The following is a 54,979-nucleotide window of genomic DNA, read 5'->3' as shown; positions in this document are numbered from 1 at the left end:
GGGTGGCCCTCGCGGATGAACAGGCGCCCGCCGGGGGCGAGCAGGGAGGCGACGGTGGCAGCCCAGCGTTCGATGCTCGGCAGCCAGCCGAGCGCGCCGATCCCGGTGTAGACCAGGTCGAACTCGCCGTCGAGCACGTCCCGGGCGGCGTAGACGTCACTCTCCAGGAACGGGATGTCCACGTTCGCCGAGGCGGCCAGCGCGCGCGCCTGCTTCAGGGACTCGCCGGAGAAGTCGAGGCCGGTCACCGTGGCGCCGAGGCGGGACAGCGAGAGCGTGTCGGTGCCGATGTGGCACTGCAGGTGCACGGCCCGCTGCCCGGTGAGGTCACCGAGCAGCGGCCGGTCGAACGCGACCACGTCGCTGAGGTGCGCCGGGTCGGCGGCGAACTTCGCGAAACCGTAGCCGGCGGAGGCTGCGTGCGCCGGGGCCCGTTCGTCCCAGTTGGCGCGGTTGACGGTCAGATAATCGGTCACAGCCCGGAGCGTATGCGGTCCCGGAACCACAGCGCACTCTGTTTCGGCGTCCGCCGCTGGGTCTCGTAGTCGACCGCGACCAGGCCGAACCGCCGCCCGTAACCCTCGGCCCACTCGAAGTTGTCCATCAGGGACCAGGCGAAGTATCCGCGTACGTCGGCGCCCTGTTCCCGCGCCGCGCGCGTCGCCGCGATGTGGTCGCGAAGGTACGCGGTCCGCTCCTCGTCGGCGACGAAGCCGTCCGCGGCGGGCACGTCGTCGTAGACCGCGCCGTTCTCGGTCACCGCGAGCGGCACGCCGTAGTCGCGGTGCAACCGCAGCAGCAGTGTGGTGAACCGGTCCGGGGTGATCGGCCAGTCCATCGCGGTCCGCGGCACGTCGGGCTGGATCTCCCGGACGACGGGGAAGCCGTCCGCGTCCTGCGTGTTGCCGTGCTCGTCGCGCCCGGCGAAGTCCTGTCCGAAGTAGAAGTTGACGCCCAGCACGTCCGGCCGCTGGTTGATGATCGCCAGGTCGCCGTCCCGGACCGGCAGGCTGTGGCCCCGGGCGGCGAGGTCCGCCAGCACGTCCGCGGGGTAGTGGCCGTGCACCAGGGGGTCCAGGAAGATGCGGGTCACGTTGCCGTCCGCGCGCCAGGCCGCGGCGACGTCCAGAGGGTCGTCGGTGTGGGGCGTCGCCGTGCCGATGTTCAGGGCGATGCCGACCGAGTTGTCCGGCTTCTTCATGACAGAGGCGGCGAGTCCGTGCGCCAGGAGCAGGTGGTGAGTGGCCTTCAGCGCGTCGTCCAGCGAACGGCGCCCGGGCGCGTGCACCCCGTGCTGATACCCGAGATAGGCCACGCACCACGGCTCGTTCAGCGTCTGCCAGTTCGTGACCCGGTCGCCCAGCCGGGCGGCGACGATCCCGGCGAACTCGGCCATCCGGTACGCGGTGTCCCGGTTCGTCCAGCCGCCGTCGTCCTCCAGCTCCTGCGGCAGATCCCAGTGGTAGATCGTGGTCCACGGCGTGATCCCGTTGCCGAGCAACTCGTCGACCAGGCGGTCGTAGAAGTCCAGGCCGGGCAGATTTGCCGGCCCGCGCCCACCCGGCTGGACCCGGGGCCAGGAGACCGAGAAGCGGTACGCGTCCACGCCCAGGCTCTTGATCAGCGCGACGTCGTCAGGCATCCGGTGGTAGTGGTCGCACGCCACGTCGCCGTGCTCGCCGACGACCTCGTGCGCGAAGGTGTCCCAGATGGACGGCGTGCGCCCGTCCTCGGCGGCGGCCCCCTCGATCTGGTAGGCGCTGGTGGCCACGCCCCAGGTGAAAGTCACGGAAGTTCCCCCATGTGAAGAGCGGAAAATGGCGGCCGGCCCCGACGGCAGGGGGCCGGCCGCCTGTCTCATCCGACGGGCTGCTCGGCCGGGTGCAGCCAGCAGGCCACCGACCGGGTCGGCCCGTCCGGCGTCCCCGGCCGGCCCAGCACCGGAATGTGCCCGGAGCACGGCTCGAACGCCTTCGGGCAGCGCGGGTGGAACGAGCACCCGCTCGGCATCCCCTTGAGGTCCGGCGGGGATCCCGGGATTCCGGTCAGCTCCCGCCGCGGCCCGCGAAGAGCCGGGAAGGACCCCAGGAGCCCCTTCGAGTACGGGTGCAGCGAGTCCTTGTAGATCGCCGCGGCCGGCGCCTCCTCGACGATCCGCCCGCCGTACATGATCGCGATCCGGTTCGAGAACTCGACCAGCAGCGACAGGTCGTGCGTGATGAAGATGACCGAGAAGCCCAGCCGTTCCCGCAGCTCGATCAGCTGGCCGAGGATCTGCCGCTGCATGACCACGTCGAGCGCGGTCGTCGGCTCGTCCATGATCACGACCTGCGGCTGCAGGATCAGCGCCATGCCGATCATGACGCGCTGGCGCATGCCGCCGGAGAGCTGGTGCGGGTACGCGTCCATCCGGTCCGCCGCGATCCCGACGAGCTTGAGCATCTCGCGGGCCCGGGCGTTGCGGGCGGCATCGGACATCTCCGGGCGGTGGGCCCTGAGCACGTCGGTGAGCTGGGTGGAGATCTTGTGCACCGGGTTGAGCGAGTTCATCGCGCCCTGGAACACGATCGCCGTCTCGCCCCAGCGGAAGCCGCGCAGCTGCTGGTCGGAGAGCTCGAGGACGTCGTACGCCGCGCCCTGCTCGGGGTGGTAGATCACCTGACCGCCGGTGATCACCCCGGGCGGGGGGAGCAGCCGGGTCAGGCCGTACGCCAGGGTCGACTTGCCGGAGCCGCTCTCCCCGGCGAGCCCGAGCACCTCACCACGGTGCAGGGTCAGGTTCACGTCGCGGACCGCGCGCACCGCCTGGTCACCCAGGCCGTACCCCACGTTCAGATTCTTGATCTCCAGAACCGGCTCGCTCATGATGTGACCTCCTTCTTCACGACAGGCGTGGCAGCGGGCAGGACCGGTGTCGCGTGCGTGTGCGGTTCCGGCGAGTTGCTCAGCACCGGCGTGAAACCGATGCGCATCCGGACCGTACGGCCGTCAATCGTCTTGATCTTGGTCTTGCCGGCGCTGCGCAGGCGCGGGCTGACGAACTCGTCGATCCCGAAGTTGATCAGCGAGAGGGCGGTGCCGAGCAGCGCGATCGCCAGACCGGCCGGGATGAACCACCACCACGCCTCCTGCGCGAGCGCCTGCTGGCCCTGCGCCCAGAAGAGGATCGTGCCCCAGTTCCAGGTGGAACTGGAGGTGACGCCGATGAACGCGAGGGTGATCTCGGAGAGCACCGCGAAGATGACAGTGCCGATGAAGCCGGACGCGATGACCGCGGTCAGGTTCGGCATCAGCTCGAAGACGATCACCCGCCAGGTCTTCTCGCCGGTGGCCCGGGAGGCGTCGACGAAGTCACGCCGGCGCAGCGAGAGCGTCTGCGCCCGCAGCACCCGCGCGTTCCAGGACCACGAGGTCAGACCGATGACCAGGGCGATCAGCCAGTCCTCGGCGTTCTGCAGGGTGGAGGTGATGATGATGATCAGCGGCAGCGCCGGGATGACCAGGAAGACGTTGGAGAGCGCGGAGAGGCCCTCGTCGGTCTTGCCGCCCAGGTAGCCCGCGGTCACGCCGATCAGCACCGAGAGCACCGTGGCGATGGTGCCGGCGAAGAAGCCGACGAGCATCACGCTGCGGGTGCCGATCAACAGCTGGCTGAAGACGTCCTGGCCGAGGTGCGTGGTGCCGAGCCAGTGGTCCCCCGAGGGCGGCTGGATCAGGGCGTTGCTGCGCGCGTCCGGGTCGTAGGGGGCGACCCACGGCCCGATGATCGCGAGGAGCACGTAGACGGCCAGCATGACCAGGCCGGTGGCGGCCTTCTTGTTGCTGACGAAACGGAACCGCTGCCGCTTGGCCTTCGCCGGCTTGCCGGTCTCCGGCTGCGCCATCGAGCCCTGGCCGGGGATGACCTGCTCGATGCTGGAGGTAGGAATCGTCACGGTTCAGCCCTCCTTGCGGGTGCGCGGGTCGAGGAGCAGGTAGGCGACGTCCGCGATCAGGTTCGCGACCAGCACCGAGATCGTGATGATCAGGAAGACGCCCTGCATCAGCGGGTAGTCCTGGGCGCCCAGCGCCTGGAACAGCTGGAAGCCGATGCCCGGGTAGGAGAAGACGATCTCCACGAGCAGCGTGCCGCCGACGATGAAGCCGAGCGACAGCGCGAAGCCGGAGACGTTGGGCAGCAGCGCGTTGCGGGCCGCGTAGCTCATCGCCACCCGCCGGTCGGAGAGGCCCTTGGCGTGCGCGACGGTGATGTAGTCCTCACTGGACACCGTCACCATCATGTTGCGCATGCTCAGGATCCAGCCGCTGACCGAGGAGATCAGGATGGTCAGGGCGGGCAGCACGCTGTGCCGGATCGCGCTCGGGATGAAGTACTGGTCGAACGCCGGCACCAGGCCGTTGTCGAACCCGCCGGACGACGGGAAGAAGCTGTCCGGCCCGGTCAGCAGGTAGATCGCGATGATCCCGAGCCAGAAGTACGGCACCGAGGAGAGGAACGTCGTCACCGGCAGCAGGCCGTCCGTCCACGAGCCGCGCCGCCAGCCGGCCAGCACGCCCAGCCCGGTGCCGAGGAAGAAGCTGATGATCGTGGTGATGCCGACCAGCAGCAGGGTCCACGGGAGGCTGTCGGAGATGATCTCCGACACCGGGGTCGGGAAGAACGTGAAGGACAGGCCGAGGTCGCCGTGGAAGAGCTGACCCCAGTAGTCCAGGTACTCCTGCCAGACGCTCTTGTCCTTGTCTAGTCCGAACAGGACGTACAGTGACTGGGTGGCCTGGGTGCTCAGCTGGCCCTGGAACTTGGCGATCAGCGCCTGCACCGGGTCGCCCGGGACCAGTCGCGGGATGAAGAAGTTCAGCGTGATCGCGGCCCACGCGGTGAACAGGTAGAACGCGATGCGCTGCAGCAGATACTTCACGGGGCCACCTCTTTGTTGCCGTCGTACAGCCAGCACGCCGCCCAGTGGCCGGGCGCGTCGCCGATCTCCAGCGGCACCGGCAGATCGGTCTTGCAGCGGTCCATCACCGCGGGGCAGCGCGGGTGGAACCGGCAGCCGCTCGGCGGGTGGATCAGGCTCGGCGGCTCGCCGTTGCCCGCGTCCTTGCCCTCGGCCTCGGACGCGCCGGCGAGACGGTCCGGGTCCGGCGCGGAATCGATCAGCAATCGGGTGTACGGGTGAGCCGGCGACTGCGTCACGGTCTCGCTGTCGCCGCCCTCGACCATCCGGCCCGCGTACATCACCATCGTCTCGTCCGCGAAGTAGCGGGCCGACGCGATGTCGTGGGTGATGTAGAGGATCGCCAGGTTGAGCCGGTCCCGCAGGTCACGCAGCAGGTTCAGCACGCCGAGGCGGATCGAGACGTCCAGCATGGACACCGGCTCGTCGGCGAGCAGCGCCTCGGGCTGCGCGCCGAGCGCCCGGGCGATCGCCACACGCTGCCGCTGGCCGCCGGAGAGCTCGTGCGGGAACTTGTCGAGGTACCGCTCCGGCGGGGTCAGCTGCACCCGCTCGAGGAGCTCGGTCAGAGCGTTCTCCAGGTCCTCGGCCGTCTTCCCGGCGTTGTCGTGGATCTTCAACGACCGGGTCAGGTGGTACCGGATGGTGTGCGTCGGGTTCAGCGACGCGAACGGGTCCTGGAAGATCATCTGCACTTGGGAGCAGTACCGGCGGAACGCCGAACCTCCCTTGACCCTGGTCGTCTCGCCGTGCAGCCGGATGTCCCCGCCGGTGCGGGGATAGAGCTGGGCGAGCAGCCGGGCGATCGTGGACTTGCCCGAGCCGGACTCGCCGACCAGGGCCACGACCTTGCCGCGGCGAAGCGTGAGGTGCACGTCATCGACGGCGTGCACCGCATCCTTCCGGTTGGAGAAGAGGTCGCGCAGCTTCCGGCGGACGGGGAAGTGCTTGGTCAGGCCGATCGCCTCAAGCACCACCTCGCCGGCCGGCGCTTTCGCGTCGGGGATCGACGTCATGCCGGGTTTCCTTACAAAGCAGCGAGCAGGGAGGTACGGGCGTCCCGGCGAACCGGGACGCCCGCGGTCAGGCGATCAGGAGTTGGCGGGCTTGAGGTGCATGATCACGTCGAGCGCGCCGGACTGGGTGGGCTGCATCGGGCCGTACGGGTCGGCGTCCGACGGCCAGCCGATCCAGTTCTTGGTGCTGTAGGCGCCACCGACGTTGTCCGAGCCGACGGGCAGCATCGGTGCCTGATCCACGAAGATTTTCTGGATCGTGGCCAGGGCGGTGGTGCGGTCCGCGTCGTTCGTCGCGTTCGCGTAGGCCTTGAGCGCGGCGGTCGCCTCGGGGCTCTTGAAGCGGCCGAAGTTGCCCTGCTGGGCGAGCTCGCCGACCGGCTTGAGCAGGTCGCCGTCCATCACGGTCTGGTAGATGTCGAACGGCGTCGAGCCACCGTTGGTCCAGCGCATGACGCCGCCGAAGTCGCCCTTCTGCACGTTCTGGTCCCAGACGTTCTGATTCGGCTTCTCGACCGTGGCCGCGATGCCGATCTCGGCCAGGTTGCTCTTGATGATCTCGAGCGTGGTCTGGTAGTCGGACCACGGCGCCGGGTCGCTGAGCTTGATGGTGACCGGCTTGCCGCTCTTGTCCTTCAGCGTGGTGCCGTCCAGCTTGTAGCCGGCGTCGGTGAGGATCTTCTTGGCACCCTCGACGTCGACCGCGAGCGTCTGTCCCTTGAAGGCCTCGGTGACGAACGCGTCACCAGCGCCCTGCGGCAGACCCGTGACGCTCTTGAGCTCCGGGTGGAAGTAACCGGCCTCGGCCTGGTTGAAGATGTCGGTCCGGTTGATCACCTTGTTCATCGCCTGGCGCAGCTTCGGGTCGTCGAACGGCGCCTGGGTGGTGTTGATGTAGAGGCCGTGGATGCCCAGCACGCCCGGCGCCCAGACCTTGAAGTGCTCCGGGTCCTTGGCGACGAAGGTCTGCTGGTAGTTCGGGATGAACACGAAGCTCCACTCGGACTGGCCGCTGGCCAGCGCGGTGGTCTGCGCGTTGTTGTCGGTGTACGAGGTGTACCGGAGTTCCTTGACGGCCGGTTTGTCCTGCCAGTAACCGCTCTCTCGGCGCTCGAGGACGATGCCCTGCTGGCTGAACGTCTTGAGGGTGTACGGGCCCGAGCCGACCGGCTCCTTGATCGGGTCCTTGGCCGGGTCCGCGATCTTCTCCCAGATGTGCTTGGGGACGATCGGGATCTGGCTGATGATCTTGTGCCAGGCGGTGAACTGCGACGACTTGAAGGTGACCGTCACCTTGCTGCCGGCCACGGTGACCTGGTCGATCGGCAGCGCGAAGATGTTCAGCGCCTCGTTCGACTTGATCAGGTTGAACGTGTAGGCAACGTCCTCGGCGGTCAGCTTCTGCCCGTCGGACCAGGTCGCGTTGTCCCGGATCGTCACGTCGAGCTGCTTGTAGTCGGTGGCCCACTTGATGTCGCTGGCCAGCCACGGCTTCGCCGGGTCGGACGGCTTGACGTTGTTCCACATGCCGAGGGGCTCGTAGATGGTCCAGCGGTAACCGAGCGACGCGCCGGCCGAGGTGCCGAGGAACGGGTTGTTGCTCTCGGTGACCGTGCCGTTCGGCATGCCGATCGACAGGAAGTCGGCGCTCTTGCTGTTGCTCGCGTCCTTGTTGGCGTTCGGCGAGTCACCGCACGCGCTCAGGCCGCCCGTGGCCAGCACGCCGGCCAGGGCGACCGCGAACAGCTTCCTTCTCTGCATCGGAGAATCTCCTCGGATTTCGCGAATTTCGGTGGGAGGGGTGCCCGGAGGGCGTGCGGCATCGCGTGACCGGCGGCAGCCGGCCCCGAGACGTGCGGGGTCGCCCGACCGGCCCGGTGGCCGGTCGAACAGGATCTGCTTGCTGTGGGAGTTGGGTGCTAGGGCTGGGTCGAGGCCCGCGCGGTGAACGTCGCCGGGATCACCGTCGGCCGGTTCGGGAGCGCGGTCCCCTCGAAGTGCGCGAGCAGGGTGCGTGCCGCCGCCTCGCCCATCTCGCGCATCGGCTGATGCACGGTGGAGAGCGCCGGCTGGTGGTGCGCGGCCATCGGGATGTCGTCGAAGCCGACCACCGCGACGTCCTCCGGCACCCGCCGGCCGGCGTCCTGAACGGCCTGGACGGCGCCGAAGGCGGAGAGGTCGTTGTGGCAGAAGACGGCGTCGAAGTCGAGCCCGGCGGCGATCGCCTGCTTGACCCCGTCGGACCCGCACGCGACCGTGAAGTCGCCGGGAAGCACGTAAGTGTCCGGGATCGGGTGGCCGGCCTCGGCGAACGCCGAGGAGAAGCCGTCGGTGCGCTGCACGGTGCATCCGAACCGGGACGGGCCGGTGATCACGAGCGGCTTGTGGCGCCCGATCCCCAGCAGGTGCCGGGCGGCGTCGGCCGCTCCGCTGTGGTTGGTGGTGCCGACGGTCGGGATCTGCCCGCCGGCGATCTGGTCACGGTCGTCGATCAGCACCATCGGCAGGCCACGGTTGTGCAGCGTGACGAGGTAGCTCAGGGTGCCCTCCGGCTCGATCGCCAGCAGGCCGTCGAACGACTTGGCGGCGACCTGCGCGGCGAACTGGCGCATCGAGTCGTCGCCCCGGTTGAAGGTGAACAGCAGCAGGCCGTACTCCTCGGCCTCCAGCACGTCCACCGCGCCCTGCAGCACCTCGCCCATCCAGGGCCAGGTCAGCGAGGGCACCAGCATGCCGATCACCCGGGTGCGGCCGCGGGCCAGGTTCACCGCGCGGGCGCTGGGGACGTAGCCGAGCTCCTCGATCACCGCGCGGACCCGCGCGGCGGTCGACTCGTCCAGCTCACCCTTGCCGTTGAGAACCCGGGACACGGTCGTCTTGCTGACCTTGGCCCGAGCCGCCACGTCGGCGATGGTGATCGGCACAGCTCCTCCGCGAATCTTGTTTCCGGCCGGTTGCGCCGGAGGTTCGGAACCGGTTTCGGGACCGGTTCCGGCAGTCAACCTCAGTGAGCGCAGTCACGTCAATGGGGCCGAGATCTATTTAGGTTTCATTCCGGTAACCAGCGGAAGCCGGGTTCGTTTACTGAGGCAACAAACGGTGCGTATCGGTATCCCGGGCAAGATTCGGAAGAACGACACCCAGAGGGGCATCGATCAAGAGGTCCGCGTACGGCTCCCCGCGCGTCACTCCGCGGTTCACGATCGCCACCCGGATGCCCTGCTTGACCGCCCGCAGCACGAACCGGCGACCCGACATGACGGTCAGCGAGGAGCCCAGGACCAGCAGCGTGCGCGCCCCGGCGACCAGCTCGAACGCGCGCGACACGCGGTCGGCCGGCACGGTCTCGCCGAAGTAGACGACGTCCGGCTTCAGCGTCCCGGCGCAGGACAGGCAGTCGACCACGCGGAATCCGTCCAGCGCCGTCTCGTCCAGATCCACGTCGCCGTCCGCGTTCACCGCCGAGGCCACCGCGCTGAAGTCCGGGTTCGCGGCGGTCAGCCGGTGCTCCAGCTCCGCCCGGCCGGTCAGCACGCCGCAGTCCAGACACGTGACCCGGGCCAGGTTGCCGTGCAGCTCGACGACGTCGCGCGCGCCGGCCGCCTGGTGCAGCCCGTCCACGTTCTGCGTGATCACCCCGTGCAGCAGGCCACGCTCCTGCCAGCGGGCCACGGCGAGATGACCGGCGTTCGGAGCGGCCCGGCCGATCGTCTTCCACCCGAGGTGGCTGCGCGCCCAGTAGCGCCGGCGGGCGACCGGGTCGCCGGTGAACGTCTGATAGGTCATCGGGGTGTTGCGCCGCGCCGAGCCGGACGGCCCCCGGTAATCCGGGATGCCGGAGTCGGTGGAGAGCCCCGCACCGCTGAGCACCACCACGCCACCCTCGCCCAGCCAGCCGTCCAGCCGGGCCACCTGCTCCACCACGCCGAAGTCCATGACAACCATGGTCCCTCGCCCGGGTGACCGGGGGTGACCTCCCTCCGGGGTCCGTAATCTGCCGGACGGGTGCACGCTGACCTGCGCACCGGTAGGTTGACCAGGGTGACCGCTGTGGCGCCTGGGACGAACCGTCCATCGGACGGTCGCCGCCTGCTGCGGTTCCTCACGAGCCTCGCCCTGCTGGCCCTGGCCGTGACCCTGCGCCTGCCGGCCCAGGCCGCGCCCGCGCCGCTCGAGGCCGCCCCCGCGCCGGTCCCGCCGGTCGCCGCTGCCGTGTCGGAGCCGGGCCTCGCTGCCGCCTCGGAGACGAGCGTCACCGAGGAGCGCCCGGCCCGCGCCCTGCCGGCGTCGCCCCCGGCCGAGACGGCCGCCACGGCCGCCGGTTCCCCGGCCCCGGCTCTAGGCGCCGGGGTCGTCCCCGCCGCCGGCGGCCCGCGGGCGCCCCCCACCCGCTGACGATTCCTGCGCTTCACGTCGGTTCGTCGTCCCGTTCCGCTGCCCTGGGGGTGTTCCGTGGGTTCCGTCTTCCTGAGCTCCATCCCGCAAGCCGTCGCGATCTGGCTGATCATCGTGCTGCTCCTCGCCGTCGCCGCGGCGACCGTCTCGATTCCCCGCGTGCTCACCGAGCCGACGCCCGACGCCGCCGCGCGGCAGCGATACGCCGAGGAGGTGGCCGTCGCCGCCGAGCAGGCCGCGGAGACCGCGCGCCGGCGCCGCACCGAGTGGGAGTCCGCCCAGGCGGCTGTGGACGAGGCCTGGACGGCGTACGAGAAAGCTGATCGTGCCTGTAATCGCATCGCCTCGGCGGGCGCCTTTCCGCTGATGAGCCGCCGCCGCAAACCCGGCGAGAACGTCGACCGCCAGCGTTATCTGCACCGCGCGGCCAGCGAGCTGTGCCGTGCCCAGGACCTCTCCATCGACATGCTCAACGACGTCTTCGCGCACCGCGGCTGGAACCCTCGCCTGCACCCGGTCCAGCAGGAGGCGGTGCTCGCCCAGGCGGCCCGGGCGCACCGGCTGGCCGGCTGGACCGAGGCCGTCGAGCGGGAACGCGCCGCCTGGCGCAGCATGGAGGCGGCCGGCGAGGCGCTGGCCGGGTTGCGCGCCGAGGCGATGGCCGCGCCGCTGCGGGTGGACGCCGGGGAGGAGCCCGACCCGCAGTGGTGGGCGGACCAGTGGACGACTGCCGAATTCCCGGCTGCGGCGTGATGTCCATCCTGGACCGGGCTCACGTTCCCGAGCGGCCTGTCGCACCCGACCGGTAACGTTTGGCGCGGCGGCGGGGAGAGCGCAACGGCGAGGAGGAGATGGTGGCGGTAACACCGGCGGAGTCGTCCAAGGCGATGACCCGGATCCACCGGGCTGCGCTGGTCGAGGATGCCGTGCACCAGGTGATCGAGCGCAACCTGCGCAACCGTGGCTGGAAGCCGTACATCACGGCCTACACCGGCTACGGCGCCCCCGGCTGGGCCCGGGTGATGGGCCGGGTGCTGCTGTCCCGTCCCCGCCTGGTCCGTAAGAAGCGGGAGAAACTGCGCGGCTGGCGCAGCTTCACCACCACGCCGGTCAGCAACGCCGTCGTGCGCATCGAGGTCGGCGGCAGCGTCACCGAGACCCGCACCGACCGCAGCGGTTATGTGGACTGCCGGGTCAAGGGCGACCTCGAGCCCGGCTGGGCCAGCGTCCGGCTGCACTGCGAGGGCGCCGCCCCGGCCGACGCCCCGATCCGGGTGATCGACCCGGCCGTCAAGTTCGGCCTGGTCTCCGACATCGACGACACGGTCATGGTCACCGCGCTGCCCCGCCCGCTGCTCGCCGCGTGGAACACGTTCGTTCTCGACGAGCACGCGCGCATGGCGGTCCCCGGCATGGCGGTGCTCTACGAGCGGCTGATCAACGCGAACCCGGGCGCGCCGGTGATCTATCTCTCCACCGGGGCGTGGAACGTCGCGCCGACGCTGAGCCGGTTCCTCAGCCGCCACCTCTACCCGGCCGGCCCGATCCTGCTCACCGACTGGGGCCCGACGCCGGATCGCTGGTTCCGCAGCGGCCAGGAGCACAAGCGCAACTCGCTGCGCCGGCTCGCTCAGGAGTTCCCCGACGTCAAATGGCTGCTCGTCGGCGACGACGGGCAGCACGACCAGGAGATCTACTCCGAGTTCGCCCGCGAGCACCCGGACAATGTGGCCGCCGTGGCGATCCGCCGGCTCTCGCCGACCCAGGCGGTGCTGGCCGGCGCCGTGCCCGGCCCTACCGAGGAGGCCGAGGCCGTGCCGTCCGGGGGCAAGACGTGGTTCGCCGCCCCGGACGGCGCCGGCCTCTGGTCCCTGCTCCGGGACACGGACCTCGCCGAGTGAACGATTACTCGCTCTGCTCCGGCCCGGCCGCGGTCTCCGCCACCCGGGCGTGCAACCGCTCCCGGATCTCGTCGGGGGAGTATGCCCTGCGCTTGCGTTCGGCCCGGGCCATCACCGCCCCGGTCGCCGCGACTCCCGCCAGCCCCGCCAGTCCCGCTACCTTCCACCACCGCATCTGCTGAGAATAGACACGTGGTTGCCGACATCAGCCTCGACGAGGCCATCGAACTGACCCGCACGGGTGACATCTGGATCTTCCGCGGTCGCTCCGGCCCGGACCGAGCCATCCAGACCCTCACCAACAGCCCGGTGAACCATGTCGGGATGTCCCTGGTGATCGAGGACATGCCACCCCTCATGTGGCACGCCGAGCTGGGCAAGTCCCTGCCCGACCTGTGGTCCGGCACGTTCCAGCGCGGCGTCCAGCTGCACGACCTGCGCGACGCGGTCACCGTCTGGGCCCGCCGTTACGGCCAGCGCGGCTGGCTGCGCCAGCTGGAGCCGGGCGTGACCCGCGCCATGGAGGACAAGGCGCTCAAGACGGTCGCCCGTCTCGACGGCACCCCGTTCCCGTCGACGTCCCAGCTCGCCTGGCGCTGGGCCCGCGGCCGGGTCCCGCTGATCCGCCCGCCGTGGAAGCCGTCACAGGCCGGCGACGCGACGCTGGAGAAGGCGTACTGCGCGGAGGTGGTCGCGGTCACCTACGAGGACATGGGGCTGCTGCCGCACAACCGCAAGGCCAACTGGTATGACCCGGGGCGCTTCTGGTCCGGCGACGAGCTGGAGCTGAACGCCGGGTTCGTCCTGGGCGACGAGATCTCGGTCCGGGTCCCCGAGGCGGACACCGCCAAGCCTGCCCGCTGAACCCCAGCGCCGCGCGTGCGGTGTCCGGCTGGCCCTGACGGTTGTTTTCGGGCCGGTTTACGACCGTGAGCGCCAGCTGGACTCTTGCGCGTCAGTGATCCCGCGGGGTCGGTGGGGCTTGCGGCGGTTGCCGCGCGTGCGGTGCCCGGCTGGTTCTGAGGGTTGTTTCAGGGCGTTTTTACAGGCCTGAGTGCCAGCCAGGGCCGTGACCGATCCTGCGACGGTGAGCGCCGGAAGGGGTCGGCGGCGGCCTGCCGACACACTTCAGGGGTGTCTCCCGAGCGGGAGACACCCCTGAAGGCCTGCCGTGCTGGCGGCTCGGGTCAGCGACCGGAGCGGCGGCCACCCGCCCGAGCGGAGAACGCGGCCGCGCCGCCGCTGCCGGCGGGGCGTGGCTGCGGCGTACCGCCGGATCGGGACTGCCCCGACCGGGGCGTGCCGGAAGCGGACCGCCCACCGCCGGCACCGTTGCGCGAAGCGGGCGAAGCCGCACCGGACCGCTGGGATCCGCCGCTCTCGGCGGCGGGCCGACGACGCCCGGAAGCCGGCTTCTCGGCGCCCGGCGCGTGACCGGCGGCACGGCGGCCGCCCGATCCCGCGGCGGCGTCGCGGCGGCCGCCCGATCCTCCGGCGGCCTCGCGGCGCCCGGTCGATCCTGCGGCGCCGTCGCGGTCGGCGGAACCGGCGCGCCGGTTGTCCGATCCCGCGGCGGCGTCACGACCGGACGAGGCGCCCGAGCGGCCGGAACGACGCCCGGACCCACCGCCGCCGGTGTTGTCCGTCGAAGCCTGCCCCGACCCGCCGGCACCCCGGCCACGACCGCCGCGGCCGCGGCCGGACGCGGCGCCCTCCGCGGCCGGCGTGGCCACGACGGGCGCCGGCGCGATGAACGACCGCTCGCCCGGCGCCAGCTCGGCCAGCAGCGAGTCGCCGGGCCGGGCCCGCCGGGTGAGGGGCCGGATCCCGGCCTTCTTGGTGAGATCGCGCACGTCCGCCTGCTGATCGTCGGTCATCAGCGTGATGACGGTGCCCCGGGCGCCGGCCCGCGCGGTGCGGCCGGACCGGTGCAGGTACGCCTTGTGCTCCACCGGCGGGTCGGCGTGGATCACGAGCGCCACGTCGTCCACGTGGATGCCCCGCGCGGCGATGTCGGTGGCGACCAGGGTCTCCGCGGTCCCGTCCGAGAACGCGGAGAGGTTCCGGTTCCGGGCGTTCTGTGCCAGGTTGCCGTGCAGCTCGACGGCGGGCACCCCGGCGGTGATGAGCTGCCGGGTGAGCACCTTGGCCCGCCGCTTGGTCCGGGTGAACACGACCGAGCGCCCGGGTGCCGCGAGCAGCTCGACCAGCACCGGGAACCGGTCGTCGGGCTGGACGTGCAGCACGTGGTGGTCCATCTCGACGGGTGCCTGCGTTGCCGCGTCCACGTGGTGCGTGACCGGTTTGCGCAGGAACTGCCGGACCAGGACGTCGATGCCGTTGTCCAGGGTGGCCGAGAAGAGCAGGCGCTGGCCACCGACCGGGGTCTGCGACAGGAGCCGCTTGACGACCGGCAGGAAGCCCAGGTCGGCCATGTGGTCGGCCTCGTCGAGCACGGTGATCTCGACGGCGTCGAGTGACGCGTGCCCGTTGCGGATGTGGTCGTCGAGCCGGCCCGGGCAGGCGACCAGGATGTCGACGCCCCTGCGCAACGCGGCGATCTGTGGGTTGGCCCCGACGCCGCCGAAGACGGTGAGCGTGTTCAGCCCCATCGCCTCGGCGAGCGGTCGGAGGCTGGCCTCGATCTGAGTGGCCAGCTCCCGGGTCGGGGCGAGGATCAGGGCACGCGGGCGGCCGGACCTGCGTGGCTTCTTGTCAGAGGCCAGGCGGGTCACAACGGGCAGCACGAACGCGTACGTCTTCCCGGATCCGGTCCGCCCGCGCCCGAGCAGATCGCGCCCGGCGAGCGAATCAGGCAGCGTCGCCGCCTGGATCGGGAACGGTGTGGTGATGCCGAGTTCGGCGAGCGCGCCGGTCAGAACGGCCGGGACGCCTAGCTCGATGAACGAAGTCAAAGGGGGTAACTCTCCGTAGGTCAGGTACTGATCATCCTACTGGTCACCCATGGCAACCACTCTGCACCCGGTAGGGAACCACGTAGCACTCAGACTCGCAGATCTTTTTCCTCAGCGCCGGACGCCCCCACTCCGGCCGGTACTGAGGAGACCCCTGATGAACGGTGAGGCGCCTGCCGTCGATCGGCGTCGCGAGGACATCGTGCGAGCGAACATGCCGCTCGTCGGGCACCTGGTCCGCGAGATGCTGGCCCGGGTCCCCGCCCACGTCAACCGCGACGATCTGCTGTCCGCCGGCTATGCGGCCCTGGTCGCCGCCGCCCGCGGGTTCGACGCGGAGCGGGGCGTGCCCTTCCCGCGGTTCGCCGCCGCCCGGGTGCGCGGCGCTCTGCTGGACGAGTTGCGCGGCCTGGACTGGGCGAGCCGCTCGGTGCGCCAGCGTGCCCGGCGGACCGACTCGGCCCGGGAGGAGCTGACCGCCCAGCTGGGCCGGACCCCGACCGTGCAGGAGGTCGCCGAGCGGCTCGGCTGCACGGTCGAGGACATCGAGCACGCCGAGGACGACGTGCACCGCGCCACGGTGTTCAGCCTGCAGGGATTCGCGACCGCCACGGCCGACGACATCGTCACCGAGCCGGGCGCCGGGCCGGAGGAGATGCTGATCCGCCGGGAGCGGGTCGGCTACCTGCGGGACGCGGTGGAGGCGCTGCCGGAGCGGCTGCGGGTGGTGGTGCAGGGCTACTTCTTCGACGAGCGCCCGATGGCCGAGATCGCCGCCGAGCTGGGTGTCAGCGAGTCCCGGGTGTCGCAGTTGCGTGCGGAGGCCCTGGTGCTGCTCCGGGACGGGCTGAACACCCACCTGGACCCGGCGATGGCCGCTGAGAACCCGCCGAAGGAGGGCTGCGTGGCGCGGCGCCGGGCGGCGTACTACGACCGGATCGCCAGCCGCAGCACGCTGCGCAGCCGGCTCGCACTCACCGGCCCGGACGGCCTCCCGGTGGCCGCGTGATGCGCGTTTCACGACGTACCGGACACAGCTTCTGATTGGTTTTGCTGGGCCCGTCGCGGTTCGCGGCGGGCCCAAAGACCCTTTCCGGATCAAAAGCATCAGGTGGTACGCCGTCAGCACCGTTACTGGTTGTTCGCGCAGGTGCCGGCCTTCTTCTGGGCCGCGATGGCTTTCGCCGCCCCCATCTTGTAGAGCGCCAGCCCCTCGGCCGCCGGCTCCAGCTTCCACGCGTCCTTCTCGTAGATCATCGTGTACGACTGCGCCGCCACCAGCTGCTTCGCGATCACGATGGCCCGGTCGGCGCCCTCCATCCGGGCACTGGTCAGCTGGATCGCCAGCCCCTTGCGCGAGCACACCTGGTTCAGCTTGACGTAGTCGTCCTTGCTGATCGCCTGCTTGCCGGCCGCGGTGTACATGTCCCAGGCGCCGGCGAAATCGCCCCCGCTGAACCGATCGAAAACGGTCTGCGCGGCGTTCTTGGCGCCGTCGATGGTCTTCGGCTCGGGGCCCCCGGCCGCGGCCGCGGCGTTGCCGGCCGGCTTGTCGTCGTCGGAGGAGCAGGCGGAGGTGACACCGAGGGTGGCGAGCGCGGCGAGGGAGAGGACGGCGATACGTCGGTACGGGGTGTTGATGTCCATGGCCTGGTTAATCCCGGCACCCGGTCACGCGTAACGGCTCCGGCGTGTCCTGACGGCTTCCGGACAGTCCCCAGCGACCCCGTAACCCGCAGGCACGTGGGCTATTCTGGTCGTTTGCCGTAAACAGAAAAGGCAACCAATGAGAATTGGTTGCCAGCGGCCGGAATGATAGCACGAAAAGGGGCGATTTTGTCAAGCTCGAACGCCGACGTCGATTCCGAGCAGGCGTACTTGACCGCGCTCTACCAGCGGCTCGACCAGCTGCGTGAGCAGGCCGACAGCCGGCTCAAGGCGATCCTGCTGGAGGCGGGCGGCACCCCGCAGGGCCGCACCCAGCGCGAGGCCACCCGTGCCCACTACGCGGAGCAGCTCGCCCAGATGAATTCCGTGGAGAACGGTCTCTGTTTCGGCCGTCTCGACTACACCACCGGCGCGAATCAGTACATCGGCCGGATCGGGCTCTTCGCCGAGGACCGTGACCAGGACCCGCTCCTGGTCGACTGGCGCGCCCCGGCCGCCCGGCCGTTCTATCTCGCCACCGCGGTCAACCCGGAGGGGGTCACCCGGCGGCGGCATCTGCGCACCCGCGGCCGCGTCCTGACCAGCGTCGACGACGAGGTGCTCGACCTGGAGGCCGGTGACGGCACCGGGCGGGAGGACGTGACCGGTGAGGCGGCGCTGCTCTCCGCGCTGACCGCGAACCGGACCGGCCGGATGCGCGACATCGTCGAGACCATCCAGGCCGAGCAGGACGAAGTGATCCGTTCCGGTCTCGCGGGCGCTCTGGTGGTCCAGGGCGGGCCGGGCACCGGCAAGACCGCGGTCGCGCTGCACCGCGCGGCGTACCTGCTCTACACCTACCGCCAGCAGCTCACCAAGTCCGGCGTGCTGATCCTCGGGCCGAACCTCACGTTCCTGCGCTACATCTCCCAGGTCCTCCCGTCGCTCGCCGAGACCGGTGTCCTGCTGGCCACCCTCGGCGACATGTTCCCGGGGGTGCGCGCCCGCGGCCACGAGCCGGACGACGTGGCCCTGGTCAAGGGCGACCTCGACCTGATGCTGCCGGCCCTGGAGAACGCCGTCGCCGACCGGCAGACCGTCCCGGAGACGTTCGCCGAGGTCGACCACGACGGCTACCCGCTGCGGATCGAGCGCGCGCTGATCGAGGACGCGCGTGCCGTCGCCCGCCGGTCCGGCCGCCCGCACAACGTGGCCCGGGCGGTCTTCGTCACCGAGGCGATCCACGCGTTGTCGCTGCAGATCGCCGAGCGCATCGGTGCCGACCCGCTCGGCGGGGAGAACCTGCTCTCCGACGCCGACCTCGCGGAGACCCGCCGTGAGCTGCGGGAGGACATCGACGTACAGCAGATGCTCTTCGATTTCTGGCCGGTTCTGACGCCCCGGCAGGTGCTGCGTGACCTGCTCACCGATGCGGGCCGGCTGGAGTCGGCGGGTCTTCCGCCGTCGCTGCTGCGTGACCGGGACGCCCGCTGGACGCCGGCCGACGTGCCGCTGCTCGACGAGCTGGCCGAGCTGCTCGGCGTCGACGACACGCTGAAGAAGCGGGAGGCGGCCCGGGAGCGGGAGGCCGCGATCGACTACGCCGAGGGCGTGCTGGAGATCGTCGAGGGCTCCCGGTCGCTGGACTTCGAGGACCAGGAGGAGGAGATCCTCTCCGCGATCGACGTGGTGGACGCCAGTGCGTTCGTCGAGCGGCACGAGGTGATCGACACCCGGACCGCGGCCGAGCGCGCCGCGGCCGACCGCACCTGGATGTTCGGCCACGTGATCGTCGACGAGGCGCAGGAGTTGTCGCCGATGGCGTGGCGGCTGCTGATGCGCCGCTGCCCGAGCCGCTCGATGACGGTGGTCGGCGACGTCGCGCAGACGTCCGAGCCGGCCGGGTCGACGAGCTGGGACCAGATCTTCGAGCCGTACGTCGGGCAGCGCTGGCGGCTGGTCGAGCTGAGCGTCAACTACCGCACCCCGGCCGAGGTCATGGCCGTCGCCGCGGACGTGCTCGCCGAGGTCGGCCCGGCGCTGAAGCCGCCGCGCTCGGTCCGTTCCGCCGGGGTCACCCCGTGGGCGCGGCACGTCCCGGCGGAGGCGCTCGCCGAGGAGTTGATCGCCGACGTCCGCAAGGAGGCCGCCGCCGTCGAGTCCGGCCGGGTCGGCGTCCTGGTCCCGGCGCGGCTGCAGGAGACGCTCGGCGCGGCCCTGGTCGAGGCGGTGCCGGGCGCGGCCGTGGGGGAGCAGCCCGACCTGCTGAACCACGTCGTCCTGATGACCGTCCGGCAGGCGAAGGGCCTGGAGTTCGACTCCGTCCTGGTGATCTGCCCGGACGAGATCATCGCGGACAGCCCGCGAGGACTGTCCGATCTCTACGTCGCCGTGACCCGGGCCACGCAGCGCCTCGGGGTCCTGCACACCGCGCCGCTGCCGCCGGTTCTGTCCTCGCTGGCCTGACCTCCGGCCGAGCCGGCCCGCGACTGAGCCTGCCCGGCGACCGGGTCGGCCCGCGACGGGCCGGCCCGTGCTGATCGATCCCGGTCAGGGGCGCGCCTTCGCGATGAAGACGTTCTCCCGGCCGGGACGGTCCGGTGCGTCCCGCACCTCGAGGAGCTCGAATGCCGCCGTACGCAACGATTCCTCGATCTCCTCCCGGGACCGGAACCGCAGCGTCGAGTCGGAGGTCAGCACCGTCCCGTCGGTGAATCGGAACTCGTAGCCGAACGAGACCAGCGGCAGTTCGACGGCCCCGAGCGTGAAATGGCGCTCGACGCCCAGCTCTTCCAGGAACCTCGGGTCATGGGACCATTCCTCCCAGCCCCGGAACTCCGGCCGTCGCGCCTCGAACACCAGGTGCCCGCCGTCGCGCAGCGCACCCCGGATCCCGTGCAGCGCCGCCGCCCACTCCTCGTCCGTGACGAACACCTGCGCCACGTTCCCGATCATGGTTGCCAGGTCGGCGTCGAGTGCCGGCAACTCCGCCGCCCCGGCATGCAGCCAGGTGACCGCCGACGACTTGCCGCGCGCGATGTCGAGCGAGGCGGCCGCCGGATCCGCGCCGATCACGGTGTGCCCGAGCCCGGCCAGCACGGCCGCGAAGGTGCCGGTCCCGCAGCCCACGTCGACGATCCGCTCCGGGCGCAAGGACTCGACGATCGCCAGATAGGCCGGAAGATCACCCCGATCGGCCTCGAAGGCGTCGTAGAGCGCAGCGAGACGAGGATGGGCGAAATGTGCGTCAGGCATGGGCCTCAACCTATGCGCCCGATTCCCGCCCGGCCACCCGCCGACGGGAAAAGGCCCGGCGTCCGAAGACACCGGGCCCTTCACGATCGATCGGTCGTCAGGCGGCGACCGCCGGGCGCGCGCCACGGCCGATCGCGGTGTGCCCGTGGCTGTTGGTCATCGCCAGCCGGCTGTGCATGGTGGTGTTGTTCGCGATGGTCGCGTAGTAGGACGCCCGGCGGCGAGCGGTGATGCTGTCCGGGTTCTCCGGGACCGGCGCCATCTCCGGGTCGAGGTGCGTGTTCAGGCCGTCGCGCAGCAGCGACAGCGCCTCGGCGCGCAGCTGCGAGACGCGCGACTCGGTCACGCCGAGGTCCTTGGCGATGTCCGCCATCGGGCGCTCCTGCAGGAAGTACTCGGTGACCACGGTCTGCAGGCGGTCCGGCAGCGAGCCGATCGCGTGGTGCAGGTAACCGATCTGCTCCCGGCGCAGCAGCATCTCCTCCGGGCCCGGGGTGCGCTCGGTGACCAGGTCGTCGGCGCTGCTGGTGGTGAAGCCCTGCAGCGACAGGACGGTGGCGCGCTGCACGTCGGTGTCGGTCTGGTGCAGGTCCGTGGTGGTGGTGCCCAGCGCCTGCGCCAGCTCCTCCGGCGTCGGCGTCCGGCCGAGGCTGGTGGCCAGGTTCTGCCGGGTGGTCTCGGTGGTGCGGGCCTTGGAGCGCACCGAGCGGGTCGCCCAGTCCAGCGAGCGCAGCTCGTCGAGCAGCGCGCCGCGGATCCGGGTGCCGGCGAAGCGGTGGAACGGCACGCCACGGTCGGCGTCCCAGCCGCGGGCGGCGGTGACCAGCGCGTGCAGGCCGGCGCTGGTCAGGTCGTCGCGGTGGATGTGGTTGGGGATCCGGCTGAGCATGTCCCGCACCAGGTGGCCGACCAGCGGCATGTGCGTGCGGATCAGCTCCTCCTGCTCGGCGGCGGAGAGCACCGGCGTGGCGGAAGCGGTGTCGGCGGCGAGGTCGGCAGCGGTCGTCACGGTGCTGGTCATGTTCGTTTCCCCCGGTTGTTGTCGGCGCCCTCGGCTGGGTGGCACCGGCTGACAGGAAGAAACTTTGAAGCCGCGAAGGTGCAGGCCAAGGTCACGGACAGTTGCGTGCCGGTTGCTTGCGAACCAGGGCTCCGTGACGCCCGTGCCGATCGGCGGGGGAGGGGCCCGCTTGAGAGTTTCCGCGCAGGTGCGGCAGGGTGGGCCGCATGGATCTGAGCGACGGCGGCACGACCGTCACCATCATCGCCGGGGTGCTGATCGTCGCCGGGGTGCTCGGGGTGCTCCTGCCGATCATCCCGGGACTGCTGCTGAGCTGGGGCGGCGTGCTGCTCTGGGCGCTGCTCTCGGACACCGGCGGAGCCGTCAAGTGGCTGGTCCTGGCGCTGGCCACGGTGATCGCCGCGGTCGGCATGGTGGTCAAGTTCCTCTGGCCCGGCCGCAAGCTCAAGGACTCCGGCGTGCCCCTGCCCAGCCTGCTCGCCGGCGGGGTGCTCGGCCTGATCGGCTTCTTCGTGGTGCCGGTGGTCGGTCTGCTGCTCGGCTTCCTGCTCGGCATCTACGCCATGGAGGCGATGCGCCTCGGCGTCGACCAGGCCTGGCCGTCCACCCGCCGCGCGCTCGCCGCCGTCGGCCTGTCCCTGCTGGTCGAGTTCGCCGCCGCCCTGGGCGTAGCCGTGGTCTGGGTCTTCGGCCTGATCGCCGCCTAGAACAACTTCAAGACCTTCATTGCCTGCCTCCGCTGTGGTCCCGATCGTCGCTCCCGCGGGGACCCTTGCGGGCTTCGCAGGGCGCTGGCGCGCCCAGAACGCGAAGCCCTCCAGGGCGATCTCCGTGGGTGGTCCCGCTCAGAGCAGCAAACCAGTCGACAGCTCCCGCGTACTGCGGAGCCCCGCCCTCGTGGCCCGCGGCCGATCTCTCGGTCCCGGCCGCAGCGCCCCAACTCTCCCGGGCTGGCTCTGAGGGTCGTTATTCGTCCTCATAACAACCGTGAGGACCAGCCGAGACCGCGCGGGTTGTGGTGCGGGTCGCGGGCTAGGAGCTCTGGTTGCGGGCGATCCGGCGTCGGCGGCGCTGGACGAGCAGCAGCAACAGCGGGATCCCGGCGAGCACCACCGCGGCCGTGACGGCCGCGAGGACGGACAGGCCGCCGGCCTTGCTCGCCGGCTTCGCGGCCACCCCGGCCCCGCCACCGGTGCTCGCCTTCTCCGGCGCCGCGCTCGTGGCCTGTGCCGACGCGGCGACCTCCGCGGGCGTCACCAGGTGGCCCACCGACGAGCCGGCCGGCTGGGCGAAACCCCAGTCCAGCAGAGCCGCGCCCTGCTGCCACCCGCGAATCGGCCGGGCCTCCGCGCCGAGCAGGGTGACGACGAGCCGCCGCCCGTTGCGCTGCGCCGCGCCCACGTAACTGTGCCGCGCGACGGTGGTGAACCCGGTCTTCCCGCCCATCGCGCCCGGGTAGTTGTAGATGAGCTTGTTCTCGTTCTGGAACTGGAAGCCGCCGACCTTGCGAGCCGGCTGGGCGGGCATCTGCGCGATCTTGGTGAGCACGTACTTGCGGAAGTCCGCGTTGGCGAAGTCCACCCGGGCGATCAACGCGAGGTCGTACGCGCTGGTGAATTGCCCTTTGCCGTCGAGTCCCGACGGCGTGACGGCATGTGTCTGGAACGCGCCCAGCTCCCGTGCCTTGGCGTTCATCGCCGCGACCGTCTTGGCGACCCCGTCCGCGCCGCCCCCGCCGGCCATCCGGGCCAGCGCGTTCGCGGCATCGTTCCCGGAGTTGAGCAGGAGCCCGAGCCACAGCGTGGAGACCGGGTAGGTGCCGCCGGGCACGATCCCGACCGCCGAGCTGTTTACCTCGATGTCCAGGTCGCTCTGCACGATCTTGACGTTCTGCTTCGGGTCGAGCTTGTCGATCGCGGTCGCCGCCAGCAGGGTCTTCTGCACGCTGGCCGGGGTCTGGTGGACGTGCGGCCCGCAGGAGCCGAGGACCTCGCCGGTGTCCAGGTCGGCGACTATCCAGGTGGTGGCGGTGACCGCCGGTGGCTGTTTCGCCCCCGGCGGGACGATCAGCCCATGTGTGGCCAGGTCGTCGCCGCCCACCTTCAGGTCGTCCGGGTTGTCGGCCGGCGGGACCGGGCGCGGCGGGGCACTCGGCTTGGCGATCCTCGGGTGCGGGCAGGGGATCTCGGCGGCCTGCGCGGGGCTCCCGGGAAAGACCGCGGACGCCGCGGCGAGCAGGACCACCACCAGAGCGGCGCCGGAACGCGAGGCGGTCGCGCCAGGAGCCGTGGCCGGGGAGGGGGCGGCCGGGACGACGGCCGGTCGGGGGGCGGTCACGGCCAGCGGGCTCCCGCTTCGAGTCGGCGTTCCAGCAGATGGTCCAGCGGCACCGGCTCGCCGTCGCCGCCGCCGGCCCCGACGATCAGGCGCGGCATGCTCGGTGACAGCTCGGCGCCGGTGAACCGGGCGCGCAGCGAGGCCGGCACGGTGAGCACGTAATACTCCCCGTCCTCGCCGACCGCGACGGACCGGTTGGACTTCAGGTACCACCCGCGGAGCCGGGTCTTGTACGTCCACCGGCCGTCGTAGGTGGTCGCGCTCAGCGGGTGCGGCGCGAGCCCGCGCTCCCCGGCCCGGCGGACGAAAGCCTCGAGCAGCGTCGCGGCATGCCGGGCCTCGGCGGTGCGCCCGGCCTCCAGCGCGGCGGCGCGCCCGGCGACGGCCTGACGGTGGTGCGCCAGCCAGTCGGCGTGCTCGTCCTGCATGGCGCCGACCCTAACGTGAGAGCCGGGCCGGAGGCCACCCGGGCTTTCTCTTCGATTCGCCGCGAATGTACACGGCACATTCTGATAAGGCGCCGCGCAACTGGACCGAAAAGAATTGCCGGATCGCGCCGGGGAGTTGCGCGGCATGCCGTTCGGGGGCCAGACTGTGCGCGGGCGAATTGTTTTCTCTCGGGAGTCGTTATGGCGCGGCAGGTAATCACCACCCTGATCGACGATCTGGACGGCAAGAAGGCGGATCGCACCGTCGAGTTCAGCCTCGACGGAGTCAGCTACACGATCGACCTTTCCGAGGCCAATGCCGGAAAGCTGCGCAAGGCGCTGGATCCATACATCAACGCCGGAACGCGTCTGGGCCGCACCTCCGCCGGGCGCATCCCGGCGCGTGGCGCCGCCCCGGCCCGCACCGCCGGATCTCGTGACGAGAACCGGCTGATCCGCGAGTGGGCGATCGGCAACGGGCACAAAATCTCCGAGCGGGGCCGCATTCCGCAGGAGGTCAGCAACGCCTATCGGGCAGCCCACGGCCGCTGACCTCTAGGTTCTGTCCCGCGTGATCCGCGGGACAGAACCTACCGGCGGAATTGCGCACCCGTCCGGGCTGGACGGTTTCAAATAGCCGCGCGCAGGCGCGGCAGCTCGACGGCCACCGCTTCCAGTACCTTCTCGTCGCCCGCATACCAACTGGACTGCCGCGGCCAATGCGTGATCACATCGGTGAATCCCAGAGCGGCCGCCCGCCCGGCGGCTTCCTGGAACGCGTCCACACTGCTCATCGAGAAGACCGGTGACGAGTCGAGATTGAGGTATCGGTCGACCGTTTCCGGGGCTCGCCCGGCGTCGGCGAGGGCCGCTTCGAAACGGTCCCGGCTCTCGGCGACGACGCGCCACCATTCCTCGGCGGTCTCGGCCTGCGGGCCGGTGGTCACCCAGCCGTCGCCGTGCCGGGCGGCCAGCCGCAACGCGCGCGGCCCGTTGGCGGCGATCACGAACGGCGGCCGGGGCTCCTGCAACGGCCCCGGGATGCTGCGCGCGTCGACAGCGGAGTAGAACGAGCCGGACCACGTGGTGGACGGCTGCGTCAGGATCGTGCCGAACAGCTCCAGGAACTCGGCGAAACGGTCCACCCGGGTGCGCGGGCTCAGCTCCGTCCCGCCGAGCACCGCCGAGTCGAAACCGATCCCGCCCGCGCCCATCCCGAGCAGCAACCGGCCGCCGGAGATGTCGTCGAGCGCGGTCACCTCCCGCGCGAAGTGCACCGGGTGCCGGAAGTTGGGCGTGGCGACGTACGTCCCCAGTTTGATCTTTTCGGTGACCATGGCCGCCGCCGTGAGGGTCGGGACCGCGTCGAACCACGGGCCGTCGATCAGATCACGCCAGCCGAGGTGGTCGTAGGTCCAGGCGTGGTCGAAGCCGAACTCCTCGGCCAGGCGCCATCGCTTGGCCGAGGTGGACCAGCGCTGATCAGGAAGAATCACGATGCCGAAACGCATCGCCCCAGACTAGATCCCGCCTGTGGGGGTGGTGATCACGGTCGTCCCGGGTGCCGGCCGGAAAGGAGTCAGGCGGTACGGCGGTCGTCGCCGGCGGACGTCTCGGCGGGGTCGGCGGCGGCGGCCTCGAAGGCCCGCAACGCCCGGAGCAGATCTTGCCGGGCGGCGACCGGCATCCGCTCCAGCACCTCGGTCAGCGCGGCCCGGCGGCGCTCCCGCAGGTCGGCCAGCAGGCGCCGGGACGCGCTGGTGAGCAGCAGCCGCACCTCGCGACGATCCCGCGGGTCGGCGACCCGGCGCAGCAGCCCGGTCGCCTCCAGCCGGTCGCAGAGCCGGCTGGCCGAGGACGGCACCACGTCGAGGGCCTCGGCGAGGCGGCTCATGTTGGTGTGCCGGTTCTCCGCGACGACGGTCAGCACCCGCAACTGGGCGGGTGGGATGACCGGTGTCTGGGCGAGCCGGGCCCGCTCCAGGACAGCGGCCAGCGACTCCACCGACGACTCAATGGCCGCGGCGACATCGGTGGCGTGCTCCATGGCGTTCCCCGTCGCGAGGTCACGGAATCCCGTTTGCAAAGAACTTCGAACTACCCACCGGTGTGTGGGCCAAACCTGTCAGCGGCGCCAATCCAGGCACACCGTGACGGCGTCGTCCTCCGGCTCGTAGCCCTTGTGGAACTCACGCAAGCTTCGCATCACCGTACCGACGGCCTCACCGGCGGGCTGCAGCCTGGTCCGGCGTAACGCCGTGAGCAGTGCGGACTCCCCGAAGGTGGTGCCGCCGCCGGGCGCCGCCGCGTGCACCCCGTCGCTGACCACGAGCAGCCGGTCACCCGGTTCGAGCCGGAACCGCTCGATCTCGTAGCGCGCCTCGCCGAACATGCCGAGCGGCAGTTGCTGTTCCAGCCGGATCTGCTCGATCTCGCCGCCCCGGCCGACCATGCAGTGCGGGGAGCCCGCGTCGACGGCGTCGACCCAGCCGCTGATCAGGTCGATCTCCAGGAGCAGGGTGGACGCGTGCAGGCTGCCGCCGTACCGGCTGTGCACCGCGTCCGAGGCGAGCTCGGCCTGCTCGACGAGGTCGGAGCCGCAGCGCCGGGCGTTGCGCATGGCGTTCACCGCGGTCGCCGTCAGCAGGGCCGACTCCATGCCGTCGCCCGCGCCGTTGAGCACGGTGATCGTGAGCCGGTCGCCGAGCAGCGACCAGTCGAAGTGGTCCCCGCGGACGTCGTACGCCGGTTCCAGCAAACCGGCCAGCTGGAACCGGTCGTCGCCGAGCGAGCGCCCGGGCAGCAGATCCCATTGCAGCTCGGCGGCCATGGTGGGCCGTTCCAGGCACTGCGCCCGGCGGTACCGGTCGGTCATCCGGTCGGCCGCGCGCATCGCCACCGCCAGCTCGTCGGCGACGATCCGCAGCTCGTCGGCCTGTTCCGGCTCGGGCCGCTCGGGCAGTTCGACCCGCAGTACGCCGAGCCGCTCCCCCCAGCAGGAGAGCGGCAGGTGCAGGCGGGCGCGGCCGGTGATGTCGGTCTCGGTGCCCGGTCGCTGGCTGCCGAAGCAGCGCAGCGCGCCCGGGTCGCTGTCCGGCCCCGGCGGGCCGAGCAGCGGGGCGAGTCTTCGCAGGGTGAGATCGGTTACCAGCACCTCGACGCGGTCGGCCGCGAAGTGCCGGCGCAGATGCTCGGCGATCACCTCCGGCAGACGGTCGGGGGCCGTGGCGCGCAGCAGCGCGCCGACGGAGACCGGTCGGTCGGACACCTGGACTCCTCTCGGGAACAATATTTGTTATACGGCAAATAATTGACCCTTGGGTAGTACGCCACGACCGCGGGGGCCGGTGTGACCGTCAGGCGAAGGACTTCTCGAAGTGGATCAGTGAACCTGTGCGCGGGCTGGACTGCATGCGGACGTTCTCGGCCAGTGCCCTGATCAGGAACAGCCCGCGACCGTGCTCGCTCGCGGCCGGAGCCGGCGCTGCCGTCTCCTCCGCCTCGAAGCCCCGGCCGTTGTCGACGACGTCGATGGAGCAGTGGTCCTCGCCGACGTCCAGGCGGACCTCGAACCCGTCCGCGCCGGCGGCGTGCTTGACCACGTTGGCGCAGGCTTCGGTCAGGGCGATCTCCAGATCGGCACCCGCCTGCCCGTCCACCTGGAGCGTGCTCAGGGCGCATCGCAGCAGCCTGCGCACGGCGGGAACGCTGTCCACCTCGCGAGGAAGGTTGAGCCGAACCGACATACGCATGACGGGTTCTGTGCCCGATCGCCGTACGAGCTAACCGTGTGGAGGGACACCCGGTCCCCGATTCGTGTTATCCATGATCCTCGCGTGCGTCTCCCTTCCTGGCGCCCGGCGCCGGAGGAAAGGGCAGAAGATGGCGAACCAACCCGATACCGCCACGGTGGTGGCCGCGCGAGCCGGCGACCCGGTCGCGGTGGACCGGCTCGTGGCCGGTTATCTCCCGCTCGTCTACACCATCGTGGGCCGCGCGCTGGAGGGGCACGCGGACGTCGACGACGTCGTGCAGGAGACCATGATCCGCGTCCTGCGCAACCTCGGTGAGCTGCGCGAGCCCGAGGCCTTCCGCTCCTGGCTGGTGGCGATCACGGTGCGCCAGGTGCGGGACCGGTTCCGGTTGCGCAACGCCGCACCGGACACGCCGCTCGACCCGGACCTGCGCGACCCGGGCGCCGACTTCACCGACCTGGCGATCACCCGCCTCGAGCTGTCCGGCCAGCGCCGGGAGACCGCCGAGGCGACCCGCTGGCTCGACGAGGAGAACCGGGAGCTGCTCTCGCTCTGGTGGCTGGAGGCCTCCGGTGAGCTGACCCGCGACGAGATCGTGGCGGGCACCGGCCTGAACCGCCAGCACGCCGCGGTCCGCATCCAGCGGATGAAGGCCCAGTTGGAGACGGCGCGCGCGGTGGTCCGGGCGCTGCACCGCCACCCGATCTGCCCGGAGCTCGCGGTGGTGATCGAGCCCTGGGACCACCGGCCCAACGCGCTCTGGCGCAAACGGATCGCCCGGCACACCCGCGAATGCCGGCTCTGCGCCCCGGCCTGGCAGGACCTGGTCGCCGCCGAGCGGCTGCTGGCCGGCATGGCGCTGCTCGTGCCGTCGTCGGCGGTCACGGCCGGGCTCGCCTCCTCCTCGGGCGCCGTGTCCTACACCACGAGCAAGGCGGTCGCCGGCAAGCTGGTCGCCAAGGCCGGCTTCGGGGTGGCGCAGAAGGTGCTGGTCACCGCCGTCGCGGTGACCGTCGTCGGCGGGGGCACGGCGGCCGCGGCCTACGCCCTGGGCGCCGACGACCAGGCCGCCCCGCCCGCCCCGCAGGTCGCCGCGGCGCCCGCACCGTCGCCGTCGGCGCTCACGCTCCCGCCCTCACCCGCGGCGACGAGCAAGTCACCGGCCCCACGCCGTACGTCATCGGCTCCTCAGCCTGTCGTCCCGGCCAAGGAGACCTCGGCGAAGAAGGGCGTCGGAGTCTGGAAGTTCACCGGCTCGAAGGCGGCCCTGAAGGACGTGGGCGCCGGGTGGTACTACGACTGGGCGTCGCAGAACAACGACATCCCCGGCCCGGCCGGCGTCGAGTTCGTCCCGATGATCTGGGGCAAGCAGAACGTCACCAGCGCCACCCTCGCGGAGGCCAAGTCCGAGGGGGACGTGCTGCTCGGCTTCAACGAGCCGGACATGGGCGGGCAGGCGAACATGAGCGTGGAGGACGCGCTCGCCGCCTGGCCGCAGCTGCAGGCGACCGGGATGCGCCTGGTCAGCCCGGCTGTCGCATACGGCGGTGACACCGCCGGTGGCTGGCTCGACCGCTTCATGACCGGCGCGAAGTCGAAGGGCCTGCGGGTCGACGCCATCGCCCTGCACTGGTACGGCTCCGACTTCAGCGCCGCCGCGGTGAATCAGTTCCTGGGGTACGTCGACGCGGTGCACAAGCGCTACGGCAAGCCGATCTGGATCACCGAGTTCGGCCTGATGAACTTCTCCGGCTCGCCGAAGTATCCGAGCGACGCGCAGAAGGTCACGTTCATCAAGGGCGCCACGGCGGGGCTGGAGAAACGGTCGTACGTCGAGCGGTATGCCTGGTTCGGGCTCCCGGCTGTCGGCGACAGCGTGGACTTCGGGCTCTACAAAGACGGCGACAGCCCGACCGAGGCCGGTAAGGCGTACCGCTCGGCGGGTTAGTCTCGGTTTCATGATTCGGTTCGGGTACAAGGCGTCGGCGGAGCAGTTCGCGCCGGCTGAACTGCTCAAGTACGGGATTCTGGCCGAGGAGCTCGGCTTCGACTCGGTCTTCGTCAGCGATCACCTGCAACCGTGGCGGCACGACGGCGGCCACGCCCCGGCCGCGCTCCCGTGGCTCGGGGCGCTGGCCGCGCGGACCGAACGGGTGCTGGTCGGCACGAGCGTGCTGACGCCGACGTTCCGCTACCACCCGGCCGTGGTGGCGCAGGCCTTCGCGACCCTGGGCTGCCTCGCGCCGGGCCGCGCCGTGCTCGGCGTCGGCTCCGGCGAGTCGCTCAACGAGGTGCTGCTGGGCACGCGGTGGCCGGACGGCAAGGAGCGGTTCGCCCGGCTCAAGGAGGCGGTCCTGCTGATCCAGAAGCTCTGGGCCGAGGATCGGGTGACCTACGAGGGCCAGTTCTACAAGACCGAGAACGCCACCATCTACGACAAGCCCTCGTCGCCGGTCCCGATCTACATCGGCGCCTCCGGCCCGGCCGCCACCCGTCTCGCCGGGCGGATCGCCGACGGTTTCATCACCACCAGCGGCAAGGGGCACGCCCTCTACACCGACACGCTGCTTCCCGCCGTCAAGGAAGGCGCGGAGAAGGGTGGCAAGAAGATCGACGACCTGGACCTGATGATCGAGGTCAAGGTCTCGTTCGACGACGACCTGGACCGGGCGCGCAACGACACCCACTACTGGGGTGCGCTGGCGCTGTCCCCGGAGGAGAAGACCGGCGTCGAGGACCCGGTCGAGATGCAGCGCCTGGCCGACGCCCTGCCGGTCGAGCGCACCGCGACCCGCTGGATCGTCTCGTCGGATCCGGAGGAGCACGCCGCCAAGGTCAAGGAATACCTCGACATGGGCTTCAACCACCTGGTCTTCCACGCGCCGGGGCCGGACCAGGAGCGCTTCCTGCGCCTCTACTCGACGGAGATCCTGCCCCGCCTCCGCGGCGCCTGACAAGATCGCTGCGAGGCGGCCGCGCCTGACGGGATGGCCGCGCGGCGGCCGCGCCTGACGAGACCGCCGCGAGGCGGCCGCGCTCGACGAGAACGCCGCTCGGTGGGAAGACCGGGCGGCGTTCGCTCATTCGTTCCGGTCGTCCGGTCGCACGGCGCGCAATCTGCCGGTACGGGACGAGGCGTCCCCAGCGCCCTCTCCGTTGATCACCCGGAGGTTGGGGCGGGCCGGCACCCGTCGCCGGCCGTCCCCGACGTCCCGTCCCCGGCCGTCGTTGTCCCGCCACTGCCGGCGCACTGTAGTGGCCTCGCCGAGGGTCCGGCCGCCGGTGACGCCGCCGCCGTGCCTGCGTGCCCCGAGCCGCCGGTCGCCGCCGATCGGCACGCCCGGCACGGTGGATGCCCCCGGTGCCGCGGCGATTCCCCGCCGCCGTGCTCCGAGCTCGGTGCCGTCGATCCTGGGGGCGCGCCGAAGTGCTCCCGGCTCGGTCCCGTCGATGCCCGGGGCGCGCCGGCTTGCTCCCGTGCCGTCGATCCCGGGGCTGAGGCGGGCGGAGAACGCGTCCGGCGCGAGTCCCGCCGGGCCCCGGGCGCCCGGATCGATCAGTCCGGCGTCGGTCCCGGTCCGGCCGAGCGCCGTGGCCGCCGAGTCCCGCCCGGTCATCACCACGATGCTGGTGGCCTGGGCCTCCCGGGCCGCCCGCCGGCGGGTGAGGTGTTCCCCGATCAGCGCCCGGCCGGCCTCCAGCAGCCCGGCGCGCGAGCCCGGCGCCGTCCGCGGGTAGCGCGTTCCCGGCACCTCGGTCACGAACAGCCCGTTCACGATCGCGCGCACGGTCAGCAGCGGCTCGATCTCGACCCCGTCGCCGCGTACCGCCTCGACGCCGGACACCCGCGGGAACCCGACCGAGCCGGCGGCGTCGCGCCAGAACGCCCGGAATCCGAAGCCCGGGTCGCTGCGCCGGCACCCGAACAGGACCGTCATCAGCCACAGCACGATCCGCGTGCCGAGCCGGGACATCGGCCCGCCGTCCAGATCGCGCCCGTCGCCACGGAACCGGGTGCCCTGCGCCACGTCCGCGCCGTCGAGCAGCGCCCGGACGTAGCGGGGCAGCTCGGCCGGGTCGCACCCGCCGTCACCGGGCAGGGTGACCACGATGTCGCCGGTGCTCGCCGCGACCCCGCACGCCAGGGCGTTGCCGGCCCCGGTTCGCGTCTGCCGGATCACCCGGGCGGCCAGGGGCACCGCCGCCGTCGTGTCGTCGTCACGGCCGACCACCACGATCACCTCGTCGACCGCGGGCAGGGCGGCGAGCAGGACCGGCAGGGCGGCCGTCGCCGGGATGACAACGCTCACGGACGGTGACGAGGGGCGCAGTGGTGGGACGGGCATGAGTGGCGGCTCCCCAGGTCAGGTGCGGTGCATCGGCACGAAGCTACCGGCTCGCAACTTGCTCGCAACTCATCGGTTCGGTGGATCACGATCAACTTCGGGGCGGTTCGGGCTCGGTCGGGTGCGGTCACGGTAGGTACGAAAGCGGTAGGGTTTGTCCCGTGATGAAGCTGGGGCTCCACATCTCGAACTTCACCTGGCCGGACGGCCCTGCCAAGCTCGCGCCGACGCTCGCCGAGATCGCGTCGGCGGCGGACGAGGCGGGTTTCGAGCGGATCAGCGTGATGGATCACCTCTGGCAGATCGGGGTGATCGGTCCTCCCGAGCACGAGATGCTCGAGGCGTACACCACTTTGGGTTTCCTCGCCGCCCACACCCGTCGTGCGAAGCTGCTGACCCTGGTCACCGGCGTCGTCTACCGCGAGCCGGGCCTGCTGGCCAAGGCCGTGACCACGCTCGACGTGCTGTCCGGCGGCCGCGCGATCCTCGGCATCGGCGCCGCGTGGAACGCGGAGGAGTCGGCAGGCCTGGGCCTGTTCTTCCCGCCGACGAAGGAGCGGTTCGAGCGTCTCGAGGAGGCGCTCAAGATCTGCCGTCAGATGTTCGACGGCGACGAGACCGCTTTCGAGGGTACGCATTACCGGCTCACCCGACTGCTGAACTCCCCGCGTCCGCTGGCGGCTCCGCGCCCGCCGATCCTGATCGGTGGCGGTGGTGAGAAGAAGACGCTGTTGCTGGTCGCGAAGTATGCGGACGCTTGCAACCTGTTCGCCGGCCCCGAGCTGGAGCACAAGCTGGACGTGCTGAAGCGGCACTGCGACGCCGTCGGCCGCGACTACGACGAGATCGAGAAGACCGTCATGGTCAACCTCGATCCGGGGGAGCGCGGTGAGCGGGTCGCCGAGATCGTCGACACGATGCGCCGGTTCGCCGGGCTCGGCATCACCGTCACCCACGGCGGGATCCGCGACGCGTGGGACACCAAGCGCTTCGAGATCTTCCGCGACGAGATCATCCCCGCGGCGGAGGCCCTGTGAGCATCACGGCGATCGTCTTCGACCTGGATGGCGTGATCATCGACTCCGAGGAGGTCTGGGAGGAGGTCCGCCGGGGTTATGTGGCCGAGCACGGCCGCGAGTTCCTCCCCGACACGCAGGACCGGATGATGGGCATGAGCACCGCCGAGTGGTCCGCGCACCTGGCCGACGAGGTGGGCGTGCCGCTCCCGGCGACCCGGGTGGCGGCCGACGTGCTGGAGCGCATGGCCGCGCGGTATGCGGAGTCGCTGCCGCTCATCCCCGGCGCGGTGGAGACCGTTCGCGCCCTCGGCAAGCACTACCGGCTGGCGCTGGCCAGCTCGTCCTCCCGGCTCCTGATCGACAAGGTGCTGGAGACGGCCGGGCTGACCGGCGAGTTCGAGGTCACGCTCTCGACCGAGGAGGTGCCGCGGGGCAAGCCGGCGCCGGATGTCTACCTCACCGCGGTGACCAGGCTGGGCCTGACGCGGGAGGTCTGTGCCGCGATCGAGGACTCCAGCAACGGGCTGCGGTCGGCCGCGGCGGCCGGGCTGACCGTGATCGCCGTCCCGCACGGCGTCTATCCGCCGGCGCCGGACGCGCTGGCGCGGGCCACACTGGTGGTCACGTCGGTCACCGAGGTCACCCCTGAGGTGGTGGCAGCGCTCTGACCAGCGGTGGTTTCGCCGGTCAACCCTGAAGGCGTAGCAGTGCTCCGGCCCGCGCGCCTCCGGCGGCGCCGCGACATGCGGCACACCCGGAGGCTTCCCCGGCGTATTACGCGCGTAATACGCTGGGGCCGTGGGATACGAATGGCTCGCGGTGGCCTTGCAGGCGCTGCGGGGCATCGATCCCGCCGAGGTGACCCAGGTTCTCGGTGCCAGGCGGCGTCGCCCGGTGCCGGCCGAGGCCGCCGGGGTGCTGCTCCTCACCGTCTGGGGCCGGACTCTCATGGGCCGGCCGCTGATCGTGGTGATCCGCCAGACCGGCGACTTCGACTATGTGATCGTCGGGGCGCGCGAGATGGACGAGAAGCAGCTCGTGCAGTTCGAGCAGTGGGAGGCCGGACAGTCATGAAGACGTATACCGACACGGACCTGGCCGCGGCCGCGGACGCCGTCGCCAACGGTGAGATCACGTTCTCCGAGGGCGGCGACGCCGAGTTGCCCCCGCCGCCCGACACCGAACCCAAGGTGGTCTGCTCGTTCCGTCTCCCGGTGGAGGCGTACCAGCAGCTCAGGCAGATCGCCGGCGAGCGTGGCCTGAAGCCGACCGCGCTCATGCGCGACTGGGTGCTGGCCGGGCTGGCCTCCGCCGACCGGGATCGCACCATCTCGGTCGCCGACCTGCTCCGGGTGGTCGCCGCCCTGCCCGACGCCCACCCCGACGCGGCCTGACCCGCAGCCCACCCCGACGCGGCCTGACCCGCGACCCGCAGCCGGCCCGCGCACGCCTCGACGTCGTCGCGTCCTGGTCCGGCCTCGTGCGCCGCTCGCGGTCCCGGCTGGTTCTCATGGGCGTTATTCGTCCCTCATAACGCCCATGAGAACCAGCCGGAAGGGCGAGCCGCGGGACGACCTGGGCCGGCGCGGAGTTCGCGGGGGAGTGGCACGGGACGGAGCTCACGGCGTACCGGGAAATCAGAAGGCGTACTCCGGGAGCTGGAGATTGGTGCTGCGGCCGGACGCGATCTTGAAGGTCAGGTCGAGGAACCACTGCTTGTTGTTGATGTAGTTGCGCATCCGGATGCCACGGTCGGTGCGCGGCGCGAGAAACCGGCCGGTGGTGTCCCCGCCCCGCTGCGTGCCACGGGCGAACTTCGCGATGCGCCGCTCGTAGGCGGGGAACGCGACCCGGTGATCGCCGCCGGCTGCCGCGAGCTCACCGGCCAGGACGTAGGCGGCCACGATCGCGGTCCCGTTGCCCTGGCCGCCGATGGTGGCGCCGCAGGCCGCGTCGCCGACCAGCGCGATCCGGCCGCGCGTCCATTCCGGCGCGTCGACCCGGCAGATCTGGTCGAAGTAGACGTCGTCGACCCGGTCGAGCTCGGCGAGCAGGCGCGGCGCGAGCCAGCCCAGGCCGCCGAAGCGGTCGCGGAGGATGGCCTTCTGCTCGTCGGCGTCGCGCCGGTCGTAGCGCAGCGCGGGTGAGGCGAACGCGGCGAACACTCCGGCCTTCGACGGGTCCTTGTGGTTGCCGCCGACACTGATCATCAGGCCGGGCGCGTTGTGCAGCAGTGACGTGCGGTCCAGGCCCCACTCGTCGGCGATCGGCCAGGTCGCGACGTAGTAACCGAGGTGCTTGACGAACTGCTCCTCCGGCCCGAACGTCAGCCGCCGGACCCCGGAGTGCACCCCGTCGGCCCCGATGACCAGGTCGAACGTGCGCTGCCGGCCGGAGGCGAAGGTCACGTCCACCCCGCCGGGCGTCTCGTCCAGCGCGGTGATCCGGTCGCCGAAGAGGAACTCCGTCTCCTTGCCGGCGTCGCACAGGATCTGGGCCAGGTCACCGCGGAGCACCTCGAGGTCGCCGCCCGCCAAGTCGGCCGGCCACTCCATCTGGCGGTTGCCGTGCTCGTCGACGAACCGCATCGCGGTGCCCCGCGTCTCGACGGCCCGCAGCGCGCCGACGACGCCCATCTTCTCCAGGATGCCCAGGTGCAGCGGGCCGCGGAAGTCGACGGCCTGACCGCCCGTCCGCAGTCGCGGGGCGGCCTCGACGATCGTCGGCCGGTGGCCGTAGCGGCCCAGCCAGTAGGCGAGGGCGGGACCGGCGATGCTCGCACCCGAGATCAGGACGTCCATGTCTTCTCCTTCGACCAGAAACTGTGTCCATCGGACTCAGTTATTTCTGTGTACGGTAGACGCAGTTTCGTTGGAGGGCAACATGGATTTCCTGTGGCAGGAGAACGCGGGCGGCCGCCGGGGGCCGAAGAAGGCGCTGACCCTGGAGTCGATCGCGGACGCGGCGATCGCGGTGGCGGATGCCGAGGGGCTCGCCGCGGTGTCGATGCAGCGGGTCGCCGCCGACGTCGGCTTCACCAAGATGGCGCTGTACCGCTACCTGCCCGGCAAAGCCGAACTGGTCGCCGTGATGCTGGAGCGTGCGATGGGCGAGCCCCCGGTGCTGTCGCCGGAGGATTGGCGGGCCGCCCTGACGCGATGGAGTGAAGCGCTCATCTCGGTCTTTGTCGGTCATCCCTGGGCGATCGAGGCGTCGACCGGCAGCCGCCCGGTCGGGCCGAACGAGTTGCGCTGGATGGAGGCGGCCCTGGCCGTCCTCCCCGGCGGGCTCACCGGCGCCGAGCGGATGGACACGATCGCCGTGGTCGCCGGCCTGGTCCGGGCGCTGGTGGTCCAGCCCGCGGAGAGTGGCCTGATCACGGCGATCACCGAGCACGCCGACCGCTTCCCCGCGATTTCCGCGGCGCTCGCCGACATGGCCGTCCACGGTGGGCAGGACCAGGCGTTCCGGTTCGGACTCGCGCGCCTCCTGGACGGCCTGGAGACGCTGATCACGCAACGAGTGTGAAATTTCCTCGGAGCGGGTAGCCACGGGCCGAACCTGGGAGGTGGGCCCGTGAGTGGTCTCCGGCTCGACGTGGACTTCGTCGACTACCTGATCCTTGCGATCTATTTCATCACTGTTCTCGGAGTCGGGTTCATGGCCCGGCGGGCCATCAAGAACAGCTCCGACTTCTTCCTTTCCGGCCGGTCGATGCCGGCCTGGGTGACCGGTCTGGCCTTCGTCTCGGCCAACCTGGGCGCCCTCGAGATCATCGGCATGGCCGCCAACGGCGCGCAGTACGGCCTGATGACCCTGCACTACTACTGGGTCGGCGCGGTCCCGGCGATGGTCTTCCTCGGCATCGTGATGATGCCGTTCTACTACGGCTCGAAGGTCCGCAGCGTCCCCGAGTTCCTGCGGCGGCGGTTCAACCGGCCGACCCACCTGTTCAACGCGGTGAGTTTCGCGGTGGCCCAGGTGCTGATCGCCGGCGTCAACCTCTACGCCCTGGCCCTCATCCTGCAGGCGCTGCTCGGCTGGCCGCTCTGGCTGTCCATCGTGATCGGCGCGGCCATCGTCCTGTCGTACATCACGCTCGGCGGCCTTTCCTCGGCCATCTACAACGAGGTCCTGCAGTTCTTCGTGATCCTGGCCGGTCTGATCCCGATCACGATCATCGGCCTGGTCAAGGTCGGCGGCTGGCACGGCCTGGTGGAGAAGGTGCAGGCCGGCCCGATCGGCGACGCCGCGCTGCACACCTTCAGCCAGACCGGCAGCAGCGACAACCCGCTCGGCGCGAACTGGATCGGGATCATCTTCGGTCTCGGCTTCGTGTTGTCCTTCGGCTACTGGACGACCAACTTCGCCGAGGTGCAGCGGGCGCTGAGCGCCAAGGACATGAGCGCCGCCCGGCGGACCCCGATCATCGGCGCCTTCCCGAAGCTGCTGATCCCCGCGGTCACCGTCATCCCCGGCCTGATCGCGCTGGTCACCGTGCAGGGGCTGGGCGCGAAGGAGGGCGACCTCACCTACAACAACGCGATCCCGTTGCTGATGCGTGACCTGCTGCCGAACGGCGTGCTCGGTGTCGCGGTGACCGGCCTGGTGGCGTCGTTCATGGCCGGCATGGCGGCCAACGTGAGCGGTTTCAACACCGTCTTCACGTACGACATCTGGCAGTCCTACGTCCGCAAGGACCGCCCCGACGGCTACTACCTGCGGGTGGGCCGCATCGCCACGATCGTCGGCGTGATCGTCGGGATCGGCACCGCGTTCATCGCGGCCGGCTTCGACAACATCATGAACTACATCCAGGCGCTGTTCTCGCTGTTCAACGCGCCGCTGTTCGCCACGTTCATCGTCGGCATGTTCTGGAAGCGGATGACCCCGTGGGCCGGCTTCTTCTCGCTGGTGCTCGGCTTCCTCGCCTCGCTGACGCTCTACCTGGGCTACCTCGGTGACGTCTTCGCGTTCAACTCCGACCTGGAGGAGAGCTTCTGGGGCGCCGGCGCCGCGTTCGTCACCGCCGTGGTGGTCGCGGTCGTGGTCACCCTGTTCACCACGAGCAAGCCGGACGACGAGCTGCGTGGCCTGGTCTACGGCCTGGCCGGCCCGAGCACCGGCGTCGACGTGATCGTCTCCGGCGACAAGGTCTGGTGGCGCAACCCGGTGATCCTCGGCGCCATCGCCCTGGTCCTGGCCGTTCTTCTCTACATCCCGTTCTGGTGAGTGAGGGTGAGCCTGTCATGAATCGACTCTTCGATCTGCGCGCCGTCATCGGCGGCATGTTCACCCTGTACGGCGTGATCGTCACGATCCTCGGCCTGTTCGACACCCCGGCCGAGATCGAGAAGGCGCAGGGTGTCCGGATCAACCTGTGGATGGGGCTGGCGATGCTCGCGCTCGGCCTGCTCATGCTGCTCTGGCTGCGCCTCAACCCGCCGAAGCCGGTCGAGACGACGGAGGAGGAGGCGCCCGCCCGCGAGGACTGATGTCGGGTTCGGTGTGCCCCGGTTGTCATCTCGTTGCACAGGGTTCCCGTATCGTCAAGTCAGGGACCTGGGCGACCGATTACCGGGGCATGCAACCCCTCGCCTCTATCAGCAGCCTCGCCTCGGGCGGCCAGCGCTCCGCTGGCTGGCAGGCGCAGCTCCGTGTGGACTTCGTCGTCAACAAGGTCACCCAGACCCACCGCGGTCAGACCGAAGAGCAGATCAAACAGGCTCTCACCGACCAACTGCGGGTCTTCGGTGTCGTCCCCAACCAGAAGCAGATGGCCATTTACGCCCAGGCCATCTCGGCGCTGCCCCAGTTTCCACCCACCACCGGCCGGTAGTGCCTCATCGGGCCGGGAAGCGAAGGATCCGGTCGTCGCCGTCGCGCGGGTCGCCGCGGCCGTCGGTGTTCGAGGTGGTCAGCCACAGCGAACCATCGGGGGCCACGGCGACCGTGCGGAGCCGGCCGAACTTCTGGTCCAGCTCCGCCTTCGCCGTCCCGCCGCCCAGCGGGACGGCCCACAGCCGCTCACCCTTGAGGGCGGCCACATACAGCGTGGTGCCGGCGACCGCCGCCCCGCTCGGTGACGCGTCGTCGGTGCCCCACTGCACGATCGGGTCGGTGAACTTCGGGTTGCCGGCCTTCCCCTCGACCTCGGGCCACCCGTAGTTCTTGCCGGGCTGGATGACGTTCACCTCGTCCCAGGTGTTCTGGCCGAACTCGATCCCGTACATCCGGCCCTGCGCGTCCCAGGCCAGGCCCTGCACGTTGCGGTGCCCCAGGCTCCAGACCGGCGAGCCCGGCCACGGGTTGCCCGGCGCCGGCTTGCCCTCCAGGGTGAGCCGCAGGATCTTGCCGTTCGGGTCATCGCGGTCCTGCGACTGGGGCTCGTCACCGGCGTCCCCGGTGCCGACGTAGAGCATCCCGTCCGGCCCGAACGCGAGCCGCCCGCCGTTGTGCCGGGGCCCGCGGTCCAGCCCTTTGAAGATCACCTCCGGGTCGCCGCCGGTCAGCCGGAACCGCACGATCCGGTTGTCGTCGTCACCGGTCAGATAGGCGAAGACCCAGTCGTCGCGGACGGCGAGGCCGAGCAACCCGCCCTCGCCTCCGGCCCGCACGCCGGGCACGGTGTAGACCTTCTTCTTCGCCGCACCGGGCCGGAGCTGGAAGATGTCACCGGTCTGCCGCTCGGCGACCAGCGCGCTGCCGTCGGGCCGGAACGCCAGCCCCCACGGCACCTGGATCCCGGTCGCGATCGTCTCGGGCTCCGCGGTGAGGTCGGGCAGCCCCGCGGACGCCGCGCTCCCGGAGGGCGGGGCCGGCACGGACGGCACCGACACGGACGGGACCGGGTCGACCGCCGGTGCGGCGGCCGGTTCGCCGGTGGAGCAGGCGGTCAGCAACGTGGCGCCGGCGGCGGCGAGAGCCAGGCGGATGACGGTCGGCATCAGTCCACCCTGCCACGCCCCGCCAACCATAAATGCCCCATATGATGCAAAAACGGTCATTCTCCGGAATCATGGGGGAACCACGCCCCAAGATGGGTGCCGCGCGGCCGACTCCCCGCCGCGTAGGGCGGAGAGTTGGTTTTGCGAGCTTTGCGGTGGCCGGCCACGGCCGCGATCCTCGTCCTTGCCGGCCTGTCCGGGTTCGCCCGGCCGGCCGGCGCCGCCCCGGTGGTGAGCTGGTCGGTCTGCCCCGAGGACGCCCAGGTCGAGTGCGGGAAGATGCGCGTCCCGGCGGACTGGGCGAACCCCTACGGGCCGACGATCGAGCTGCAGATGGCCCGGCGGAAGGCGACCGACCCGGCGCGCCGGCTCGGCGTCCTGGTCGTCAACCCGGGCGGCCCCGGCGGCTCGGCGGTCAACCTGGCCCTCGACAGCGAATTCTTCGGCGCCGACCTGCGAAAACGGTTCGACATCATCGGGCTGGACCCGCGCGGGGTGGGCCGGAGCAGCCCGGTGCTGTGCTCACAGGCCCTGGTCGACGCGAAACCGTCCCCGCTGGTCGGCAGCGAGGCCGGGTTCCGGGCGCTGGCCGCCTACAACCGGCGGCTCGCCGAGGACTGCGCCGCCCGCAGCGGCCCGGTCGTCGCGCACGCCGACACCGGCAGCGTGGTCCGGGACGTCGAGGCGTTACGGGTCGCGCTGGGCGAGCCGAAGATCAGCATCTTCGGGGCGTCCTACGGGTCGCTGATCGGCGAGCTCTACGGTGACACCCACCCGGCGACGCTGCGGGCGGTCGTCCTCGACAGCGTCATGGACCACAGCGTCGACGTGGACACGTTCCTGGCGCAGGAGACGGCGTCGGTGCAGGATTCCTTCGACGAGTTCGTGAAGTGGTGCGCCCGGGACACCCGCTGCGTGCTGCGCGGCAAGGACATCCCGCGGCTGTGGGCGACCCTGATGGGCCGGGCCCAGGCCGGGACGCTCGAGGACCCGTACGACCCGCCGGCCAAACTTGGTGTCTGGGAGTTGATCTCGGCGGCGTTCAGCGCGTTCTACGACCCGCAGTGGTTCTCCTTCGCCCACTACCTGCAGGACGCCGTCGAACCTGCGGGGGCCGCCGGGCGCCGAGCGGCGCCACCGATCGACATCACGCCGAACAGCTTCCCCGCGGTGTTCTGCGGGGACTGGTCGCTCCCGGTGGGCGACTTCACGGCGTACCGGAGAAGAATTGATGCTCTCGCGAAGATCGCGCCGCAGGTGAAGGCCTCGCCGATCGCTCTGTCCGCGGCCGCCGGCTGTGTGGGGTGGCCGCACCCGCCGGGCAGCCCGCAGCGCCGGCTGGCTCCGGCGAGGATGCCGATGCTGCTGGTCAACGCGCTGCACGACCCGGCGACCGGGCACGCCTGGGCGCAGCAGGTGGCAGCGCAGCTCGGACCGTCCGCGCGGCTGCTGACCTATCAGGGGTGGGGGCACGTGGCGTACTCGCACAGTCCCTGCGTGAAAGCGGCGGTCGAGCGCTACCTCATCGACCTCACGCTGCCCCGCGCCGGAGCGACCTGCCCGGCCGTCGAACCCGAGCCGTTCGGTATCGGCTAATCGTTGTAGCGGTTGTGCCCGGCTCACTTCAGCGGTAGGCAGGGGATTGACAACCGACACTGTCCTGTCTGGAGGGCCGATGCGGTTCCTTACCGCGCTAGCCGCGTTCTCGCTGACCACCGTGGGGCTGGCGACGCCGGCCTCCGCGACCCCTGTTCCCACCAAGACCCCGACCGCCCAGGGGTACGGCGGCGCCATCGCGACCGTCGACCCCACCGCCACCGCCGCGGGCCTCGAGGTGCTGCGCCGGGGTGGCAACGCGGTCGACGCCGCGGTCGCGGCAGCGGCGACCCTCGGCGTGACCGAGCCGTTCGCCTCCGGGATCGGTGGCGGCGGGTTCTTCGTGTACTACGACGCGCGTACGCACCGGGTGCACACGATCGACGGACGGGAGACCGGCCCGGCGACGATGACCTCGACGTACTTCGTGAATCCGGCGACCGGTCAGCCGTACGCCTTCGACGAGGCCCGGGTCAGCGGCCTCTCCGTCGGCGTGCCCGGCACCCTGGCGACCTGGGAGGCGGCGTCGAGGCAGTGGGGGACGCGGTCGCTCGGCAACGCGCTGAACGACGCCGCGAAGGTGGCCGATCGGGGATACACCGTGGACGCCGAGTTCCGCCGTCAGGTGACCGAGAACGCGGCGGCCTTCGGGCAGTTCGACGCGACGAAGGCGCTCTATCTCCCGGGTGGGGCTCCGCCTGCGGTCGGGACCACGATCCGCAACCCCGACCTGGCGAAGACCTACCGCCTGATCGCGCGAAAGGGAACGGGGGCCTTCTACCGGGGTGAGATCGGCAAGGACCTGCTGGCCACCGTGAGAAGTCCGGAGATCTCCGACAGCCCCACCTCGCCGTGGGCCTACCCGATCCGGCCCGGCGTGCTGACCGCTTCTGATCTGGCGAAGTATCAGGTCCGGCACCCCGCGCCGACCAAGGCCGACTACAAGGGCCTGACCGTTTACGGCATGTCCACCCCGTCCAGTGGTGGCACGACGGTCAGCGAGGCGCTGAACATCCTGGAGGCGTCACCGCTCGACGGCGCGTCCACCACCGAGAAGCTGCACTACTACCTGGAGGCGTCCGCCCTGGCGTTCGCCGACCGGGGACGCTACCTCGGCGCCGGCACCCCTCAGGCGCGACTGCGTGAGCTGGTCTCCGACCGGTGGGCGAAGCAGCGGGCCTGCCAGATCTCCCCGGACCGGGCGCTGGTCAAGCCGGTCGCGCCCGGCCCGTCCGGCTGCACCCCGTCGGTCACCGCGGCCACGCCGGACAAGGGCATGAGCACCACCAACCTGACCGTCGCCGACCGGTGGGGCAACGTCGTCGAGTACACCCTCACCCTGGAGCAGTTCGGCGGCAACGCCATGATCGTGCCCGGCCGCGGCTTCATGCTCAACAACGAGCTGACCGACTTCAACTTCACCGGCACGCAGGGCGCCTTCGACGACCCGAACCTGCCCGGCCCCGGCAAGCGGCCGCGCAGCTCGATGTCGCCGACGATCGTGCTCAAGGACGGCAAGCCGTTCCTCGCGGTCGGCGCGCCCGGCGGCTCGACGATCATCACGACCGTCCTGCAGATCGTCTACGGCCGTCTCGACCTGGGGCTCACCCTGCCGCAGGCGCTCGCGGCACCCCGGGCGGCCCAGCGGAACACGCCCGGGATCCAGGCGGAGCCGGCGTTCCACACGACGTACGGGCCGGCGCTGACACCGCTCGGGCACGTGTTCGGGGCCGACGCGCCGGAGATCGGGGCGGCGACCGCGATCGAGTTCACGGCGCACGGCGGGCAGCTGGCCGTCGCCGAACCGGTGCGCCGGGGTGGTGGCGCCGCGGCGGTCGTCCATCCCGGTCGCTGAATCGGCTCAGGCGGCGCGCCGGTTGCGACGATGGTGCAAGACGTATACACAGCTAGGGGGCGATTGTCGTGATCATGGCAGCAGTGGTTCTGGCCAGTCTCGTTCTCGGTCCGGCGCCCGCCACCCCGATCACGTACGTCCGCGGCGGCGATCTCTACGTCAGCACCGGTTCCGTCGAGAAACGGATCACCACCGGGGGCGGGTTTTCCCGTCCCCGGTACGCCCCCGGCGGCGGGCAGCTCGCCGTGATCAGGAACGGTCAGCTGTGGACCCTGAAGCCGGACGGGACGGCCGCGCGCCGGATCACCACGCGCCCGGCCACCGGCCCGTCCTGGTCACCGGACGGCAAGTGGCTGGCCTTCGCCTCCACCTCGTGCACCGGTGGCCCCGGCGTCTACCGCGTCGCCGCGTCCGGCGTCTCCAAGCCCGAGGTGCTGTTCCCCCGCGACTGCCGCGGCGAGGACCTCCCGGACGAGACCGCCCCCGAGCCGGTGACCGGCGCGCTCGCCGACCGCCTGCGGGTCGACGACGCGGTCGCCTGGTCGCCGGACGGCAAGCAGATCGCGTTCCGCGGCGGCGAGTGCGACGCCGTCTACGACGCGTGCCTGAGCATCGGCACGATCGCGTCCGGCGCCGAGCGCATGGTCGCGGCCTACGGCGGCGGCAGCCTGCAGAACCGTGGCTTCGCCGTGATCCCGTCCTGGCGCCCGGACGGGACGAGGCTCGCCTGGACCGCGTACCAGGAAGGCGAGACCGCCGCGGAGAACGAGCCGGTGCACGTCGTCGAGCTGGACCTCACGACCGGCCGCAAGCGCACGATCGGGGTGCCGATGGACCGCGAGCTGACCTACCTCGACGCGAACCGTGCCCTGGTCACCGCGCAGTCCACCACCGGCTCCTGCGTCACGCTCGTCGACCTGCGGACCGGCGCCCGGACCCCGTTGCACCCCGGCTCGCAGGCCACCGCCCGCTGACAGGCCGTATTGTGGGCGCCGCCATGACTGACACCACCGCTGCGCGCCCGATTCGGACATTTCACCCTCGCCGAGGGCGGATGGGCCAGCGCCACGCCGACGCCCATGCCGTGCTCTGGCCGCGCTACGGTCTCACCGTCGACGACGGCGACCGGACCCCGCTCGACCTGCGTGAGCTCTTCGGCCGGGACGCGCCGGTCGTGCTGGAGATCGGCTTCGGCATGGGCGACGCGACCGCCACGATGGCCGCCGCCGACCCGGCCCGCGACTACCTCGGCATCGAGGTGCACACCCCCGGCATCGGGAACCTGCTGGCCCTGATCGGCGAGCTGGGCCTGACCAACGTCCGGGTGGCCCGCGGCGACGCCATGGAACTCGTCCACCGCCTCGCCCCGGACTCCCTCGACGCCGTCCACGTCTTCTTCCCGGACCCGTGGCCCAAGGCGCGCCACCACAAGCGCCGCCTGATCCAGCCCGCGAACGTCGCCCTGCTCCGCGACCGCCTCCACCCCGGCGGCGTCCTGCACTGCGCCACCGACTGGCCGGACTACGCGCTCGCCATGTCCGAGACCCTCGCCGCCGACCCGCGGCTGAGCCCACTGCCGGCAACGCCGCACGCCCGCCCGCGGACCAAGTTCGAGCGCCGCGGCGAGGCAGCCGGCCGCCCCATCACCGACCTCAGATTCCAGAAGATCTGACCCCTGCCTCGGTACGGCGATTGCCCCGTCCCGCCGCCCGCGCGTCTCCCGCCGCCCCCGGGGTGGGAGAGGTGCTCGAAGCCCGGCCGTCCGCGACGCCCGCCCGACTCCATGCCGCTCCGCGACCCGCCGTCCCAGCTGGTCCTCATGGGCGTTATTCGTGCCTCATTACGCCCATGAGGACCAGCTGGCTGCCGCGGCGTTCGTGCGGGTCGGGCTGGCTGCGCGGCTGCGGGTTCCGGCTGGTCCTCATGGGCGTTATTCGTGCCTTATAACGCCCATGAGGACCAGCTGGGGCCTGGCGGCGCGCAGCGGCTCGGGCCCGGGACGGCCTTGCGCCGGCTCGTGTGAGCGGGCGCTCCCGAGGTGGCGGGCGGGTAGTCCGTGAGCTGCTGGGTGGGTGTTCGGGAGGCGACGGGCGGGTGCTTCTCGAGCTGCCTGGCCGGTGGTTTCGCGGGGTGGGGCGGGCTGACGGCGTACGCGGGAATCGGGAAGCCGGGGGAGAGCGGAGCGGGGGAAGAAAGCTCGGCAGGCCGACGGATTTGCCGGTTTTAGGTTTTTCGCGCCTCTACGCTGAACCGTGGAGGTCGGCCATGCGGCGAGAAGACGGCGGCAGTGGCGCCGGACGGTCCGGAAGGGCGCGTGCGGCGGACGCCGCTGGACTCGCACGCCCGGCCGACCTTTACGGGGGGACGGCCGTCGACGAGCACCCGAACTCGCCGACGGCCGCCATCGACCCGCACCGGGTGATCAACACGTCGCGGCCGGGCGGCGGGCCGGCAGTCCCGCGGGACGTGCTCGGCGGGTCGTCGAACCTGCATCGCGGGATCCTGACCAGCGGAACAGCTGACCAGCTCGCCGCGCTGACCGCCCGCGGGGCGCAGACGCCGAGCGCGTGCATCCAGTTCGTCGAGGGCGAGAAGCTCCGGCTGTACGGCAGTTGGGGCGTCGCCGCCGACTGGGACGCGATCGCCGACACCGCACTCGACTCCTCGCTCGGCGGCCTGGTGGTGAGCGGCGGCGGCGCGGTCATCGTCGACGACGCCACCGTCGACGAGCGCGTGCCGCCCGGGGTGGTCCGCAAGCACGGCGGCGCGTACCTGGGATATCCGGTGCACGACCGGCTCGGGCGGGTGCTCGGGGTGTGCTGCGCCTACGACCTGCGCCCGCGGGAATGGACGCCGGAGCAGATGTCCGCGGTCGCGGAGGCCGCCGAGGTCGCCACCCTGCTGATCGGCGAGCAACTGGCCCGGCACGAACTGGAGCAGCAGCACCGCTTCCTGGACGCGGTGCTGGAAAGCCTGCACGACGGCGTGACCGCGTGCGACGCCGACGGGCACGTGGTCTTCGCGAACGAGCGGATGCGCCGGCTCTGGGCCGACGACCCGGCCGGCGCCGAGGAGCCCGGGCTGTTCCGCGCGCTCGGCGGTGAGCGCCTCCGGGACGAACCGGTCGTCCGGCCCGGCCGGACCAAACGGACCCGGCACTACCTGATGGACGCGCAGCCGATCCTCGGGCCGGAGGGGCAGGTCGTCGGCGCGGTCCAGGCGTTGCAGGACGTCACCCGGCAGCGGCGGGCCGAACGGTTCCGCTCGTGCGAACTGGCGGTGACCACGGCTCTTGCCGAAACGCCCAGCATCGAGGCGGCCGGGCCCCGGGTGCTGGAAGCGGTCGTCGCGACCCTGGACTGGGTGCACGCCGAGCTGTGGATGGTCGACGCGGCGGCCGGGACGATCCGGGCGGCGGCACGCTGGAGCACCCCCGGATGGGCGACCGGGATCCCGGTGCCGGACGCGCTCGCCCACGGTCAGGGGCTGGCCGGGCGCGCCTGGCAGGTCGACAAACCGCTGTGGATCCGGGACGTGGGCCGCCCGCAGAGCCTGATCTCGCCGGACACCACTCAGGAGCGGCTGCACACCGCGCTGGCGATCCCGGTGCACGACGGGACCGGGACGATCGGGGTGCTGACCGTCTTCGCCGACGCGGTCGAGGACCCGGAGGACGAACTGGTCGCGCTGATGTCCGGGATCGCCGCGCACCTGGGACAGTTCGTGGAGCGGCGCCGCGTCGAGGACCTGCAGCGGCAACTGGTGCGGAGCAAGAACGAGTACCTGGCGCTGATCGGTCACGAGCTCCGGACACCGTTGACGTCGATCAGCGCGTACACCGAGCTGCTCCGCGAGGCGGACGAGGCCACCCTCGTGCGGGACGGTCCGCGGTTGATCGCCGTGGTCGAGCGCAACGCCCTGCAACTCCGGGAGATCATCAACGAGCTGCTCGAACTGTCCGCGCTCGACGCCGGGCACGCGGACGTCCGGCGCACCCCGATGGACCTGGCCGCGGTCGTGCGCGACGTGGTGGACCGGACCCGGCAGGCGATCGGCGGCGCGCCGGTGGTGATCGACACCGACCTGCCCGGGGAACTGATCGTGCCGGGGGACCGGGACCGGCTGCGGCAGATCGTGGAGAACCTGCTGGGCAGCGCCGTCCGCTACAGCCCGGACGGCGGCCACGTCGAGGTCAGCCTGCGCCGGGCCGGGCGGGCCGCCGAGCTCGCCGTGTCCGACGCGGCGGCGGACGTGCCCCGGGACGAGCGGGAGCAACTGTTCACCGGGGGGTACCGGACCAGCCGGGGACATGATCGGACGCTGCCGGGGAGCGGGCTCGGGCTGACCCTGAGCCGGGCCGTGGTGGAACGTCACCACGGCAGCATCGAGCTGACCGGGGACGGCGACGGGACGACGATCCTGGTCCGCCTGCCGCTCGACGTCCGCTGACCGCCCGTCCCGCCCGCGGCCTCCGCGGTGCCCCAGCCAGCTGCGCGCTCACCCCGCCAGCTGGCACTCACGGTGGTATTCGTCCCGAATAACCACCGTGAGTGCCAGCCAGGACCGTGACGGCGGCAGCCCGGTGATCAGGGCGGGCCTGGCGTCGGCTCACGTTCGGGTGGCGGCCTCCTCCTGGGGCTGCGGCGAAGCGGGCCGGCCGGCGCCCAGGTACAGCGTCGTCACGGCGCCGAGCAGCAGCAAGCCGCCGACGATCGTGGGCAGGGCGAGCGGCTCGCCGAGCAGCACGACCGCGAGCAGTGCGGCGGTGAGCGGTTCGAGCAGCGTGACCACCACGGCGACGCTCCCGGTGGTGTGGCGCAGACCGGTGTAGAAGCAGGCGTACGCCAGGGCCGTCGTGACCACCCCCAGGTACGCGAGCAGGAGGATCGGCCGGAGGCTCGGAGTGAACGCCACACCCTGCGCCACGGCGATCGGCGCCAGGGTGATCGCGCCGATCGTGCAGGACAGCGTCGTCAGGATCAGCGGTGGCACGCCCTGGGTGGTCTGCCGGCTCAGAGCGGTCGACGCGGCGTAGACCGTTCCGGAGGCGACCGCCGCGAGCAGCCCGAGCCCGGTGGCGGTCGCGCCGTCGCCGGTGACCGTGGAGATCAGGATGAGGCCGAGGACGGCGGCTGCCGACGCGGCGAGCTCGGCGTTCCCCGGTCGCTGCCGGGTGCGGATGGTCTCCCAGACGCTGAGCAGGACCGGGGCGAGGCCGAGGCTCACGACGGTGGCGATGCTGACGCCGGTGAGGCGCACCGCGATGAAGTACAGGGCCTGGTACGCCGCGAGCCCGGCCCCGGCGGCGACGACCGCGACCGGCGCGGACCGGACCGCGGCCCAGATCCGGCGGCGCGCCGGCAGCCCGATGATCAGCATGATGCCGGCCGCGAAGAGCAGCCGGTAGAACCCGATCGCCACGGCGCCGAGGCCGGTGCGGCCGGCGACGACCTGGACGACGACGCCGGCGGTGCCCCACAGCACCCCGGCGACGGACAGTTGGAGAAGGCTCAGCCTGGCGCTGGGCGAGGAGGACGAGGACATGCACGCTCCGCGTGAGTGAGTCGGTCCGGAAGGATCGGCAGCGGAACGCAGCACGGATCAACCGCCCGGCCGGTGGCTCGGGCGGCGCGGCTCACGCCCCGCTCAGACGCGGGGCGGCGGAAGAACGCCGGGGAACGGACTCACGCCGCACACCCTAGCCGACCGGCGGCCCAGGTCAACGGCTCGCCGGCGGGGACGGGCCGTCCCCGGCGCGAGGCGGCGCGCCGGGGAACGGAACCGTGGTGTGGTCGGCTCAGGCGGCGGTGGCGGACCACATCGCCGTGAACGCGGCCGCCTCCCCGGCCAGCCAGCTCTCGACATCGGCAGGCCGCGCGGCCGGGCTCAGCCGGTGGGTCACCCCGCGCCGCAGGTCGACCAGGACGGGGTCGGCGTCCGGCAGGATCTGATCCATGTGGCGGGCCATCAGGTGCAGCATCGCGGTGACCAGCTCCGGGCTGGGCGGCTCCTCGTCGAAGTGGATCCGGACCGCCTCGCGATGCCCGTCCTCGAAGCGCAGGCCGAAGTGCGGGTTGATCTTCACGGCGAGCGGGCCGACGCTGGCCAGCGCGTCACGGGTCTGGATCAGCGTGATCCGCTCGGGGTCACCGAGGGATGCCAGGTAGGTGCGGGCGCCGGCGCGCAGCGACTCGTAGAGCGGCTTCCACCGGTCCTTCACGAGGTCGACGACGCCGGTCAGATAGGTGCCACCGGTGCGGAACGCGATGTCGGCCTTCAACGCCTTCACCAGCTGGCTGTGCGGGTTGAACCCGCGGCGCCGCTCACGCTGCTTGCGCAGCCCGCCGACGAACGTGGCCTTCGCGGGACCGGTGCGGGAGACGTACCGGGTGAAGCCGAGCATCGTGGCATACGGCGGGATCACGGGCACGGGGTTGGTCGAGATCGTGGACAGGGTGGACGTGGTCACGTCGGTCTCCTCACTCGCGCCGCACGGCTTCGAACAGGCGTTCTAAACCCGCCGAAGATCAGCAGCTCAGGGCCCCTCTTTCGTACATACATTCTAATCGACGGGTGCGACATTCCCAACCGCCGAGGCATCGACGGGCGGCCGGGTTGACGGCGTACGGAGGCGTCCTCTAGGTTTTGTTGAGTATCTGTTCAACAAAGGGGGTCGGCGTGGGCCGCAAAGCGACGTGGACCGAACCGGAGCTCCTGCGCACGGTGATGGCAGTGTTCCGCCGCAAGGGCTTCGCCCACACCTCGGTGCGGGACCTGGAGGAGGCGTCCGGCCTGCACCCGGGCAGCATCTACAAGGCGTACGGCAACAAGGAAGGCCTGTTCACCGCGGCGCTGGCGGCCTACAACGAGCAGGTCGCCGCGGAGCGGGTGCGGACCCATCTCGACGAGACCGACCCACCACTGCGGGGCCTGCACGCGTACTTCCTCTCCACCTTCGACGGTGACGAGGAGGCCAACCCGGGTTGCCTGCTGACCAACACCGCGGTCGAGGCGCCCGCGCTGGCCGGCGTCGGCCGGGACGGGGTGACCGCGGGTCTGGAGCTGATCGAAGCCGGGTTCCGGCGCGTGCTGGAGCGAGCCGTCGCCGCCGGCGAGCTCGCCGCGGACACCCCGGCCGGCCAGCTCGCCGGTGAGCTGCTGGCCCTCTATCAGGGGGTGCTCGTGCTGGTGCGATTCGGCACGGCGCCCGCCAAGCTCGCCGGCATCGTCACCCACGCCCTGCCCGCCCTCCTCAGCACCCATATCCACGAAAAGAGCGATTCATGAACACCGACATCTGGCACGCCTACGCCGCCGCGTGGACGGCTCCCGCCGCCGAGCGCCGGACCTTGCTGGAGCGTCACGTCAGCCCGGAGGTCGCCTACCGGGACCCGGGCATCGAGGTGCGCGGCCGCGACGAGCTGGCCGGTTACATGCACGACTTCGGCCAGGCGATGCCCGGGCTCCGGTTCGCCATCGTCGCGGTCGACGCGCACCACGATCGCTCGCTGGCTCACTGGGAGATGCGCGACCCGGATGACGTCGCGGTCCAGAACGGCATCAGTCACGCCGCCCACGACGCCGAGCAGAGGCTGACCGACATCACCGGTTTCTTCCCGATGCCGGCGGCCTGATCAAAGCCTGCCGTTCCCGCCGGCCGGTCGGTCGGCGGGAAGGTGCCCGACCGGTCGGCGGGAGCCGGCGCCACGAGGTGGGACAGGAGGGCGGTCCGGCGCGGGGGATGGCACAGAATGAGCCGTGTGGCTCTGATCCGGTGTGACTTCGACTCCGAGGCGCTGGAACTTCGCACCTCGATGACCGTGATACTCCCCGACGCCGACGGTGAGGCGCCGCCACCGGTGCTCTACCTGCTGCACGGGCTGACCGACGACCATTCGGCGTGGAGCAGGTTCACCTCGGTCGAGCGGTATGCCGCCGGCCACGGGCTCGCCGTGATCATGCCTCAGGTGCACCGCAGCTTCTATGCGAACGAGGCGTACGGGATGCGCTTCTGGGACTTCCTCTCCGCCGAGCTGCCGGAGAAGGCGAAGCAGTTCTTCCGGATCTCCGGGCGGCGCGAGGACACGTACGTCGCGGGCCTGTCCATGGGTGGGTACGGGGCGATGAAGTGGGCGTTGCGTGAGCCGGAGCGGTTCGCGGCCGCGGCTACCCTCTCGGGGGCGCTCGACCTCGCGTACATCCAGGAACATGATCCGAGGCCGCACATGCGGGCGCTGGTCGGGCGCGTGTTCGCCGACCGGGTCGTGGCCGGGAGCGACGAGGACCTGCTGCACCTGCTGCGGGAGGGTGATCCGCACCGGCTGCCACGGCTGATGCTGCGCTGCGGCACCGAGGACCACCTGCTCACGCAGAACCGCCGGTTCGTCGCCGCCTGCAAGGCCAGCGGCGTGGAGCTGGACAGCGAGTTCGGCCCGGGCGGCCACGAGTGGCCCTACTGGGACGCGCAGCTCCCCGCCGTCCTCGACTGGATGCTCACCAAGAGGGAGCCCTGACTCCGGCCCGGCCGGGTGAGGAACGCTCCGACCTCAGCCCCAGCGCTCCGACCTCAACCCCGGCGCATTTCGCCCGTCGTTGCCGAGAGCGCCCGAAAACAACTAGCGAAGCGCAGTAGTTTTCGGGCACTCTCGGCAACGACCTCAAGGGGCGAAATGCCCGCCGAGCGAAGCGAGGCCATCAGGCCCAGCTCAGTTCTCATCCCGCGTCTGCTCGGCCAGGAACCGCTCCAGCTCGGCGCCCAGCTCCTCAGCCGTCGGCAGCGACGAGTCCCCGTCGACCAGCAGACTGTTCGCCCGCCCGCGCAGGAACGCGTCGTACTGCGCCTCCAGCGAGGCCACGAGCCGCCCGGCCTGCTCGTCGTCGGCGATCTGCTTGTCCACCTCTTCGCGGACCAGCTTCGCCGCCTCCCGCAGTTTCCCGGTCGGCAGCGCCAGCCCGGTGTTCCCGGAGACGGAGTCGAGCAGCAGCTCGGAGGCGGCCGGATAGCCGGTCTGCGCCAGGTAGTGCGGGACGTGCGCGGCATAGCCGAGCGCGTCGTGCCCGCTGCGCCCGAGCCGGAACTCCAGCAGATTCCCGACGCTGGCCGGCACCTGCACCCGCTGCAGCCACGACTCGTGCTCGCCGAGCAGGCTCTTGTCGGTGGCGTGCGCGGTGAGCCCGGCCGGCCGGGTGTGCGGGACGGCCATCGGGATCGCGTTGAGCCCGATGGTGACCTTGACGCCGAGCCGTTCGATGAGCTGGGTCACCGCCGCGATGAAACGTTCCCACTGCAGGTCGGGCTCCGGGCCGGCGAGCAGCAGGAACGGGGTGCCGAGCTGGTCACGGACCAGGTGCAGGGCGAGCACCGGGTCCTCGTAGCTCTCGAAGTGGTCGGCCACGAAGATCATCGGTGGGCGGCGGGAGCGGTAGTCGAGAAGCTGGTCGAGGTCGAAGGTCGCGACGACCTCGCTCTCCAGGTTCTCCAGCAGGTTCTCGCGGGCGAGCTGGATCGCGCTGCCCGCGTCGACGAACCCGGTGAGCGCCTGGATCAGCACCGGGCTGTCCAGTTCGGGCAGTTCCCCGGCCACCTCGTAGAGCCCGTGTGGGTCGAGCACGCTGCGGTCCTCCTCGAAGAGATCACCCGCTCACGCGGGCTTTCCGGCGGTAACAGCCGGGCCGGGACGTTCATTCCGGCCGCACAGAGCCAATCCGAACACAGACTCACTGCAAATCATGACGTACGAGATGAGCGGCACCACTCTGTGATGGTGAACACGAGAAGTTCGCACACCCGGGCAACCGATGTGCGTGCCCCTCCCACTATGGGGGTAGGAGCCCCCTGGGAGTGATCTTGAGACTGCACCTGGAAACCGACGGCACCGCCCCTCCGGACTCACTCTGGTCACGGATGAAGGCCGATCCGCAGTACGCCCCCGAACACCTCGCGCTGGAAGCGGTCCGCCGCCTCGGCCCGGAGGCCGCCGAGTGGGCCGCCCGGACCCGCGCGGAACGCCCCGGCCTCACCCCGGACGAGCTGGCCGCGCTCGCCGTCAAGCGCTTCACCACGCTGGCCCGCCTCTCCGGCGCGCTCTCCGGCGTGGCCGGCCTGCCCGGCGCCGTCGCCGACGTCGGCGTGCTCGCCTGGACGCAGGCCCGGATGGTGCTGCACCTGGCCGCGGCGTACGGCGTCGACCCGGCCGCCACGGAACGCGCCACCGACCTGCTCGTCCTGCAAGGGGTGCACAAGGTCGCGGCGACCGCCCGGACGGCGCTGGGCGTGGCGGCCGGTCGCGAACGGGCCGGGCGGCTCTTCTCCGACGGCCAGGGCGGCACCGTGCTCAAGCTCAGCCTGCGACTGGCCCGGATGGCCGGGGTGCGGGCCGGCCGGAAGGTGTTCGCCAAGGTCGTACCGGGAGCCGGGGTGATTCTCGGCACGTGGGTCAACTCCGCGGCGACGAAGAGCCTGGCCAAGCGCTCGCAGGAGCATTTCCGGAACGGCTGGGGAGGGTTCGTCGTCCGGCGATGACGAACCCCGCCTAAGCCGCGGCGCGGTCCGCCCGAATCTGTTTGACGTGCTGGGGATTCGGAAAGCTACCGTCGTCGTCCTGCCCGTGCTCGCCGGTTCGCTGATGCTGGCGGCGTGCGCCTCGTCGGAGAGCGCCACCGCCACACCCGCTCCGTCCGGCACGAACTGGCTGCTGGTCGATACCGGGAGCGTCTCGCCGTCGCCCACGGCCAGCTTCTCGCCGCGGGCCGCGTTCGCCGCCGCGACGCTGTCGCCGACCGTCTCGCCGTCGGCGACCCCGGCGCCCGGCGGCAGCGCGTGCGAGACCACCGCGTTCAAGGGCGGCCAGATCAACGGCGCCGACGTGACCGCGGGCAGCACGAGCGCCGTGGTGAAGTGGTTCAACCCGGGCGGCCCGACGCTGGTCGACTACCACATCCTCGCGGTGAGCCAGAAGCTCGTGTACGGCCCGCAGCCCGAGACGCCCGGCTGGATCACCGTCACGCCGACCGGCTGCGGATGGATGACCGCCACCGTGACGGGCCTCCTGCCAGGCACGCCGTACGTTTTCTCGGTCGACGGCAGGTGGACGAGCGCGGGGGTCGACGGCACCTACACCCGTACTGTCGCTCGCTCCGGCGTGGTCAGCACGACCTGACATAAGCTTTCCGGCCATGGAGAGCAGCATCGTCGACACGGTCGTGCTCGTGGCGATCTCGGTTGTCGGCGCGGCCCTCGCCCGCCGGGTCGGGCTCGTGGCGCCGTTGGTCCTGTTGGTGGCCGGTCTGGGTTTGTCGTATGTGCCGGGTTTCCCGGAGGCGCACCTCGAGCCGGAGCTGGTGCTGATCGGCATCCTGCCGCCGCTGCTCTACGTGGCCGCACTGCAGACGTCGGTGCCCGCCTTCCGCAACTCGCTGCGCCCGATCCTGTTCCTCGCGGTCGGGTTGGTGCTGCTCAGCGCGTTCGTGATCGGGTTCGCGGTGCACTGGATGCTGCCCCAGGTGCCGCTGTCGGCCTGCATCGCATTGGGCGCGATCGTCGCCCCGCCGGATGCGGTGTCGGCGACCGCGATCGCCCGCCGGGTCGG

55 protein-coding genes (2 of these 55 running past the window's edge) are annotated in these 54,979 nt (G+C 71.2%); 29 read left to right on the top strand and 26 right to left on the bottom strand.

Translation table 11 applies throughout. From position 1 onward, the window contains the following. The 9 genes from Acy02nite_RS19445 to Acy02nite_RS19405 form a co-directional block, all read right to left on the bottom strand. A protein-coding gene (locus tag Acy02nite_RS19445; protein ID WP_203742450.1) for a class I SAM-dependent methyltransferase crosses the window boundary here: on the bottom strand, window positions 1-476 show its 5' portion. The gene continues 349 nt to the left of window position 1, outside the view; 476 of the gene's 825 nt are visible here — the first part of the coding sequence; it begins with the start codon at window positions 474-476; the stop codon falls past the left edge of the window. Then, entirely contained in the window at window positions 473-1,789 is a 1,317-nt protein-coding gene (locus Acy02nite_RS19440; protein ID WP_239175002.1) for a GH1 family beta-glucosidase, read from the bottom strand. Before Acy02nite_RS19440 ends, Acy02nite_RS19445 begins: the two co-directional genes overlap by 4 nt. A gap of 68 nt (window positions 1,790-1,857) precedes the next feature. Then, window positions 1,858-2,865, bottom strand: a complete 1,008-nt coding sequence (locus Acy02nite_RS19435; protein WP_203742446.1) for an ABC transporter ATP-binding protein — start codon at window positions 2,863-2,865, stop codon at window positions 1,858-1,860. Further along, entirely contained in the window at window positions 2,862-3,935 is a 1,074-nt protein-coding gene (locus Acy02nite_RS19430) for an ABC transporter permease (RefSeq protein WP_203742444.1), read from the bottom strand. The genes Acy02nite_RS19435 and Acy02nite_RS19430 overlap by 4 nt, the downstream gene beginning before the upstream one ends. A 3-nt stretch (window positions 3,936-3,938) precedes the next feature. Beyond that, entirely contained in the window at window positions 3,939-4,919 is a 981-nt protein-coding gene (locus tag Acy02nite_RS19425) for an ABC transporter permease (protein WP_203742442.1), read from the bottom strand. Further along, window positions 4,916-5,974 (bottom strand): ABC transporter ATP-binding protein, encoded by a 1,059-nt coding sequence (locus Acy02nite_RS19420; protein WP_203742441.1) that lies wholly within the window; start codon window positions 5,972-5,974, stop codon window positions 4,916-4,918. Before Acy02nite_RS19420 ends, Acy02nite_RS19425 begins: the two co-directional genes overlap by 4 nt. A gap of 75 nt (window positions 5,975-6,049) precedes the next feature. Continuing rightward, window positions 6,050-7,735 (bottom strand): ABC transporter substrate-binding protein, encoded by a 1,686-nt coding sequence (locus Acy02nite_RS19415; protein ID WP_203742440.1) that lies wholly within the window; start codon window positions 7,733-7,735, stop codon window positions 6,050-6,052. Window positions 7,736-7,893: 158 nt separating this feature from the next. Beyond that, window positions 7,894-8,898, bottom strand: coding sequence for a LacI family DNA-binding transcriptional regulator (locus Acy02nite_RS19410; protein ID WP_203742439.1), 1,005 nt, complete (start codon window positions 8,896-8,898; stop codon window positions 7,894-7,896). Window positions 8,899-9,055: 157 nt separating this feature from the next. After that, complete coding sequence (locus tag Acy02nite_RS19405) at window positions 9,056-9,910, bottom strand: NAD-dependent protein deacetylase (protein ID WP_425548232.1); 855 nt, start codon at window positions 9,908-9,910, stop codon at window positions 9,056-9,058. Between the two features lie 105 nt (window positions 9,911-10,015). On the opposite strand from Acy02nite_RS19405, the gene Acy02nite_RS19400 reads away from it, so the two are divergent. The 3 genes from Acy02nite_RS19400 (at window position 10,016) to Acy02nite_RS19390 (ending at window position 12,270) form a co-directional block, all read left to right on the top strand. Next, entirely contained in the window at window positions 10,016-10,369 is a 354-nt protein-coding gene (locus tag Acy02nite_RS19400; RefSeq protein ID WP_203742437.1) for a hypothetical protein, read from the top strand. Window positions 10,370-10,426: 57 nt separating this feature from the next. After that, window positions 10,427-11,122, top strand: coding sequence for a hypothetical protein (locus tag Acy02nite_RS19395; RefSeq protein ID WP_203742435.1), 696 nt, complete (start codon window positions 10,427-10,429; stop codon window positions 11,120-11,122). A 98-nt stretch (window positions 11,123-11,220) separates the two neighbouring features. Continuing rightward, window positions 11,221-12,270, top strand: coding sequence for an App1 family protein phosphatidate phosphatase (locus Acy02nite_RS19390; RefSeq protein ID WP_203742433.1), 1,050 nt, complete (start codon window positions 11,221-11,223; stop codon window positions 12,268-12,270). A gap of 4 nt (window positions 12,271-12,274) precedes the next feature. Here the strand turns inward: Acy02nite_RS19390 and Acy02nite_RS19385 are convergent, their stop codons facing one another. After that, on the bottom strand, window positions 12,275-12,445 hold the full coding sequence (locus tag Acy02nite_RS19385) for a hypothetical protein (RefSeq protein WP_203742431.1): 171 nt from the start codon (window positions 12,443-12,445) through the stop codon (window positions 12,275-12,277). A gap of 17 nt (window positions 12,446-12,462) precedes the next feature. On the opposite strand from Acy02nite_RS19385, the gene Acy02nite_RS19380 reads away from it, so the two are divergent. Beyond that, window positions 12,463-13,134 (top strand): hypothetical protein, encoded by a 672-nt coding sequence (locus Acy02nite_RS19380; RefSeq protein WP_203742430.1) that lies wholly within the window; start codon window positions 12,463-12,465, stop codon window positions 13,132-13,134. Window positions 13,135-13,457: 323 nt separating this feature from the next. On the opposite strand, the gene Acy02nite_RS19375 is transcribed toward Acy02nite_RS19380, so the two are convergent. After that, the gene (locus tag Acy02nite_RS19375) at window positions 13,458-15,185 is read right to left on the bottom strand and encodes a DEAD/DEAH box helicase (protein WP_203742429.1); all 1,728 of its coding nucleotides are present in this window, start codon (window positions 15,183-15,185) and stop codon (window positions 13,458-13,460) included. Between the two features lie 157 nt (window positions 15,186-15,342). Between Acy02nite_RS19375 and Acy02nite_RS19370 the strand changes: the two genes are divergently transcribed. After that, window positions 15,343-16,194 (top strand): sigma-70 family RNA polymerase sigma factor, encoded by an 852-nt coding sequence (locus tag Acy02nite_RS19370; protein ID WP_203742428.1) that lies wholly within the window; start codon window positions 15,343-15,345, stop codon window positions 16,192-16,194. Window positions 16,195-16,316: 122 nt separating this feature from the next. Here the strand turns inward: Acy02nite_RS19370 and Acy02nite_RS19365 are convergent, their stop codons facing one another. After that, entirely contained in the window at window positions 16,317-16,832 is a 516-nt protein-coding gene (locus Acy02nite_RS19365) for a hypothetical protein (RefSeq protein ID WP_203742427.1), read from the bottom strand. Window positions 16,833-16,997: 165 nt separating this feature from the next. On the opposite strand from Acy02nite_RS19365, the gene Acy02nite_RS19360 reads away from it, so the two are divergent. Beyond that, window positions 16,998-19,298 (top strand): HelD family protein, encoded by a 2,301-nt coding sequence (locus Acy02nite_RS19360; protein ID WP_203742426.1) that lies wholly within the window; start codon window positions 16,998-17,000, stop codon window positions 19,296-19,298. An 84-nt stretch (window positions 19,299-19,382) separates the two neighbouring features. Here the strand turns inward: Acy02nite_RS19360 and Acy02nite_RS19355 are convergent, their stop codons facing one another. Beyond that, window positions 19,383-20,087 (bottom strand): class I SAM-dependent DNA methyltransferase, encoded by a 705-nt coding sequence (locus Acy02nite_RS19355; protein WP_203742425.1) that lies wholly within the window; start codon window positions 20,085-20,087, stop codon window positions 19,383-19,385. Between the two features lie 97 nt (window positions 20,088-20,184). Continuing rightward, on the bottom strand, window positions 20,185-21,108 hold the full coding sequence (locus Acy02nite_RS19350; RefSeq protein WP_203742423.1) for a sigma-70 family RNA polymerase sigma factor: 924 nt from the start codon (window positions 21,106-21,108) through the stop codon (window positions 20,185-20,187). Window positions 21,109-21,314: 206 nt separating this feature from the next. On the opposite strand from Acy02nite_RS19350, the gene Acy02nite_RS19345 reads away from it, so the two are divergent. After that, window positions 21,315-21,815, top strand: coding sequence for a DUF456 domain-containing protein (locus Acy02nite_RS19345; RefSeq protein ID WP_203742421.1), 501 nt, complete (start codon window positions 21,315-21,317; stop codon window positions 21,813-21,815). 325 nt (window positions 21,816-22,140) lie between these two features. On the opposite strand, the gene Acy02nite_RS19340 is transcribed toward Acy02nite_RS19345, so the two are convergent. Together Acy02nite_RS19340 and Acy02nite_RS19335 are read right to left on the bottom strand one after the other, a co-directional pair. After that, window positions 22,141-23,358 carry a D-alanyl-D-alanine carboxypeptidase family protein gene (locus tag Acy02nite_RS19340; RefSeq protein ID WP_203742580.1) on the bottom strand — a complete coding sequence of 406 codons (1,218 nt, stop codon included), beginning with the start codon at window positions 23,356-23,358 and terminating at the stop codon, window positions 22,141-22,143. A gap of 83 nt (window positions 23,359-23,441) precedes the next feature. Next, window positions 23,442-23,873, bottom strand: coding sequence for a hypothetical protein (locus Acy02nite_RS19335; protein ID WP_203742419.1), 432 nt, complete (start codon window positions 23,871-23,873; stop codon window positions 23,442-23,444). 201 nt (window positions 23,874-24,074) lie between these two features. Between Acy02nite_RS19335 and Acy02nite_RS19330 the strand changes: the two genes are divergently transcribed. Continuing rightward, window positions 24,075-24,425 (top strand): histone-like nucleoid-structuring protein Lsr2, encoded by a 351-nt coding sequence (locus tag Acy02nite_RS19330; RefSeq protein ID WP_203742417.1) that lies wholly within the window; start codon window positions 24,075-24,077, stop codon window positions 24,423-24,425. Between the two features lie 77 nt (window positions 24,426-24,502). Here Acy02nite_RS19330 and Acy02nite_RS19325 read toward each other — a convergent pair whose 3' ends face one another. From Acy02nite_RS19325 to Acy02nite_RS19310, 4 genes are all read right to left on the bottom strand, one after another. Continuing rightward, window positions 24,503-25,384 carry an LLM class flavin-dependent oxidoreductase gene (locus Acy02nite_RS19325; RefSeq protein ID WP_203742415.1) on the bottom strand — a complete coding sequence of 294 codons (882 nt, stop codon included), beginning with the start codon at window positions 25,382-25,384 and terminating at the stop codon, window positions 24,503-24,505. A 68-nt stretch (window positions 25,385-25,452) separates the two neighbouring features. Next, window positions 25,453-25,920: a MarR family transcriptional regulator gene (locus Acy02nite_RS19320; RefSeq protein ID WP_203742413.1), complete on the bottom strand. Its 468-nt coding sequence runs from the start codon at window positions 25,918-25,920 to the stop codon at window positions 25,453-25,455. Between the two features lie 78 nt (window positions 25,921-25,998). After that, the gene (locus Acy02nite_RS19315; RefSeq protein ID WP_203742412.1) at window positions 25,999-27,141 is read right to left on the bottom strand and encodes a PP2C family protein-serine/threonine phosphatase; all 1,143 of its coding nucleotides are present in this window, start codon (window positions 27,139-27,141) and stop codon (window positions 25,999-26,001) included. A gap of 88 nt (window positions 27,142-27,229) precedes the next feature. After that, a complete protein-coding gene (locus Acy02nite_RS19310) occupies window positions 27,230-27,625 on the bottom strand; it encodes an ATP-binding protein (RefSeq protein WP_203742411.1) in 396 nt (131 codons plus the stop codon). A gap of 130 nt (window positions 27,626-27,755) precedes the next feature. Between Acy02nite_RS19310 and Acy02nite_RS19305 the strand changes: the two genes are divergently transcribed. Together Acy02nite_RS19305 and fgd are read left to right on the top strand one after the other, a co-directional pair. Beyond that, a complete protein-coding gene (locus Acy02nite_RS19305; RefSeq protein WP_203742409.1) occupies window positions 27,756-29,576 on the top strand; it encodes a sigma-70 family RNA polymerase sigma factor in 1,821 nt (606 codons plus the stop codon). Window positions 29,577-29,586: 10 nt separating this feature from the next. Then, complete coding sequence (gene fgd, locus Acy02nite_RS19300; protein ID WP_203742408.1) at window positions 29,587-30,582, top strand: glucose-6-phosphate dehydrogenase (coenzyme-F420); 996 nt, start codon at window positions 29,587-29,589, stop codon at window positions 30,580-30,582. Between the two features lie 126 nt (window positions 30,583-30,708). On the opposite strand, the gene Acy02nite_RS19295 is transcribed toward fgd, so the two are convergent. Beyond that, window positions 30,709-31,938, bottom strand: coding sequence for a glycosyltransferase family 2 protein (locus tag Acy02nite_RS19295; protein ID WP_203742406.1), 1,230 nt, complete (start codon window positions 31,936-31,938; stop codon window positions 30,709-30,711). Between the two features lie 200 nt (window positions 31,939-32,138). Here Acy02nite_RS19295 and Acy02nite_RS19290 point away from each other — a divergent pair, with 200 nt between their 5' ends. From Acy02nite_RS19290 to Acy02nite_RS19275, 4 genes are all read left to right on the top strand, one after another. Then, a complete protein-coding gene (locus tag Acy02nite_RS19290) occupies window positions 32,139-33,011 on the top strand; it encodes an LLM class F420-dependent oxidoreductase (RefSeq protein ID WP_203742579.1) in 873 nt (290 codons plus the stop codon). After that, complete coding sequence (locus tag Acy02nite_RS19285; protein WP_203742405.1) at window positions 33,008-33,661, top strand: HAD family hydrolase; 654 nt, start codon at window positions 33,008-33,010, stop codon at window positions 33,659-33,661. The genes Acy02nite_RS19290 and Acy02nite_RS19285 overlap by 4 nt, the downstream gene beginning before the upstream one ends. Window positions 33,662-33,791: 130 nt before the next feature. After that, the gene (locus Acy02nite_RS19280) at window positions 33,792-34,067 is read left to right on the top strand and encodes a hypothetical protein (RefSeq protein ID WP_203742404.1); all 276 of its coding nucleotides are present in this window, start codon (window positions 33,792-33,794) and stop codon (window positions 34,065-34,067) included. Next, complete coding sequence (locus Acy02nite_RS19275; RefSeq protein WP_203742403.1) at window positions 34,064-34,387, top strand: hypothetical protein; 324 nt, start codon at window positions 34,064-34,066, stop codon at window positions 34,385-34,387. Before Acy02nite_RS19280 ends, Acy02nite_RS19275 begins: the two co-directional genes overlap by 4 nt. Before the next feature lie 243 nt (window positions 34,388-34,630). Here Acy02nite_RS19275 and Acy02nite_RS19270 read toward each other — a convergent pair whose 3' ends face one another. Then, complete coding sequence (locus Acy02nite_RS19270; protein WP_203742402.1) at window positions 34,631-35,794, bottom strand: FAD-dependent monooxygenase; 1,164 nt, start codon at window positions 35,792-35,794, stop codon at window positions 34,631-34,633. Between the two features lie 82 nt (window positions 35,795-35,876). On the opposite strand from Acy02nite_RS19270, the gene Acy02nite_RS19265 reads away from it, so the two are divergent. The 4 genes from Acy02nite_RS19265 (at window position 35,877) to Acy02nite_RS19250 (ending at window position 38,832) form a co-directional block, all read left to right on the top strand. Then, on the top strand, window positions 35,877-36,521 hold the full coding sequence (locus tag Acy02nite_RS19265; protein ID WP_203742401.1) for a TetR/AcrR family transcriptional regulator C-terminal domain-containing protein: 645 nt from the start codon (window positions 35,877-35,879) through the stop codon (window positions 36,519-36,521). A 48-nt stretch (window positions 36,522-36,569) separates the two neighbouring features. Further along, the gene (locus Acy02nite_RS19260) at window positions 36,570-38,225 is read left to right on the top strand and encodes a sodium:solute symporter family protein (protein WP_239175001.1); all 1,656 of its coding nucleotides are present in this window, start codon (window positions 36,570-36,572) and stop codon (window positions 38,223-38,225) included. Between the two features lie 17 nt (window positions 38,226-38,242). Beyond that, complete coding sequence (locus Acy02nite_RS19255; RefSeq protein ID WP_203742400.1) at window positions 38,243-38,488, top strand: hypothetical protein; 246 nt, start codon at window positions 38,243-38,245, stop codon at window positions 38,486-38,488. An 89-nt stretch (window positions 38,489-38,577) separates the two neighbouring features. Next, window positions 38,578-38,832 carry a hypothetical protein gene (locus Acy02nite_RS19250; RefSeq protein ID WP_203742398.1) on the top strand — a complete coding sequence of 85 codons (255 nt, stop codon included), beginning with the start codon at window positions 38,578-38,580 and terminating at the stop codon, window positions 38,830-38,832. Window positions 38,833-38,836: 4 nt separating this feature from the next. On the opposite strand, the gene Acy02nite_RS19245 is transcribed toward Acy02nite_RS19250, so the two are convergent. Continuing rightward, complete coding sequence (locus Acy02nite_RS19245) at window positions 38,837-39,940, bottom strand: PQQ-dependent sugar dehydrogenase (protein ID WP_203742397.1); 1,104 nt, start codon at window positions 39,938-39,940, stop codon at window positions 38,837-38,839. A gap of 141 nt (window positions 39,941-40,081) precedes the next feature. Here Acy02nite_RS19245 and Acy02nite_RS19240 point away from each other — a divergent pair, with 141 nt between their 5' ends. The 5 genes from Acy02nite_RS19240 (at window position 40,082) to Acy02nite_RS19220 (ending at window position 47,840) form a co-directional block, all read left to right on the top strand. After that, window positions 40,082-41,536 (top strand): alpha/beta hydrolase, encoded by a 1,455-nt coding sequence (locus tag Acy02nite_RS19240; RefSeq protein ID WP_203742396.1) that lies wholly within the window; start codon window positions 40,082-40,084, stop codon window positions 41,534-41,536. Between the two features lie 79 nt (window positions 41,537-41,615). Further along, a complete protein-coding gene (ggt, locus tag Acy02nite_RS19235) occupies window positions 41,616-43,391 on the top strand; it encodes a gamma-glutamyltransferase (RefSeq protein ID WP_203742395.1) in 1,776 nt (591 codons plus the stop codon). Between the two features lie 74 nt (window positions 43,392-43,465). Continuing rightward, a complete protein-coding gene (locus Acy02nite_RS19230) occupies window positions 43,466-44,365 on the top strand; it encodes a TolB family protein (protein WP_239175000.1) in 900 nt (299 codons plus the stop codon). Window positions 44,366-44,445: 80 nt separating this feature from the next. Beyond that, window positions 44,446-45,063, top strand: a complete 618-nt coding sequence (gene trmB / locus Acy02nite_RS19225; RefSeq protein WP_239174999.1) for a tRNA (guanosine(46)-N7)-methyltransferase TrmB — start codon at window positions 44,446-44,448, stop codon at window positions 45,061-45,063. Window positions 45,064-45,656: 593 nt separating this feature from the next. Further along, a complete protein-coding gene (locus tag Acy02nite_RS19220; RefSeq protein ID WP_203742393.1) occupies window positions 45,657-47,840 on the top strand; it encodes a sensor histidine kinase in 2,184 nt (727 codons plus the stop codon). Window positions 47,841-47,999: 159 nt separating this feature from the next. Here the strand turns inward: Acy02nite_RS19220 and Acy02nite_RS19215 are convergent, their stop codons facing one another. Beyond that, window positions 48,000-48,935, bottom strand: coding sequence for a DMT family transporter (locus tag Acy02nite_RS19215; protein WP_203742391.1), 936 nt, complete (start codon window positions 48,933-48,935; stop codon window positions 48,000-48,002). Between the two features lie 253 nt (window positions 48,936-49,188). Further along, window positions 49,189-49,794 (bottom strand): hypothetical protein, encoded by a 606-nt coding sequence (locus Acy02nite_RS19210; RefSeq protein ID WP_203742576.1) that lies wholly within the window; start codon window positions 49,792-49,794, stop codon window positions 49,189-49,191. Window positions 49,795-50,069: 275 nt separating this feature from the next. Between Acy02nite_RS19210 and Acy02nite_RS19205 the strand changes: the two genes are divergently transcribed. From Acy02nite_RS19205 to Acy02nite_RS19195, 3 genes are all read left to right on the top strand, one after another. Further along, a complete protein-coding gene (locus tag Acy02nite_RS19205; RefSeq protein WP_203742389.1) occupies window positions 50,070-50,678 on the top strand; it encodes a TetR/AcrR family transcriptional regulator in 609 nt (202 codons plus the stop codon). Then, on the top strand, window positions 50,675-51,025 hold the full coding sequence (locus tag Acy02nite_RS19200) for a nuclear transport factor 2 family protein (RefSeq protein ID WP_203742387.1): 351 nt from the start codon (window positions 50,675-50,677) through the stop codon (window positions 51,023-51,025). Before Acy02nite_RS19205 ends, Acy02nite_RS19200 begins: the two co-directional genes overlap by 4 nt. Before the next feature lie 126 nt (window positions 51,026-51,151). Beyond that, on the top strand, window positions 51,152-51,904 hold the full coding sequence (locus Acy02nite_RS19195; RefSeq protein WP_203742385.1) for an alpha/beta hydrolase: 753 nt from the start codon (window positions 51,152-51,154) through the stop codon (window positions 51,902-51,904). A gap of 192 nt (window positions 51,905-52,096) precedes the next feature. Here Acy02nite_RS19195 and Acy02nite_RS19190 read toward each other — a convergent pair whose 3' ends face one another. Beyond that, window positions 52,097-53,002: a proteasome assembly chaperone family protein gene (locus Acy02nite_RS19190; protein ID WP_203742383.1), complete on the bottom strand. Its 906-nt coding sequence runs from the start codon at window positions 53,000-53,002 to the stop codon at window positions 52,097-52,099. A gap of 293 nt (window positions 53,003-53,295) precedes the next feature. Between Acy02nite_RS19190 and Acy02nite_RS19185 the strand changes: the two genes are divergently transcribed. The 3 genes in view from Acy02nite_RS19185 to Acy02nite_RS19175 are tightly spaced (at most 46 nt apart) and all read left to right on the top strand, a layout consistent with a single transcriptional unit that may run on beyond the window. Continuing rightward, window positions 53,296-53,913 (top strand): EcsC family protein, encoded by a 618-nt coding sequence (locus Acy02nite_RS19185; RefSeq protein WP_203742574.1) that lies wholly within the window; start codon window positions 53,296-53,298, stop codon window positions 53,911-53,913. A gap of 46 nt (window positions 53,914-53,959) precedes the next feature. Further along, window positions 53,960-54,550 carry a fibronectin type III domain-containing protein gene (locus Acy02nite_RS19180; protein ID WP_203742381.1) on the top strand — a complete coding sequence of 197 codons (591 nt, stop codon included), beginning with the start codon at window positions 53,960-53,962 and terminating at the stop codon, window positions 54,548-54,550. 16 nt (window positions 54,551-54,566) lie between these two features. Continuing rightward, on the top strand, window positions 54,567-54,979 hold the beginning of the coding sequence (locus tag Acy02nite_RS19175) for a Na+/H+ antiporter (RefSeq protein WP_203742379.1). 1,165 nt of this gene lie beyond the right edge of the window; the window shows 413 of its 1,578 coding nt (coding positions 1-413); its start codon is at window positions 54,567-54,569; its stop codon lies beyond the right edge, outside the window.

Source organism: Actinoplanes cyaneus, assembly GCF_016862095.1.
Classification (GTDB): Bacteria; Actinomycetota; Actinomycetes; order Mycobacteriales; family Micromonosporaceae; genus Actinoplanes; species Actinoplanes cyaneus.
The sequence above is the reverse complement of the archived record's forward strand: the minus strand, read 5'-3'. Positions and strand labels throughout refer to the sequence as shown.

Bases quoted from the DNA above. Each gene is read 5' to 3' on its own strand.
- Acy02nite_RS19305 (WP_203742409.1), top strand. From the start codon at position 27,756: ATGGCGAACCAACCCGATACCGCCACGGTGGTGGCCGCGCGAGCCGGC.
- Acy02nite_RS19365 (WP_203742427.1), bottom strand. From the start codon at position 16,832: ATGGACATCAACACCCCGTACCGACGTATCGCCGTCCTCTCCCTCGCC.
- Acy02nite_RS19210 (WP_203742576.1), bottom strand. From the start codon at position 49,794: ATGCTCGGCTTCACCCGGTACGTCTCCCGCACCGGTCCCGCGAAGGCC.
- Acy02nite_RS19215 (WP_203742391.1), bottom strand. From the start codon at position 48,935: ATGTCCTCGTCCTCCTCGCCCAGCGCCAGGCTGAGCCTTCTCCAACTG.
- Acy02nite_RS19290 (WP_203742579.1), top strand. From the start codon at position 32,139: ATGAAGCTGGGGCTCCACATCTCGAACTTCACCTGGCCGGACGGCCCT.
- Acy02nite_RS19435 (WP_203742446.1), bottom strand. From the start codon at position 2,865: ATGAGCGAGCCGGTTCTGGAGATCAAGAATCTGAACGTGGGGTACGGC.
- Acy02nite_RS19385 (WP_203742431.1), bottom strand. From the start codon at position 12,445: ATGCGGTGGTGGAAGGTAGCGGGACTGGCGGGGCTGGCGGGAGTCGCG.
- ggt (WP_203742395.1), top strand. From the start codon at position 41,616: ATGCGGTTCCTTACCGCGCTAGCCGCGTTCTCGCTGACCACCGTGGGG.
- Acy02nite_RS19350 (WP_203742423.1), bottom strand. From the start codon at position 21,108: ATGACCAGCACCGTGACGACCGCTGCCGACCTCGCCGCCGACACCGCT.
- Acy02nite_RS19330 (WP_203742417.1), top strand. From the start codon at position 24,075: ATGGCGCGGCAGGTAATCACCACCCTGATCGACGATCTGGACGGCAAG.
- Acy02nite_RS19415 (WP_203742440.1), bottom strand. From the start codon at position 7,735: ATGCAGAGAAGGAAGCTGTTCGCGGTCGCCCTGGCCGGCGTGCTGGCC.
- Acy02nite_RS19255 (WP_203742400.1), top strand. From the start codon at position 38,243: ATGAATCGACTCTTCGATCTGCGCGCCGTCATCGGCGGCATGTTCACC.
- Acy02nite_RS19275 (WP_203742403.1), top strand. From the start codon at position 34,064: ATGAAGACGTATACCGACACGGACCTGGCCGCGGCCGCGGACGCCGTC.
- Acy02nite_RS19355 (WP_203742425.1), bottom strand. From the start codon at position 20,087: ATGCCTGACGCACATTTCGCCCATCCTCGTCTCGCTGCGCTCTACGAC.
- trmB (WP_239174999.1), top strand. From the start codon at position 44,446: ATGGGCCAGCGCCACGCCGACGCCCATGCCGTGCTCTGGCCGCGCTAC.
- fgd (WP_203742408.1), top strand. From the start codon at position 29,587: ATGATTCGGTTCGGGTACAAGGCGTCGGCGGAGCAGTTCGCGCCGGCT.
- Acy02nite_RS19370 (WP_203742428.1), top strand. From the start codon at position 15,343: ATGAACGGTGAGGCGCCTGCCGTCGATCGGCGTCGCGAGGACATCGTG.
- Acy02nite_RS19335 (WP_203742419.1), bottom strand. From the start codon at position 23,873: ATGCAGGACGAGCACGCCGACTGGCTGGCGCACCACCGTCAGGCCGTC.
- Acy02nite_RS19420 (WP_203742441.1), bottom strand. From the start codon at position 5,974: ATGACGTCGATCCCCGACGCGAAAGCGCCGGCCGGCGAGGTGGTGCTT.
- Acy02nite_RS19265 (WP_203742401.1), top strand. From the start codon at position 35,877: ATGGATTTCCTGTGGCAGGAGAACGCGGGCGGCCGCCGGGGGCCGAAG.
- Acy02nite_RS19250 (WP_203742398.1), top strand. From the start codon at position 38,578: ATGCAACCCCTCGCCTCTATCAGCAGCCTCGCCTCGGGCGGCCAGCGC.
- Acy02nite_RS19360 (WP_203742426.1), top strand. From the start codon at position 16,998: ATGATAGCACGAAAAGGGGCGATTTTGTCAAGCTCGAACGCCGACGTC.
- Acy02nite_RS19310 (WP_203742411.1), bottom strand. From the start codon at position 27,625: ATGCGTATGTCGGTTCGGCTCAACCTTCCTCGCGAGGTGGACAGCGTT.
- Acy02nite_RS19230 (WP_239175000.1), top strand. From the start codon at position 43,466: ATGGCAGCAGTGGTTCTGGCCAGTCTCGTTCTCGGTCCGGCGCCCGCC.
- Acy02nite_RS19270 (WP_203742402.1), bottom strand. From the start codon at position 35,794: ATGGACGTCCTGATCTCGGGTGCGAGCATCGCCGGTCCCGCCCTCGCC.
- Acy02nite_RS19200 (WP_203742387.1), top strand. From the start codon at position 50,675: ATGAACACCGACATCTGGCACGCCTACGCCGCCGCGTGGACGGCTCCC.
- Acy02nite_RS19345 (WP_203742421.1), top strand. From the start codon at position 21,315: ATGGATCTGAGCGACGGCGGCACGACCGTCACCATCATCGCCGGGGTG.
- Acy02nite_RS19220 (WP_203742393.1), top strand. From the start codon at position 45,657: ATGCGGCGAGAAGACGGCGGCAGTGGCGCCGGACGGTCCGGAAGGGCG.
- Acy02nite_RS19185 (WP_203742574.1), top strand. From the start codon at position 53,296: ATGAAGGCCGATCCGCAGTACGCCCCCGAACACCTCGCGCTGGAAGCG.
- Acy02nite_RS19405 (WP_425548232.1), bottom strand. From the start codon at position 9,910: ATGGACTTCGGCGTGGTGGAGCAGGTGGCCCGGCTGGACGGCTGGCTG.
- Acy02nite_RS19325 (WP_203742415.1), bottom strand. From the start codon at position 25,384: ATGCGTTTCGGCATCGTGATTCTTCCTGATCAGCGCTGGTCCACCTCG.
- Acy02nite_RS19390 (WP_203742433.1), top strand. From the start codon at position 11,221: ATGGTGGCGGTAACACCGGCGGAGTCGTCCAAGGCGATGACCCGGATC.
- Acy02nite_RS19320 (WP_203742413.1), bottom strand. From the start codon at position 25,920: ATGGAGCACGCCACCGATGTCGCCGCGGCCATTGAGTCGTCGGTGGAG.
- Acy02nite_RS19245 (WP_203742397.1), bottom strand. From the start codon at position 39,940: ATGCCGACCGTCATCCGCCTGGCTCTCGCCGCCGCCGGCGCCACGTTG.